The sequence below is a fragment of the Arthrobacter sp. 05T45 genome (assembly GCF_056395875.1).
Genome location: NZ_JBFTKI010000016.1, coordinates 57672 through 101908, shown reverse-complemented (window position 1 = coordinate 101908; position 44237 = coordinate 57672). Strand labels below are relative to the sequence as shown.

Annotated in this window: 41 protein-coding genes, 1 pseudogene and 2 riboswitches (1 of these 44 only partly in view); of the genes and pseudogenes, 18 read left to right on the top strand and 24 right to left on the bottom strand. The window is 67.7% G+C overall.

Translation table 11 applies throughout. The features are described from left to right. The 5 genes and pseudogenes from AC1DGD_RS15155 to AC1DGD_RS15135 all read left to right on the top strand — a co-directional run. Window positions 1–1278: pseudogene (locus AC1DGD_RS15155) on the top strand (hypothetical protein); the annotation flags it as partial. A 376-nt stretch (window positions 1279–1654) separates the two neighbouring features. Next, the gene (locus AC1DGD_RS15150; RefSeq protein ID WP_243180592.1) at window positions 1655–2470 is read left to right on the top strand and encodes a methyltransferase domain-containing protein; all 816 of its coding nucleotides are present in this window, start codon (window positions 1655–1657) and stop codon (window positions 2468–2470) included. A gap of 128 nt (window positions 2471–2598) precedes the next feature. Then, on the top strand, window positions 2599–3051 hold the full coding sequence (locus AC1DGD_RS15145; protein WP_476857340.1) for a hypothetical protein: 453 nt from the start codon (window positions 2599–2601) through the stop codon (window positions 3049–3051). 173 nt (window positions 3052–3224) lie between these two features. Further along, a complete protein-coding gene (locus tag AC1DGD_RS15140; protein WP_476857339.1) occupies window positions 3225–3776 on the top strand; it encodes a dihydrofolate reductase family protein in 552 nt (183 codons plus the stop codon). Window positions 3777–3825: 49 nt separating this feature from the next. Then, a complete protein-coding gene (locus tag AC1DGD_RS15135) occupies window positions 3826–4449 on the top strand; it encodes a LysE family transporter (protein ID WP_230008202.1) in 624 nt (207 codons plus the stop codon). 60 nt (window positions 4450–4509) lie between these two features. Here the strand turns inward: AC1DGD_RS15135 and AC1DGD_RS15130 are convergent, their stop codons facing one another. The 6 genes from AC1DGD_RS15130 to AC1DGD_RS15105 form a co-directional block, all read right to left on the bottom strand. After that, a complete protein-coding gene (locus AC1DGD_RS15130) occupies window positions 4510–6129 on the bottom strand; it encodes an acyl-CoA synthetase (RefSeq protein WP_476857338.1) in 1620 nt (539 codons plus the stop codon). Window positions 6130–6171: 42 nt separating this feature from the next. After that, window positions 6172–7551 (bottom strand): MFS transporter, encoded by a 1380-nt coding sequence (locus AC1DGD_RS15125; RefSeq protein WP_476857337.1) that lies wholly within the window; start codon window positions 7549–7551, stop codon window positions 6172–6174. 45 nt (window positions 7552–7596) lie between these two features. Next, a complete protein-coding gene (locus AC1DGD_RS15120; protein WP_476857336.1) occupies window positions 7597–8052 on the bottom strand; it encodes a MaoC family dehydratase in 456 nt (151 codons plus the stop codon). Between the two features lie 69 nt (window positions 8053–8121). Next, on the bottom strand, window positions 8122–9366 hold the full coding sequence (locus tag AC1DGD_RS15115) for an acyl-CoA dehydrogenase family protein (protein WP_476857335.1): 1245 nt from the start codon (window positions 9364–9366) through the stop codon (window positions 8122–8124). A 7-nt stretch (window positions 9367–9373) separates the two neighbouring features. Beyond that, window positions 9374–10267: an amidohydrolase family protein gene (locus AC1DGD_RS15110; RefSeq protein ID WP_476857334.1), complete on the bottom strand. Its 894-nt coding sequence runs from the start codon at window positions 10265–10267 to the stop codon at window positions 9374–9376. A gap of 1 nt (window position 10268) precedes the next feature. Beyond that, window positions 10269–11204, bottom strand: coding sequence for an SDR family NAD(P)-dependent oxidoreductase (locus AC1DGD_RS15105; protein ID WP_476857333.1), 936 nt, complete (start codon window positions 11202–11204; stop codon window positions 10269–10271). 124 nt (window positions 11205–11328) lie between these two features. Between AC1DGD_RS15105 and AC1DGD_RS15100 the strand changes: the two genes are divergently transcribed. The 4 genes from AC1DGD_RS15100 to pabB all read left to right on the top strand — a co-directional run bounded on the left by AC1DGD_RS15100 (window position 11329) and on the right by pabB (window position 15108). Next, complete coding sequence (locus tag AC1DGD_RS15100) at window positions 11329–11808, top strand: MarR family winged helix-turn-helix transcriptional regulator (RefSeq protein ID WP_476857332.1); 480 nt, start codon at window positions 11329–11331, stop codon at window positions 11806–11808. A 49-nt stretch (window positions 11809–11857) separates the two neighbouring features. Then, the gene (locus AC1DGD_RS15095; RefSeq protein ID WP_476857331.1) at window positions 11858–12397 is read left to right on the top strand and encodes an NUDIX hydrolase; all 540 of its coding nucleotides are present in this window, start codon (window positions 11858–11860) and stop codon (window positions 12395–12397) included. Between the two features lie 75 nt (window positions 12398–12472). After that, window positions 12473–13045, top strand: a complete 573-nt coding sequence (locus tag AC1DGD_RS15090) for a low molecular weight protein-tyrosine-phosphatase (RefSeq protein ID WP_476857330.1) — start codon at window positions 12473–12475, stop codon at window positions 13043–13045. Next, the gene (pabB, locus tag AC1DGD_RS15085; protein ID WP_476857329.1) at window positions 13042–15108 is read left to right on the top strand and encodes an aminodeoxychorismate synthase component I; all 2067 of its coding nucleotides are present in this window, start codon (window positions 13042–13044) and stop codon (window positions 15106–15108) included. The genes AC1DGD_RS15090 and pabB overlap by 4 nt, the downstream gene beginning before the upstream one ends. Before the next feature lie 23 nt (window positions 15109–15131). Here pabB and cls read toward each other — a convergent pair whose 3' ends face one another. Further along, a complete protein-coding gene (gene cls / locus AC1DGD_RS15080) occupies window positions 15132–16607 on the bottom strand; it encodes a cardiolipin synthase (protein ID WP_476857328.1) in 1476 nt (491 codons plus the stop codon). Window positions 16608–16700: 93 nt separating this feature from the next. Here cls and AC1DGD_RS15075 point away from each other — a divergent pair, with 93 nt between their 5' ends. Further along, on the top strand, window positions 16701–17669 hold the full coding sequence (locus tag AC1DGD_RS15075; protein ID WP_230008541.1) for an aminodeoxychorismate lyase: 969 nt from the start codon (window positions 16701–16703) through the stop codon (window positions 17667–17669). Between the two features lie 72 nt (window positions 17670–17741). Here the strand turns inward: AC1DGD_RS15075 and AC1DGD_RS15070 are convergent, their stop codons facing one another. Continuing rightward, entirely contained in the window at window positions 17742–18695 is a 954-nt protein-coding gene (locus tag AC1DGD_RS15070) for an ATP-grasp domain-containing protein (RefSeq protein ID WP_476857327.1), read from the bottom strand. A 318-nt stretch (window positions 18696–19013) separates the two neighbouring features. After that, window positions 19014–19127, top strand: a riboswitch (SAM riboswitch). A gap of 12 nt (window positions 19128–19139) precedes the next feature. Here AC1DGD_RS15070 and AC1DGD_RS15065 point away from each other — a divergent pair. From AC1DGD_RS15065 to AC1DGD_RS15055, 3 genes are read left to right on the top strand one after another with little or no spacing between them, the layout of a single operon-like run. Beyond that, window positions 19140–19460, top strand: coding sequence for a DUF1737 domain-containing protein (locus AC1DGD_RS15065; RefSeq protein WP_476857326.1), 321 nt, complete (start codon window positions 19140–19142; stop codon window positions 19458–19460). After that, window positions 19457–19876, top strand: coding sequence for a rhodanese-like domain-containing protein (locus AC1DGD_RS15060; protein WP_476850764.1), 420 nt, complete (start codon window positions 19457–19459; stop codon window positions 19874–19876). Before AC1DGD_RS15065 ends, AC1DGD_RS15060 begins: the two co-directional genes overlap by 4 nt. Next, window positions 19877–21085 carry an O-succinylhomoserine sulfhydrylase gene (locus AC1DGD_RS15055; protein WP_230008211.1) on the top strand — a complete coding sequence of 403 codons (1209 nt, stop codon included), beginning with the start codon at window positions 19877–19879 and terminating at the stop codon, window positions 21083–21085. It begins immediately after the preceding gene. A gap of 37 nt (window positions 21086–21122) precedes the next feature. Here the strand turns inward: AC1DGD_RS15055 and AC1DGD_RS15050 are convergent, their stop codons facing one another. The 5 genes from AC1DGD_RS15050 to AC1DGD_RS15030 form a co-directional block, all read right to left on the bottom strand. Beyond that, the gene (locus AC1DGD_RS15050) at window positions 21123–22307 is read right to left on the bottom strand and encodes a glutamate--cysteine ligase 2 (protein WP_476857325.1); all 1185 of its coding nucleotides are present in this window, start codon (window positions 22305–22307) and stop codon (window positions 21123–21125) included. A gap of 51 nt (window positions 22308–22358) precedes the next feature. Next, window positions 22359–23882 (bottom strand): UDP-N-acetylglucosamine 1-carboxyvinyltransferase, encoded by a 1524-nt coding sequence (locus AC1DGD_RS15045; RefSeq protein ID WP_028275394.1) that lies wholly within the window; start codon window positions 23880–23882, stop codon window positions 22359–22361. A gap of 173 nt (window positions 23883–24055) precedes the next feature. After that, entirely contained in the window at window positions 24056–24859 is an 804-nt protein-coding gene (locus tag AC1DGD_RS15040) for an energy-coupling factor transporter transmembrane component T family protein (RefSeq protein WP_476857324.1), read from the bottom strand. Further along, entirely contained in the window at window positions 24856–26496 is a 1641-nt protein-coding gene (locus AC1DGD_RS15035) for an ABC transporter ATP-binding protein (RefSeq protein WP_476857323.1), read from the bottom strand. The genes AC1DGD_RS15040 and AC1DGD_RS15035 overlap by 4 nt, the downstream gene beginning before the upstream one ends. A 28-nt stretch (window positions 26497–26524) precedes the next feature. Further along, complete coding sequence (locus AC1DGD_RS15030) at window positions 26525–27172, bottom strand: ECF transporter S component (RefSeq protein ID WP_476857322.1); 648 nt, start codon at window positions 27170–27172, stop codon at window positions 26525–26527. A 66-nt stretch (window positions 27173–27238) separates the two neighbouring features. Then, a riboswitch (TPP riboswitch) is annotated at window positions 27239–27382 on the bottom strand. Window positions 27383–27569: 187 nt separating this feature from the next. Between AC1DGD_RS15030 and AC1DGD_RS15025 the strand changes: the two genes are divergently transcribed. Continuing rightward, a complete protein-coding gene (locus tag AC1DGD_RS15025) occupies window positions 27570–28115 on the top strand; it encodes a heme-degrading domain-containing protein (protein ID WP_476857321.1) in 546 nt (181 codons plus the stop codon). Between the two features lie 39 nt (window positions 28116–28154). Next, window positions 28155–28418 (top strand): DUF4235 domain-containing protein, encoded by a 264-nt coding sequence (locus AC1DGD_RS15020; protein ID WP_223915203.1) that lies wholly within the window; start codon window positions 28155–28157, stop codon window positions 28416–28418. 74 nt (window positions 28419–28492) lie between these two features. On the opposite strand, the gene mnhG is transcribed toward AC1DGD_RS15020, so the two are convergent. The 6 genes from mnhG to AC1DGD_RS14990 are packed head-to-tail and all read right to left on the bottom strand — an operon-like array spanning window position 28493 to window position 34876. Continuing rightward, window positions 28493–28840: a monovalent cation/H(+) antiporter subunit G gene (gene mnhG, locus AC1DGD_RS15015; RefSeq protein WP_476857342.1), complete on the bottom strand. Its 348-nt coding sequence runs from the start codon at window positions 28838–28840 to the stop codon at window positions 28493–28495. Between the two features lie 31 nt (window positions 28841–28871). Continuing rightward, window positions 28872–29150, bottom strand: coding sequence for an MrpF/PhaF family protein (locus tag AC1DGD_RS15010; protein WP_018774043.1), 279 nt, complete (start codon window positions 29148–29150; stop codon window positions 28872–28874). Next, window positions 29147–29692 (bottom strand): Na+/H+ antiporter subunit E, encoded by a 546-nt coding sequence (locus AC1DGD_RS15005; RefSeq protein WP_028275387.1) that lies wholly within the window; start codon window positions 29690–29692, stop codon window positions 29147–29149. The genes AC1DGD_RS15010 and AC1DGD_RS15005 overlap by 4 nt, the downstream gene beginning before the upstream one ends. After that, window positions 29689–31317: a Na+/H+ antiporter subunit D gene (locus AC1DGD_RS15000; protein WP_476850770.1), complete on the bottom strand. Its 1629-nt coding sequence runs from the start codon at window positions 31315–31317 to the stop codon at window positions 29689–29691. Before AC1DGD_RS15000 ends, AC1DGD_RS15005 begins: the two co-directional genes overlap by 4 nt. Further along, the gene (locus AC1DGD_RS14995) at window positions 31314–31835 is read right to left on the bottom strand and encodes a Na(+)/H(+) antiporter subunit C (RefSeq protein WP_230009245.1); all 522 of its coding nucleotides are present in this window, start codon (window positions 31833–31835) and stop codon (window positions 31314–31316) included. The genes AC1DGD_RS15000 and AC1DGD_RS14995 overlap by 4 nt, the downstream gene beginning before the upstream one ends. Continuing rightward, the gene (locus tag AC1DGD_RS14990) at window positions 31832–34876 is read right to left on the bottom strand and encodes a Na+/H+ antiporter subunit A (protein WP_476857320.1); all 3045 of its coding nucleotides are present in this window, start codon (window positions 34874–34876) and stop codon (window positions 31832–31834) included. The genes AC1DGD_RS14995 and AC1DGD_RS14990 overlap by 4 nt, the downstream gene beginning before the upstream one ends. 225 nt (window positions 34877–35101) lie before the next feature. Here AC1DGD_RS14990 and AC1DGD_RS14985 point away from each other — a divergent pair, with 225 nt between their 5' ends. The 3 genes from AC1DGD_RS14985 to AC1DGD_RS14975 are packed head-to-tail and all read left to right on the top strand — an operon-like array spanning window position 35102 to window position 38225. Beyond that, on the top strand, window positions 35102–36502 hold the full coding sequence (locus tag AC1DGD_RS14985) for an MFS transporter (RefSeq protein ID WP_476857319.1): 1401 nt from the start codon (window positions 35102–35104) through the stop codon (window positions 36500–36502). 38 nt (window positions 36503–36540) lie between these two features. Further along, window positions 36541–37023: a cation:proton antiporter regulatory subunit gene (locus AC1DGD_RS14980; protein ID WP_028275382.1), complete on the top strand. Its 483-nt coding sequence runs from the start codon at window positions 36541–36543 to the stop codon at window positions 37021–37023. A gap of 5 nt (window positions 37024–37028) precedes the next feature. Beyond that, a complete protein-coding gene (locus AC1DGD_RS14975; protein WP_476857318.1) occupies window positions 37029–38225 on the top strand; it encodes a cation:proton antiporter in 1197 nt (398 codons plus the stop codon). 88 nt (window positions 38226–38313) lie between these two features. Here AC1DGD_RS14975 and dcd read toward each other — a convergent pair whose 3' ends face one another. From dcd to AC1DGD_RS14950, 5 genes are all read right to left on the bottom strand, one after another. After that, entirely contained in the window at window positions 38314–38889 is a 576-nt protein-coding gene (gene dcd, locus AC1DGD_RS14970; RefSeq protein WP_026538211.1) for a dCTP deaminase, read from the bottom strand. A gap of 78 nt (window positions 38890–38967) precedes the next feature. Further along, window positions 38968–39414, bottom strand: coding sequence for an SRPBCC family protein (locus AC1DGD_RS14965; protein ID WP_476857317.1), 447 nt, complete (start codon window positions 39412–39414; stop codon window positions 38968–38970). A gap of 234 nt (window positions 39415–39648) precedes the next feature. After that, window positions 39649–41094, bottom strand: coding sequence for a tyrosine-protein kinase domain-containing protein (locus AC1DGD_RS14960; RefSeq protein WP_476857316.1), 1446 nt, complete (start codon window positions 41092–41094; stop codon window positions 39649–39651). A 54-nt stretch (window positions 41095–41148) separates the two neighbouring features. After that, window positions 41149–41877 (bottom strand): hypothetical protein, encoded by a 729-nt coding sequence (locus AC1DGD_RS14955; protein WP_476857315.1) that lies wholly within the window; start codon window positions 41875–41877, stop codon window positions 41149–41151. A gap of 30 nt (window positions 41878–41907) precedes the next feature. Further along, window positions 41908–44237, bottom strand: the 3' portion of a protein-coding gene (locus AC1DGD_RS14950; protein ID WP_476857314.1) for a CBM96 family carbohydrate-binding protein. 595 nt of this gene lie beyond the right edge of the window; 2330 of the gene's 2925 nt are visible here — the last part of the coding sequence; its start codon lies beyond the right edge, outside the window; its stop codon occupies window positions 41908–41910.

Genomic DNA, 44237 nt, shown 5'->3' with positions numbered 1-44237 from the left:
CCCGCAGGCCGCGCCTACATCCAGATCTACGGCTACGACGGCGCAGCGAGCTGGGGCAAAACCTACACCCTCAACACCACCCTGAGCGCGGGGACCGTCGAACTCGAACCCAACAGCAGCACCGCAGCCGCAACAGTGGTGCCCCTGGGAACCACCATTTCCGGCTCAACACTGAGCGCAAGCTCCGAGGACACCGATTACTACGCCATCGACCTGCCCAAGSCAGGCCGGGTCGGCCTGAACTTCAAGTTCCCCGCCGGGCTCGGAACCGGATTCACCTACAGGGTCAGCATCTACAACGCCAACGGCACCAACCTCTACAGCTTCGACCTCGACGGCTCCGCCGCTGACGGCAGCTGGCTCGCTGGCCAACAAATCAACCTTCCTGTTGGCCGCGCCTACATCCAGATCTACGGCTACGACGGCGCAGCGAGCTGGGGCAAAACCTACACCCTCAATGCGGGGTGGATTTGGTCCACAACTCCTCTACCCAGCATCTCCGGGACTCCCCAGGTCGGCCGGACTTTGACAGCGGTCACTGGAACCTGGTCACCGACGCCGGATGTACTGGGTTTCCAGTGGTTCCGCTCCGGGACGGCCATCACCGGGGCAACAGGGAAAACCTACGTGTTGCTTGCCGCCGACTACGGTAAGACCATCGCTCTGAAAGTAACGGCCGGCAAGGCCGGGTATCCCTCCATAACCAAGACCTCCGCCGCCACAGCAGTAGTCGCCAAAGGCTCCCTGATAGCGCCGGTGCCGACCATCACGGGCACGGCTAAGGTCGGCTCGACCCTGACCGCGGTCCCGGGGACTTGGGGACCGTCACCGGTGACCCTGACGTATCAGTGGAAAGCCAACGGCGTCGCCATCACCGGCGCGACCGCCACAACATACAAGCCTGTTGCAGCCGACGCCGGCAAAACCCTCACCGTCACCGTCACCGGAACCAAGACCGGCTACACCACCACCGCGAAGACCTCCGCCGCCACAGCAGTAGTCGCGAAAGGCTCCCTGACAGCGCCGGTACCGACTATCACGGGCACGGCTAAGGTCGGCTCGACCATGACTGCGACGCCGGGGACTTGGGGACCGTCACCGGTGACCCTGACGTATCAGTGGAAAGCCAACGGCGTCGCCATCACCGGCGCGACCGCCGCGACCTACAAGCCTGTTGCAGCCGATGCCGGCAAGACACTCACCGTCACCGTCACCGGAACCAAGACCGGCTACACCACCACCGCGAAGACCTCCACCGCCACAGCAGTAGTCGTTTGACGGCCGAAGATCGATCCGGCCGGCCTATATGAAGGTCAGTTCTCCCACTGGTAGGTGCGATTTAGGGCGTAGGAGCCGGCACGATTTGCGGCTCCTACGCCTCGCCTCGGTTAGACATCTCACCGTGTCAAGGGCCACCAAGCCTGTGGGTACCCGGGAGGCCTGGCCGGCCACGTCAGCCGCCATGGCCGGAACACCAGGACACCCGAACCGAGGATCGCCCCGACGTAGATAACAGCCATCCATCCGCAGAACCTCGGACGCCGGAAGCGGCAATATTGACGTCCAGCCGCAAAAAACTGCCTGCCGGCGCGCGCTTGCTGACCCGCAGTTGGGGGTCCACCCTTTTCCGGGCGAGGGAGGGTAGCGTTCCATTATGAGTGCGCAGCAGCCTGACGATGTGTACACGCACGGCCACCACGAGTCGGTGGTCCGTGCCCATGCCTCCCGCACGGCGGAAAACTCGGCAGCGTTCGTGCTCCCGCATCTGATGCCCGGGACCTCCGTCCTCGACGTCGGCTGTGGGCCTGGCAGCATCACCTGCGACTTCGCGGAGCTGGTGGCGCCGGGCAGGGTCACAGGCTTGGACCGCTCCCCCGACATCATCGCCCAGGCCGCGGCCCTCGCCGTCGAGCGCGGCGTGGACAATGTCGGCTTTGCCGCCGGCAACATCTACGACCTCGATTTCCCGGACGAATCCTTCGACGTCGTCCACGCCCATCAGGTCCTCCAGCACCTCACGGACCCCGTCGCGGCGCTGCGGGAGATGCGGCGGGCGGCCAAGGCAGGCGGGATAGTGGCGGTGCGCGACGCCGACTTCCACGGCATGAGCTGGTACCCGGCCATCCCCGAACTCGACGACTGGATGGAGCTCTACCAGCGGATCGCCCGCCGCAATGGCGCCGAGCCCGACGCCGGCCGCCGGCTCGTGTCCTGGGCGCAGGCCGCCGGCTTCACGGATGTGGCGCCGTCCAGCAGCAACTGGCTCTACGCCACTGGGCATGAGCGGCGCTGGCAGGCCCGGGTGTGGGGCGAGCGGGTGCTGCATTCGTCCTTTGCCGACCAGGCGCTCGAGTACGGCCTGGCCAGCGAGGCGGACCTGGCCCGGATTTCCGCGGGCTGGCACCGGTGGGGCTCCACCGACGACGGCTGGTTCCTGATTCCCAACGGCGAGGTCATCGCCCGGGCGTGAGCGGCGGCCGTGGTCACAGCACCGGCACAGGCCGCCGAAAGTGCAGCCACAACTCCGCGCCTGAGGCTGGGTACAGGCCGAATCCTCGGCCGGCCCGGAAGCCCGGGCCCCAGCAAAGGAGTTTCACCATGGCAAAGATCAACAAGACCACCGCGGGCATCATGCTCGCTGCGGTGATCGGCGGCGGCGCCATCGGCGCATCGGCCATCCCCGCGATGGCTGCCGATTCCACCGGCAGCTCGTCCTCGACCCAGGCCACCGACGGCTACGGCATCGGGGGCCAGCGCGGCCCGCACCAGGCCAACGGAAAGACGGAGGAGGTCCTCACCGGCGACACCGCCACGAAGGTCGAAGCGGCGGTAAAGGCCGCCCAGCCGGATGCGGCGATCGAGCGGATGGAGACTGACGCCGACGGCGCCACCTACGAAGCCCACATCACGAAGGCGGACGGCACGCGCGCCACTGTCCTGCTGGATGCGAACTTCACGGTGACCGCAACCCAGGAAGGCCAGGGCGGCCCCGGCGGCGGCCATGGCGGCCCCGGGGACACCGCCACGGATGGCTACACGTCCAACGGCTAACCCTTAGCGGGTCTTGGGCGCGCTCCTTGCACGCCCAAGACCCGCGATGCTGGCGGCACGGCCGGCCTCCGGGGCGTTCGCCGTCGAGTTGCCGGCAGCCATTCCCTGCTTCCGGGTCTGCGGATAGGGTGCATTAGATATCTGGACTGGAGACCCACGGCAAGGAGAAACCCATGCGCAAATTGACGGCCGGCCTTTTCTGCTCTGTGGACGGCGTGGTTGAAGACCCGTTCAAGTGGCAATTCGACAGCTTCGACGAAGAGCTCGGTGCCGGGATGGGCGAGATGATGGGCCGGATCGACACTGCGCTCCTCGGCCGCGTGGGCTACCAGCAATGGGCAGAATACTGGCCCAACGCCGAAAGCGACGCGGACTTTGCCGGATTCATCAATCCGCTGCCGAAATTTGTCGCGTCCAGGACCCTGACAGGCGAGCTGGATTGGCAAAATTCACGCCTGATCGAGGGCCCGCTGGAAGACTTCGTCGCGGCCCTGAAGAACAGCGACGGCGGTGAAATCGGGATCTTCAGCAGCATTTCGCTGGTCCACCAGTTACTGTTCGCCGGGCTGCTCGACACCTTGATGCTGATCGTCCATCCCGTGATCGCCGGCAGCGGGCGGCGGCTGTTCAACGACGGCGATGCCCTCACCCGGCTGGAGCTGCAGTCGTCCCAGCAGACCAGCAAAGGCAACATGATTCTCAGCTACGGCCTCAGCCGCGACTGACTCCCGTCATCAATCGGACCCGCCACGGCCGGGACCGTAAACTTACCTGGTGCAACCCTCCCTTTGGCTGGCCCTGGCCGGCGCCGGCGTCCTGATCAGCTTCACTCCCGGCGCGGGCGCCATCAACACCATGAGCAACTCCCTGAACTCGGGATTCCGCCGGTCCCTTTGGGGCATCCTGGGCCAGCAGGCCGCCCTCGTTGTGCACATCCTGATCGTGGCCCTCGGCGTCGGGGTGCTCGTGGCGAGCTCACCGGTTGCCTTCAACGTGATCCGCTACGCCGGCGCCGCCTACCTGGTCTACCTGGGCATCCGGCAGTTCCTGCACAAGCCGGACCTGGATCAGGAGAAGGCCGCGGCCCTGCGCAACGAGCCGGGCCTGTCCATGTTCCGCCGTGGCCTCTGGGTCAATCTGCTCAACCCCAAAGCCGTGGTCTTCTTCTTGGCCTTCATGCCGCAGTTCATCCGGCCGGAGCAGCCGCTGCTGCCGCAGTACGTGGTCCTGGCCGCTACCGTGATCGTGATCGACGTGGCGGTCATGTGGTTCTTCTTCGCGGCTGCGGCCCGGTCCTTCCAGCGCTTCACCCGCGACGCCCGCGGGCAAAAGGTGCTGAACCGGACGTTCGGCGGGCTCTTCGTCGGCGTCGGCGTCCTGCTGGCCGCAATCCACTAAGCACCGCGGCCGCCGGCGGCGACCAGAGACCGGCTCACCGTCCGGGACCGGGCTCCCCCGTCAGACGTGGCCGGGCGCCAGCTTCCGAAGGTCCGCTTTCCGGATCTTGCCGCTCGCTGTCCGGGGCATCTCGTCCACGAAGACGACGGATTTGGGGATCTTATACCTCGCCAGCCGGCCCTCCAGGTGGGAGCGCAGCTGCTCTTCCGTGAGCCGGGCGCCCTCCCGCAACAGCACCACGGCCCGCGGCACCTCGCCCCATTTCTCGTCCGGCACCCCGATCACCGCGACGCTTCCGACGGCGTCGAGCTCGGCGATCGCCTGCTCCACCTCGGCGGGATAGATGTTCTCCCCGCCGGAGATGATCATGTCCTTGAGCCGGTCGGAGATGAACACGAAACCGTCCGGGTCCTTGTAGCCCATGTCTCCGGACTTGAACCAGCCGTCCCCTGTGTAGGAGTCCGACGAGGCCTCGGGCCGGTTCCAGTACTGGTGGATGACGTTGGGACCCTTGATCTGGATCTCCCCCACCATTCCGGGCGCAGCGGGCCCGGACGCCGGGTCGAGGGGATCGGCCACCCGGACATCGGTGAAGAAATGCGGCAGTCCGGAGGACCCGGCCTTGTCCCGGGACCTCGCCGCCGGCAGCGTGGTGGCGCCCGGGGCCGTCTCGGTCATGCCGTAGCCGTTGGAGAAGCGCAGCCCCCTCCGCTCGTAGGCTTCCAGGACCCGCATCGGCACCGCGGACCCGCCGCATGTCAGTTTGTTCAGCGAGCTGAGGTCCGTGGCGTCCCAGTCCGGGTGCTCGCACAGCATCTGGTAGGTCGTGGGCACCCCGCTGATAGTCGTTGCGCGGTGCTGCTGGATCAGCTCGAGCGTCCGGCGGGGATCGAACTTGGCCTCCAATATCACGGTGCCACCTTTGAGGAGCGTGGGCAGGACGCCCATGTCCAGGGAGGCGACGTGGAACATCGGGGAGATCATGAGAGCCACGTCGGTGGAGGCAAAGTCGAAATCGACCAGCACGTTGATGCAGTTCCACGTGATGTTGCCGTGGGTCAGGAGCGCGCCTTTGGGGTTTCCGGTGGTTCCGGAGGTGTAGAGGATCATGGCGGCGTCGTCCAGGCCCACGGGCTCGTCCGGCGCCAGCGCCGCACCGGACGCGATGACGGCCTCATACGCCTCCACGGCGGTTCCCCGGCCAGCGCCGCCGTCGGCCCCGCCGTCGGGCAGCGTTGAATCGGGCAGCGTTGAATCGGGCACTGTTTTGGCTGGCGCTGTCGACTCGTCGACGACGATCCGCGAACCCACGGCCGTCTCCGCCGAGCCGCGTTCCGCGAGCACCGCGAGCGCCTCCGAGTGGACCAGCACGACAGCGCCGCTGTCCCGGAGCTGGAACTGGATCTCGGGCGGCGCGAGCCGGGTGTTCAGCGGGACGAAGACGGCACCTGCCAGGCCGGCGGCGAAGAGGGTCTCCAGGAAGGAGGGATCGTTTTCGCCCAGGTAGGCCACTCTGTCGCCTTTGATTACGCCGCGGTCCCGGAGGGCGTTGGCGAGCCGGGTGGAGCGTCCCGCGAGCTCGCTGTAGCTGAGACTGCGTTCCCCGGCGATGATTGCGGTCTTGGTGCCCGACTTCGGGCGGCGCCGTTGCAGCCACGAGCCGATGCCAAAATTCTCCACGGAAAATCCTTTCTAGTTAGACGGTAGCGCCAGCGGGCCTGGTTAGGACCGGACAGTCTGCAGATCGTTGTTCTTGGGCTCTCGCGTCAGCAGGATGAAGACGATCGACACGACGGACATGATGGTCAGGTACCAGACCACGGCGGCCGTGTCCTGTCCGGAATCCTTGAAGATCTGCGCCACGATGCCCGGCGTGAATCCCGCGCCGAGGAGCGTGGCGAGCTGGTAGCCCAGCGAGGCGCCGGTGTAGCGCGAGGTGGTGCCGAACTGCTCGGACACGAACGCCGCGAGCGGGCCGAACAGGGTGGAATGGATCATGAGGCCCACGGCGAAGGCCACGAAGATCAGCCCGATGTTGTTGGAGGACAGGAGCTGGAACATCGGCGTGAGGTACAGGATGAAGAGCACCAGGCCGCCGATCATGACGGGCCGCCGTCCCAGCTTGTCGGAGAGCCGGCCGCCCATGATCACGAAGGCGATGGACACGAAGGAGGCGGCCGCGAAGGCGTAGAGAACGCCCTGCCGGTCCGCACCCTTGGACACGGCGTAGGTCACGGAGAACGTGGCCAGCACCACCTGGAGCGCAAACCCGGCCGCGCCGGCCAGCATGGTGAAGATCAGGGTCTTGGGCCGGCGCAGGACCTGCAGGAGGGGAATCTCGCGGCGCACCGGCGCGCTGCCCGGCACCGTCCGCTGGGTGTTGTCCCGTTCGGCCTGTTCCCGCTCGGCTTTCTCTTGTTCCAGTGCCGCCTTGAAGATGGGGCTTTCGGAGACCTTGAGCCGGACGAACATGCCGATGCCCAGCAGGACGAAGGACAGCAGGAACGGCACGCGCCAGCCCCAGGCCAGGAACTGCTCGTTGGGCAGGGCCGCGAACGCGCCCATCACCAGGGTGCCCAGCACCGCGCCGGTGGGGGCGCCGGCGTTGACGAACGAAGCCGCGAAGCCGCGCTTGCCCGATTCCGAATGCTCCAGCGCCATGAGGGCGGCGCCGCCCCACTCCCCTCCGACGGCAATGCCCTGGCAGACCCGGAGGATCACGAGCATCACGGCACCCCAGGCTCCGGCCACCGCGGCGCCGGGCACCAGTCCGATCAGGGTGGAGGCGATGCCCATGACCAGCATCGAGACAATCAGCATGTTCTTGCGTCCCAGCCGGTCGCCGAAGTGGCCGAAGATGATGCCGCCGAGGGGCCGTGCCACGTAGCCGGCGGCGAACGTCCCGTACGCGGCCACCACCCCCACCCATTCGTCCGCGCCGGAGAAGAACACCTTGGGAAAGACCACCGCGGCGGCCGTGGCATAGAGCAGGAAGTCGTAGTACTCGATGGTGCTGCCGAGATAGCTGGAGGCAATGACGGTCCGTGCTTCACGGCGACGCGTACCCGCGTCCATGGCCTGCAACTGCGAAATTTGGGACATCGTTGTTCCTTATGGCAGAGGGGGATGGTGAAGGGGTGTGGCGGTTTACTTGTAGAAGTGGGCGAGGAACTCGGCCACGACGGCCGGGCGTTCCTGGCCTTCGATCTCGATCGTGTTGGCGACCTTGATCTGGGCGCCGCCCTTGACCTCGGTGACTTCGGCGATGGTGGCCCGCATGCGGATGCGTGAACCCACCTTGACGGGGGAGGTGAAGCGGACCTTGTCGAGGCCGTAGTTGACCTTGGTGGTGACGCCGTCGACGTCGAACAGCTCGCCCCAGAACGGGATGATGAGCGAGAGGGTGAGGAAGCCGTGGGCGATCGGGGCGCCGAAGGGGCCGTCCTTGGCGCGTTCCGGGTCCACGTGGATCCACTGGTCGTCGCCCGTGGCGTCGGCGAACTTGTTGATCTGTTCCTGGGTGATTTCGCGGTAGTCGGTGGCGCCGAGGTCGGTGCCGGCGAGGGTGAGGAGTTTGTCGAAGTCGACGACGAGGTTGGGCATCTTTGGCTCCTGGAGCGGTTGGGTTTGGGTGTACTACGACGGCGGAACGCCGTCAGCGGGTAAAGAGCGTCAGCGGGTGAAGGCGCTGTGGCCGGTGAGGGCCCGGCCGACGATCAGGGCATTGATCTCGTGGGTCCCCTCATAGGAGTAGACGGCCTCTGCATCGGCATGGAACCGTGCGACGTCGGCCGCGAGCGTGATGCCGTTGCCGCCCACCACTTCGCGGGCCAGCGCCACGGTCTCGCGCATCAGCAGGGAGGTCTGCATCTTGGCCAGGGCCGAGTCCTGGTCCCGGTAGATGCCCTTCTCCTGCTGTTCGGTCAGCCGGACCACCAGGGACAGCGCCGAGGTGACGTTGCCGAGCATCCGGGCGAGCTTTTCCTGGACGAGCTGGAAGGACGCGAGCGGGCGGCCGAACTGCCGGCGCCCGGAGACGTAGCGCAGCGCGGCTTCGAAAGCTCCTGCAGCGATGCCGGCGGCGATCCACGCGACGTCCGAGCGCATGGCCCGCAGCATCGCCGCCACGTCCCGGAACGAGTTCACGTTGTGGAGCCGCCTGGCCTCGGGGACGCGGACGCCGTCGAGGGTGATGTGGGCGTTCTGCATCATCCGCAGCGCGGTCTTGCCGTGGATCTTCTCCAGGGTCACGCCGGCCGCCTCGCGGTCCACGAGGAAAGCCTTGACCTGGCCGTCGGCGACGTCGCGGGCGAAGACGGCAAGGACGTCGGCCGTTGCCGCGCCGCCGATCCAGCGCTTGGCGCCGTCCAGGACCCAGGTATCGCCGTCCGGGCCGGCCTCACGCCCCTTTTCCCTGCGGGCCGTCGTCGCGAGTCCGCCGGCGATGTCGGAGCCGGATTCCGGCTCCGTCAGCGAGAAGACGCCCTTGAGCGAGAAGTCGATGACCCTGGGCATCCATTCGGCCCGCTGTTCCGCGGAGGCCCCGACCCGGATGGCGGTCCGGAACAGCCCGGCCTGGGCCGTGTACCAGGTGGCCAGCGAGGCGTCCGTGCGGGCGAGTTCGAAGATCCGGAAGCCCTGGTAGATGCCCCGGGCCGGTGTCTGACCCGCACCCGGGGCGCCGGTCAGTTCCGCCGGTTCCATGAGGTCCAGGTCGATCAGCGGCCGCGCGAGCTGGTCCGGGAACTCGCCGCGCTCCCAGTAGTCGGCCAGGAGCGGCCGGGCCTGGGTGTCCAGGAACTCCCGCAGCCGCCCCAGCACTTTCCGCTCCGCGTCGGCGAGGAGGGATTCGGCGTCGTAGTAGTCGCATACGCCGTAGAGGCGCTCCTGGGCTGTTGTCTGGGGCGCGGTTTCCACGGACACCTCAGCCACCGAGCCCGAGCAGGCGGACGGCGTTGTGCTTGAGGATCTTGGGCCGGACCTCGTCCTTCAGCGGCAGGTCCGCGAAGGCGCCCAGCCATTTCTGCGGGGTGATGAGCGGGAAGTCGGTGCCGAACAGGACCTTGTCCTGCAGGACCGAGTTGGCCATCCGGACCAGGGACTCCGGGAAGTACTTCGGGGACCAGCCGGAGAGGTCGATGAACACGTTGGCCTTGTGCGTGGCGATCGAGTTGGCCTCGTCCTGCCACGGCACCGAGGGGTGGGCCATGATGATTTGCAGCTCCGGGAAGTCCGCGGCCACGGCGTCGAGCAGGAGCGGGTTGGAGTAGGCCAGTTTGATGCCGTACCCGCCCGGGAGCCCCGCCCCCATGCCGTTCTGTCCCGTGTGGAAGATGGCCGGCAGGCGCAGTTCCTGCAGGGTTTCCCAGAGCGGGTAGAACTGCTCGTTGGAGGGGTCGAAGCCCTGCAGGCTCGGGTGGAACTTGAACCCGCGCGCGCCGAGGTCGATTGCCTGGTGCTTGGCGCCCTGGATCGCCTCGGCGCCGGTGCGGGGGTCCACGCTCCCGAAGGGGATCAGGACGTCGTTGTTCCGCGCCGCCCCGGCAATGAGGTCCGGGATGCTGTTGGGCTCGTGCTTGAGCTGGGTCCGGGCGTCGACGGTGAAGACGACGGCGGCCATGTTCAGTTCGCGGTAGACCTCTGCGATCCGGTCCAGCGAAGGGCTGCGGTCCTCGGCCTTGAAGTACTTGGCGGAGGCCTCGGTCAGGGCCGCCGGAAGGGACTCGTGGCCGTGGCCGTCCACTTCGAGGTGGACGTGCATGTCGATCGCATCGAGTGAGGCGGCGTCGATGCCGGGTTCGTAGCGCTGGGCAGCCATCTCAGCGGACCTCGGCCGGTTCGGGCTGCAGTTCCGCCGGCAGCGGCAGGAAGTCCTCGCCGACGCTTTGCAGCTTGTCCCCGAAGAGCGCGCCGAAGTTGTCCACGAGATCCTGGTAGCCCCAGCCGCCCTCGCGGTATTCGGTGGCGGCGGCGTCGGGGTGGGTCCAGAGTTGCAGCCGGTCACCGCCCGCCCCGATTGCCTGGCCGGTGACGCCGGCGGCCGCGTCGGAGGCCAGGAAGGCCACCAGCCCGGCGACGTCGCCGGCCGTGCCAAACCCGAGGTCGTGGCGGAAGAAGGCCGGCATCGTCTCGCCGCGCTCGTCGGCCTCGACGGCCTTCTGGAAGTACGGGACGGTCTTGGTCATGGCGGTGGCGGCCACGGGAATGACGGCGTTGGCGGTGACGCCGGCTTTCTTCATTTCCAGCGCCCAGGTGCGCACCATGCCCACGATTCCGGCCTTCGCGGCGGCGTAGTTGGTCTGGCCGAAGTTGCCGCGCTGGCCCGTCGGGGAGCCGATGGTGATGATGCGGCCGGGAATGCCGTGCTCCTTGAAGTAGCCGAAGGCCTCCCGGGCGCAGGTGAAGGTGCCGCGCAGGTGGACGTTGATCACGGCGTCGAAGTCCTCGTCCGTCATCTTCAGCAGGCTCTTGTCCCGCAGGATGCCGGCGTTGGTGACCAGGATGTCCAGCCGGCCGAACTCCGTGACGGCCGCCTGCACGAGCTTCTTGGCGACGTCGGAGCTGCCCACCGGGGCGACGACGGCGGCTGCGCGGCCGCCGTCGGACTGAATCGTCCGGACAGCGTCGGCGGCGACCTCGGCGTCCACATCGTTGACGACGACGGCGGCGCCCTGGCGGGCCAGTTCCCGGGCGTAGGCCAGGCCGAGGCCCCGTCCGCTTCCGGTGACGATTGCTACTTTTCCTGACAGGCTCATTGCCGCTCCTTTGCTAGCTGCCTTGTGCATCCGGCCCCGCGGCATGGGATGCTGTTCTGTATCCATGAAAATATGGATAGTTGAAAAAGTCAACGATTTATTTTTTGGACTATTGGAGTTGGGCATGGCGACCGAAGTTGACGACGAGCCGGGCACCGAGCCTGCGGAGAAGCTCACGGCGGCAACCATAAGCCTGGACGCGGGTTTCCTGCTGGCCAAGCTGCATGCCGGCGGGTCGGCCCTGAACAACCGCGCCCTGGCCGCGTTCGATCTCAAGGAGCGCTCCTATTCGGTGCTGGCCCTGGCCAACAGCGGGCTGGAACCAACCCAGCGGGAGATGGCCGAGTTCCTCAGCCTGGACCCGAGCCAGATTGTCGCCCTGATCGACGAGCTGGAGAAGCGCGGGCTGGTGATCCGGGCGCCCGGGAAGCTGGACCGGCGCGCCAAGATTGTTTCCTCGACCCCGGAGGGGGAAGCCCTCTTCCGGCGGGCCGAGGCCGCGGCGCGGGACGCGGAATCCGCCGCCCTGGCCGGCCTCAGTGCCCCGGAGATCGAAACCCTCAAGGGGTTGCTCCGCAAGGCGCTGTGGGGGCCGGCGGCCTGATCGCGGCCGCTCAAGCACTGGGGGAATACCCTTGGGGCAGGAGGGAGCCATGACCGTTCGCAGCGCCGGCCTTCTGCTGTACCGGCTAAGGGGTGCATCACCGCCCGGCGGGGCGCCGCCATCCGGCAGCACACCGCAGCTTGAGCTCTGGATAGCCCACATGGGCGGACCGTTCTGGGCCCGCAAGGACTCCCGCGGCTGGTCCATCCCCAAGGGGGAATACCTCGCCGACGAGGACCCCCTGGCGGCCGCGCACCGCGAGTTCGCGGAGGAAATCGGCACACCGGCACCCGCCGCCGACTACCACCGGCTTGGCGACTTCCGCCAGCCCTCCGGCAAGATCATCACGGTCTTCACGGCGGAAACGGACTTCCAGCCCGAACGCATCGTGAGCAACACCTTCGAGCTGGAGTGGCCGAGGGGATCCGGCACGATCGGCAGCTTCCCCGAGATCGACCGCGCGGAATGGACCGCCGAGCCCGCAGCCCGGTCCAGGCTGGTCAAGGGCCAGCTGCCGGTCCTCGACGCGCTGGTCCGGCACCTCGGGCTGGAGCCGGCCGCACCCGGGCCCGGGCATGACAAAAACTAAAAGTCAGTTGACATTTTTTGTAATACTTCGCGGGGGCCAGCTAGCCAAGAGGCCCGGGATCGTTCATGCTTAGCTATGACCTCAATGTCGAGCCAGTACCGGATCATCGCGGTCTGCACCGGAAACATCTGCCGGTCCCCGATGGCGGAACTTATGCTGGCGGAGGCATTCCGGGCCGAGCGCCTCACGGGGGCCGTGGTCGATTCCGCCGGCACCACCGCGTATGAGGCCGGCCGGCCCATCGATCCCCGGGCAGCGCGCAAACTCACGGCGCAGAACATCGCTTCGGACCGCCACGTGGCGCGCGAATGGCGGCCCGAATGGTTCGCGAGCCGGGATCTGGTCCTGGCCCTCGACGTCGACCACTACGGCTGGCTCCGGCAGGCAGCACCGGACCGGGTCTCGCTGGCCAAGATCCGCATGCTCCGCAGCTTCGACCCCGCCGTGGCGGACAAGGACCCGCTGGAGCAGGGCATCGAGGACCCGTGGTACGGCGGCCACACCGACTTCGACACCACCTGGAACCTTATCCGGGCCTCCCTTCCGGGGATTGTGCAGCACGTACGCACCGAGCTTGAGCGGCAGGACGGGCAACATCACGGCAGTGATCAAGCCAATGCACAGCAGCCGGTACGCTCTATTTCATGAGCCCCGCACCCGTCATCATCGCAATCGACGGGCGCTCCGGCTCCGGCAAGACCACCCTGGCCATCGAGCTGGCGGCGCGGTTGAGGGAACACCACAAGGTCTCGCTCTTCCACCTCGAGGACATCTATCCCGGCTGGAACGGGCTGGCGGCGGGGATCGAACGCTACGTCACCACCGTGCTTTCGCCCTTGCGGCGCGGGGAGAACGCGGAATGGGTCAGCTGGGACTGGGCACGGCACTACGACGGCGAGGCCCGCACCACACGCCCGGCCGAAATCGTCCTGGTGGAGGGCGTCGGTGCCGCCGCGGCGGCCGCAGTGCCCCTGCTGGACGCCGTGATCTGGGCGGACTCCTCCGACGCGGACCGCCGGGCCCGGGCGCTGGCCCGGGACGGCGACACCTACGAACCGTTTTGGGACCAGTGGGCTGCGCAGGAAGCGGAGTGGCTGGCGGCCGATGACGTCCCGGCCCGCGCGGATCTGCACGTGCTCAACCTGGCGGACGGCACCGCCCCGGACGACGTCCTGCAGGCCCTTCAGTACCTTCCCGCCGTCGCCCCTGCCCTGCTGCCCGAACTCGCCGCCCGGCGCGGGCTGCAGTTGCTGGCAGAACGGATCGAGGCCCGGCCCGAGGCCGGGCAGCTGTTTGCGGCGCTCTTTGGCGGTTCACCCAACGCCGTATGGCTCGATTCCTCCCTGGACCCGGCAGGACTGGCCCCGGGGGCCGCGGAGCGGAGCCGCTTCAGCATTTTGGCCGACGACGGCGGCCGCTTCGGCCAGGCCGTCCGGCACAGTTCCGGACGGACCCGCGTCAGCACGGGCCAGGCCACCGTGACCACCGATGGCCCGTTCTTCCGCTGGCTCGACGGCGTGTGGGGCCGCCGCGCGCTCCGCGCACCCGAAGCCTACCCGTGCGAGTTCACCCTGGGCTGGCTCGGGTACCTCGGCTACGAGCTCAAGCGCGAAACCGGCGGGAACGACGTCACCGCCGCCACCCCGGACGCCTGCCTGATCTTCGCCGGCCGTGCCGTGGTCCTTGACCATGCCGAGGGCACAGCCTGGCTGCTGACCCTGGACGCACCCGACGCCGGGGACTGGCTTCAGACGGCACGCACGGCCGTCACCGCGGCCGCGTCGGCGCAAGCGGCCGCTCATGCCTCCCCGGCCCAGCGTGTCAGCGCCCCGCAAACCACCGCCCCGCGCTTCGCCGCCCGGGACACGGAAGCCGGCTACAAGGCGAAGGTCACCGAGGCCCAGCGTGAGATCGCGGAAGGAAACACCTACGAGGTCTGCCTGACCACGGTGCTCACGGCTGCCTCGCCCGCGGGGCCTCACGGCGTGGATCCGTGGCCGGCCTACCTGGACCTGCGGCACCGGAACCCGGCCCCGTTCGCCAGCTTCCTGCGGTTCGGCGGGCTCGCCGTTGCGAGCACGTCGCCGGAGCGGTTCCTGCAGATTGCCGCGGACGGCAGGATGCGGGCCGAGCCGATCAAGGGCACGCGCCGCCGGGACACAGATCCAGGCACGGATGCCGCCCTGCGCCAGGAGCTGGAGTCTTCGGCCAAGGACCGGGCGGAAAACATCATGATCGTGGACCTGTTGCGCAACGACTTGAGCCATTTCGCCGTCCCGGGTTCGGTGGCCGTCAGCCGGCTATGCGCGATCGAGAGCTACGCCACCGTGCACCAGATGGTGAGCACCATCGATGCCCGGCTGCGGCCCGGGATGCCGCGGGCCGAGGCGGTTGCGGCCTGCTTCCCCGCGGGTTCGATGACCGGCGCCCCGAAGGTCAGCACCATGGCCATCCTGGACCGGCTGGAGGCCGCGCCGCGCGGCGTGTACTCCGGGGCGATCGGCTACTTCTCCCTGAACGGGGCCGCCGACCTCGCCGTGGCAATCCGGACCCTCGTGGTCAGCGCCCTCGGCGAGGGTGCCGCGGAACTGAGTCTCGGCGTCGGCGGCGCTGTCACCGCCGACTCGACCCCGCAGGAGGAGTACGACGAAATCCGGACCAAAGCGTTCGGCGTCCTCTCGACGCTCGGCGCCGGGTTTCCCACGGGCTGAGTCGGCTGTCCCGCCGGCCCCGGCTACTGCAGGGTGGCCGTCAGCCGCGCGACGTTGTCCACGTATTTGACGCCCATCGGACGTTTCATCCAGTCCTCGAGCGTAAGTTCGCGCGAAATGCCCCGGTAGGTGTCCTCCACGGCGCTGATCCGCCGCACGATGTCCTCCCCCAGGAGCATCACCGAGACCTCCAGGTTCAGCGAGAAGGAGCGCATGTCCATGTTGCTGGAACCCAGCACGGCAACGTCGTCGTCGATCGTGAAGTGCTTGGCGTGCAGCACGAAGGGGGCCTTGTAGAGGTAGATCCGCACCCCGGCTTCAAGCAGCGCCTCATAGTAGGACTGCTGGGCGTGGTGGACCAGGAACTGGTCGCCTTTTTCCGAGACGAAGAGTTCGACGTCGACGCCGCGCTGCGCCGCCGTCGTCACCGCATACAGCAGCGAGTCATCAGGGACGAAGTACGGGCTGCAGATCGAGATCTTCCGCTGAGCCGAGTAAATCAGCGTGTTGAAGAGCCGCAGATTGTTTTCGGTGATGAAGCCGGGGCCGCTGGGCACCACCTGGGCGGTGATGTTGCCGGCGTGCAGTTCGGGCCGGTGCGCGAGCTGTTCCTCAATGGATTCGTCGGTCTCGCTGAGCCAGTCCGTGGCGAAGACGACGTTGAGCGTGGTGACGATCGGTCCACGCAGGCAGGCCATCAGCTCGACCCATTCGCGGCCGATCTTGCGGTGCTTGGGGTTGTTGTAGGAGGGCTCGATCAGGTTCTGCGATCCGGTGAAGGCGATCTCGCCGTCGATCACCATGATCTTGCGGTGGTTGCGCAGGTCCGGTCGGCGCCACTGCCCCTGCAGCGGGCTGAGCGGCAGCATCGGCCGCCAGCGGATCTTGCTGGCCTTGAGCCGGGCGATCAGCTTGCGGTAGCCCTTGATGCGAAGCGTGCCAAGGTGATCGAACAGGACACGGACCTCGACGCCGCGCTCGGCGGCCTCTTCCAGCGCAGTCAGCAGATCGTCCGTGACGTGGTCCGAGCTCATGATGTAGAACTCGGCATTGACGAAGGACTTTGCGCCGCGGACCGCCGCGGCCATCGCCTTGATGGAGTCGGGGTAGCCGGGCAGCAGCTCCACTTGGTTACCGTCCACCATCGGCAGCGAGCCCAGCGTCTTGTTCAGTTCCGCGGCGGAAGCCACCCATTCGGGTCCGGCGTAGCGGCTTTCCAGCATCGCCAGTTCCGAGGTCCCGGCACGCACTCGGGTATTGACCGCGTCCTGCTGCGCGCGGCGCTTGCGGGAGAGCCGGAAGTTGCCGAACAGCAGGAACAGGAGCAGGCCGATGGTCGGCACGATGAAGATGCCCAGCAGCCACGCCATCGCGGTGGTGGGCCGCCGGTTTCCGGGGATGATGCCCAGTGCCAGCACTCGGATGGCGAAGTCGATCACCGTCAAAATCAGAATCGCCCAGGACGGTAAAGTCTCCGCCAGCGGAAATGGCCAAAACACAGGCGAACCCCTCAACGTACAAGCCACGCGGAACAGTTCCGAACGGGCAGTGCCCAAATCCTATCCCGGGACCACCGAGACTAAGCTTTAGCCATGACCACTCCTGCCCCCGTTCCCGCGCCCGCGACCGTTCTGGTCTTCCTCGACCCGGCGTTCGACGGCGGCCGCGTTGCCGACGCGTCGCAGCCCCAGCTGATGGCCACGGACCTGGGCGCCACCCGCGGCGACGGCGTTTTCGAATCCCTCCTGGCCGTCGGCGGCCGGCCCCGCAAGATCCAGGCGCACCTGACCCGGCTGGCCGGCTCTGCCCGGCTTCTGGAACTGGACATCCCCGCCGAGGATGCATGGCGGCGGGCGGTGGAAACCGCCATCTGCGAGTTCCGCGGGCAGGAACCCGCCGCGGCTGCACCGGGCGGCGCGGCGCAGGACGAGGTGGTGGTGAAGCTGATTGTCACCCGCGGGCCGGAGGGCGCGGCTGCCCCCACGTGCTGGGTCCAGGCCTCCGCCCCGGCCGCCGCGGGACGGCGGCAGCGCGAGACCGGGATCGACGTCATCCTGCTCGACCGCGGCTACGACAGTGAAGTCGGCGAGCGCGCCCCGTGGCTCCTGCTCGGCGCCAAGACCCTTTCCTACGCCGTGAACATGGCGGCGCTGCGCTACGCCCACCGGCAGGGCGCCGACGACGTCATCTTCACGTCCGCGGACGGCCGGGTGCTGGAAGGACCGACGTCGACCGTTCTGCTGGCCCACCTGGAAACCTCGGACGACGGCGCCGGCGGCGTCCGCACCATCCGGCGGCTCATCACGCCCCAGCTGGACAGCGGCATCCTGCCCGGCACATCACAGGGCGCCCTGTTCACCGCCGCCAAGGCCGCCGGCTGGGAGCTGGGTTACGGCCCGCTGGAGCCGAAGGACCTGCTGGACGCCGACGCGGTCTGGCTGATCTCCAGCATCCGGCTCCTGGCCCCGGTGAACCACATCGACGGGCAGGAAATCGGCACCCCGGAACTGCGGCGCCAGCTCACGGCCGAACTCAACGCCCTCTTCGCGACCATCGAATAGCAACGCGGGGTCAGTTACGGCCCATCCCATGTCCCCGGATGGGCCGTAACTGACCCCGCGTTGGTGTTGCGCTCACCCCAGGGCGTCCGCGGGCACTGCCGGGCACAGGCGGAACGAGGCCGGGTTGAACGCCGGGAGCATGAACGTTGCGAGCACGGCGTCGAGCATTTCCGGGGCCCAGGTGCTGTTCTCCCCCAGGGTCGCGCAGACACCCAGCACCACGGGCGTTCCGTCGGTGCGGCGGCGGATCTGGACCTGGACCGGCCCGGTCAGCCCGAGCGCGCGGACGGCGGCCAGGCCCAGCTTGCGCACATCCCCGGCCTGGTTCGCCGGCACCCTGCGGCTGACCTCGTCGCTGCCGGCGCGTCCATACGGAGTCCTGGTCTTCTCGAGGACCACCGCCACCGGCGCCATCGCATTGCGTGCCGGGGTGCCGAACGCCAGGCACACATAGTCGGCGCCCGGGATAAATTCCTGGACCAGTTGCCCCGCCGGCATGTTCTTCCAGCTAACGGAGTCGGTTCCGGCCAGCAGGTGGATACCGGGGGAGCCTTTGAAGACCCGCGGCTTGACCACCACGGGGCCGCTGAGGCCGGCGAGGGATGCCGGCGCGGCGGCGAGGTCGCCCGGAACCGCGAACCGGGGCACCGGGATGCCGGCCGCTTGCAGCGCCCAGGTGGCGAACAGGCGGTCGTTGGCGAGGGCAACCGCGGCGGGGTCGGCCACGATGATCCGCACGTCCTGGGCGAATCCGGCGCGGGCCGCGGCCAGGACCGGGAGTTCCACGGTGAGGGTCGGAATGATGACGTTGATGGCTTCGCGGTCCACCACCCGGCGCAGGTCCAGGACCATGTCCGGGTTCGTCGCCGGCAGGAGCCTGACCGCGGCGGCGGGAGCCTCCCCGGCCTGGCGGGTGTCGGCACGGGCGTCGGAGCCGAGGTACGGGAGGCCCCGGGCTTCGAGCTGGGCCGCGACGGCCCGTCCGGCGGCGCTTGTAATCCCGGTAACGAGTATGCGCGGGCCCACGATTGCTCCATTCCGCCGTCACCGGCCGGACCGCGGCTGCGGCTCCGACCGTTCCAGCCACCGATTCCCAGACAGCTTGTTGATGGACAGACGGGTCGATTCCGGGACTGCTTGATTCACACATTGCTCGAATCACCTGCAGCTCCGGCCGACTCGTCGGACCTAATCCCCCCAGTAAACGGCGAAACGTTCCGGCAGACACGAGTGGGCTGTACCCGAAACTGGAGCCCGCCACTACTCGCCCGGGCCGCGGTCCGGTTACGGAACATGACGATGGCGGCGGTGCGGTCCGGCGTCGCAGGTGTTACGTTTTTGGGGAGTAATGAGAACCGGTGCCAAGCCCTGACTGGCCGGTCGGCAACCCTCCCTTTCGCGGCGGGGTGCCTCAGGTGAATACTCGGCATTCGAGAATTCGAGCTGCAAGCGTGAAAGAGGAGATCCGTCGTGCCCGACACGTCAATACCCACAACAGCCGCACCCGGTACCGCACCCGGCACCGCACCCGGTGAGGAGAGGCTGGCCTACCGCCTGTTCACCGGAGCGGATGACCGCGCCTTTTGCGAGCGGGTGTCAGCCGCCCTGGCCGAGGGCTACGTGCTGCATGGAAGCCCCGCCGCCAGCTTCAACGGAAGCACCGTGATCGTGGCGCAGGCGCTGGTCCTGCCGGCCGCGATTGCCAGTGCGGACGCCGCCGTGGCCAATGCGGTTGATGAGCTCGACGCCGACGAATTTGGCGCCGACGGGGCCTTCGCGGGCCACGCATGAGCTACGCCGGAGACCTCAGCCCGCAGGAGGCGTGGGCCAAGCTGGAGGCCGGAGCCATCCTGGTGGATGTCCGGACCGAGGGCGAATGGGCCCACATCGGCATCCCGGACACCGCGGCGGCGGGCGAGAGCCGCAACGATCCGCTCTTCATCCAGTGGAACCTCGCCGGCGGCACGCCGAACCCGCACTTCGTGGAACAGCTAAGGCAGCAGGCGCCGGAGGACACCGCCGTCGAACTGGTGTTCCTTTGCCGTTCCGGGGCCCGGTCGATCGCGGCCGCGACGGCCGCGACGGCCGCCGGCTACACCTCGTACAACGTCCTTGAGGGCTTCGAAGGCGAGACCGACCGCTTTGGCGAACGCACCGTCAATGGCTGGAAGAACCGCGGCCTGCCCACCAACCTCGGAAAGATCTAAGTGACTTTCAATCCCGACGCCGCCGGCTGGGCGGCCGACACCCAGGCCGTCCGTGGCGGCCTTGACCGCACCGGCTTCCAGGAAACCACCGAGCCGATCTTCCTTAACTCAGGATTCGTCTACGAGTCCGCGGCCGCCGCCGAGCGCGCCTTCACCGGTGAGGACGAGCGCTTCGTCTACTCCCGCTACGGCAACCCCTCCGTCGCCACGTTCCAGGAGCGGCTCCGGCTGCTCGAGGGAACGGAGGCGTGTTTCGCGACGGCGTCCGGCATGTCCGCCGTCTTCACCGCCCTGGGCGCGCTGTTGGCGGCCGGCGACCGGGTGGTCGCGGCCCGCTCGCTGTTCGGCTCGTGCTTCGTGATCCTCAACGAAATCCTGCCGCGCTGGGGTGTCGAGACGGTCTTCGTGGACGGCCCGGACCTGGAGCAGTGGAAATCCGCGCTGTCCGAGCCGACCACGGCGGTGTTCTTCGAGTCGCCGTCGAACCCGATGCAGGAAATCGTGGACATCGCCGCCGTGAGCAAACTGGCGCACGCGGCCGGCGCCACGGTGGTGGTTGACAACGTCTTCGCCACCCCGCTGCTCCAGCGCTGCGGCGACCTCGGCGCGGACGTGGTGGTCTACTCCGGCACCAAGCACATCGACGGCCAGGGCCGCGTCTTGGGCGGGGCCATCCTGGGCACCAAGGAATTCATCGACGGGCCCGTCAAGCAGCTCATGCGGCACACCGGTCCGGCCCTTTCTGCGTTCAACGCCTGGGTGCTCACCAAGGGCCTGGAGACCATGGCCTTGCGCGTCAACCATTCCTCGGCCTCCGCGCTGCGGCTGGCCGAATGGCTCGAGGGACAGCCTGCGGTCGGCTGGGTAAAGTACCCGCTGCTGCCGTCCCACCCGCAGTACCCGCTCGCAGTGCAGCAGATGAAGGCCGGCGGGACCGTGCTCACCCTGGAACTGCAGCCCTCCCCCGGGCGCACGGCGAAGCAGGCCGCGTTCGCACTCCTGGACGCGCTGCGGATCATCGACATCTCCAACAACCTGGGCGATGCCAAAACGCTCATCACGCACCCGGCCACCACCACGCACCGCGCGATGGGCCCGGAAGGCCGCGCGGCGATCGGGCTCAGCGACGGCGTGGTCCGGCTCTCGGTGGGCCTGGAGGATGTGGAGGACCTGATCCGCGACCTCGGCCAGGCGCTCAAGCAGGTCTAGGGCTTCCGCCGCACCCGCAAGTGTTGCGGGCTCCCGGTCAGGCCGGGCGCAACCGGCCCAGGGCCGAACGATTGTCTGCCGGCCCCTCGGCGACGGGCCCCTCGGTGGTCAGTTCGATGGCCCGCTCGACGACGGCGGGCAGGCCGCCGGCCCGGAACGGGCCGCGCTGCAGCTGCGAACCGGTGCCCTCTGCCAGAATCCGCTCGACGCCCTCGCGCGCCAGTTCCAGCTCGCCCTGTTCCTCAAGCACCGGGGCCACGAAGTCCACGAGTGCCCTGACCACGTCCGCGGCCGGGGCCGGGGTGAAGGTTCCGAAGTCCAGTAGCTCCCCGCGCAGTCCGCAATTGCTGGCCTGCCACGCGGCCATCCGCAGCAGCAGCGTGGGCACCGGGGCGGGATCGACGCCGTCGTCCCATTCCCGCGCGGCCGACTCCACGAGGGCGCGCACCAGTACGGCAATCAGGGCAGCATCCTCGGCCCGCAGGCAGACATCCGCGACCCTGATCTCCACGGTGGGATGCTGTCGGGCCAGCCGCGCGTCGAAATAGACCATCCCCTCATCCATCAGGACGCCGCTTTCGACCAGCCGGGTGACCACGCGGCGGTAGACGGGCAGGCTGCCGAAGATCATCGTGGGACCCGAGCCCGGCCAGCGGTTCCAGGCCTGGGTGCGGTAGCTTTCGAATCCGGTCTCGGCCCCGTTCCAGTAGGGGGAATTCGCGCTGAGTGCTATCAGCACGGCCAGCTTGTCGCGGATCCGGTCCATTACCGCCACGCCCTCCTCCGGAGACTCCACAAAGGTGTGGACGTGGAGGCCGCAGGTCAGCTGGTTCCGGACGGTGAGCCCGAAGCGCTGCTGCATGGTCATATAGCGCGGATTCGGCGTCAGGTGGGTGGCTGAGCCTTGGGGCGACGTGGCCAGGGCCGCGACCCGGCCGCCGTGCGCCCGGGCGGCCTGGTCCGCAAGGGACCGGCCACGCCTGAGCTGCCGGAGCAGTTCCGTGTATTCCAGGCACGGATGCGTCTGGGTCTCGATCTGTTCGAGCTTGAGCTCGTAGCTGAAGTCGGCGCCTTCGTGGACCGGTTTCTGTGCCGGGAGAACCCTGGCGGCTTCCTGTTGCGGCGGCACCAGACTCGGCAGCATGAGGTCAGCGAGGGCAAGCAGCATCCCCGATTCGGGGTCCACTATCAGCAGTTCTTCCTCCACGCCGAAGGTGCGCATGAATCTATTGTGCGTCAGGATCCGCCGAAACGCCCCACACCAACGCGGGGCTCAGTCCTGGAAATACTCGATCTTCGCCCCGATGGTGTTCAGCCGCTCAGCCAGGTCCTCATAGCCGCGTTCAATGACATAGATGTTCCGCAGCTCCGAGACGCCACGGGCCGCCAGCATGGCCAGCAGCAGGCAGGCGGCGGGGCGGAGGGCAGGCGGGCAGCCCACCTCGGCCGCTCGCCACTTGCTGGGCCCGTTGACGTAAATGCGGTGCGGATCGAGCAGCTGGACCTGGGCGCCGAGCTTGTTGAGCTCGGTCAGGTAGATGGCCCGGTTCTCGTAGACCCAGTCATGGATCATTGTCTGGCCGTGGGCGTTGGCGGCGATCACCGCGAAGAAGGGCAGGTTGTCGATGTTCAGCCCGGGGAAGGGCATGGGGTGGATCTTGTCCTCCGGCGCCCGCAGCTCCGAAGGCTTGGTGGTGACGTCCACCAGGCGGGTGCGGCCGTTGCGGGCAAAGTACTCCCCGGAAACCTCGAGCCGCTGGCCCATCTGCTCGAGCGTGGCGAGTTCGATTTCCATGAACTCGATCGGGACGCGGCGGATGGTGACTTCCGAGTTCGTCACGATGCCGGCGGTGATGAGGCTCATCGCCTCGATGGGGTCCTCGGACGGGAAGTATTCGATGTCGGCGTCGATCGACGGGCGGCCGGTGATCTTCAGCGTGGTGGTGCCAACCCCGGCGATGTCCACGCCGAGCATCTGCAGGTAGAAGCACAGGTCCTGCACCATGTAGTTCGGGCTGGCATTGCGGATGATGGTGGTGCCACGGCGGTGGGCTGCGGCCATGATGGCATTCTCGGTGACGGTGTCGCCGCGTTCGCTGAGCACGAAGGAGCGGTCGTGACCGTCCGACGGCGGCGCCTGCACCGCGTAGAACCCGGACTTCGCCTCCACGCTAAGGCCGAACTGGCGCAGTGCCTGCATATGCGGCTGCACGGTGCGGGTGCCGAGGTCGCAGCCGCCGGCGTAGGGCAGCCGGTAGGTGTCGGCCTCGTCCAGCAGCGGGCCCAGGAGCATGATGACGCTGCGGGTCCTTCGGGCCGCCTCCACATCCATGGAGGCCAGGTCCAGGACGGCGGGGCGGCGGATCTGGAGGTCGTTCGCGTTGAGCCAGGTGCACTCGACGCCGATGCTGGTCAGCACCTCCACGATCCGGTTGACTTCCTCGATCCGGGCAAGCCTGCGCAGCGTGGTGGTGCCGCGGTTGATGAGGCTGGCGCACAACAGCGCGACGCCGGCATTCTTGCTGCTGTTGACGTCCACCGCGCCGGCGAGGGTGCGGCCGCCCTCGACGCGCAGGTGGGTCATCTGGGGCCGGCCCACCTTGACGATGCTGTGCCCGACGATCGCCTCCAGGCGCTGGATCATCTTCAGGCTCAGGTTCTGCTTGCCCTGTTCCATCCGGGCGATGGCGCTCTGGCTGGTGCCCAGCTCGGCGGCGAGTTGCCCCTGGGTCCAGCCCTTGGCGCCGCGCGCCTCGCGGAGCAGGATGCCTACGTGTTCAGCAGTCGGTTGAGTCATGCTCCCGAAAATATCACGCATGATTTATAAACCACGGCAATTCCGGCCGGAATGGCGCCAATGTCACATGAATACCCACACCATGCGATAACCGGCGGCCCCGCCGGGCCTCCCGGGCCGCCCGGGCTACCCGGGCTGCCCGGCCCCCGGGCCGCCCGGCCGGCGGCGCCTGTCTACTGGCGGGTGAGGAAGACGAGGTTCCAGGTGCCCGCGCCGAGGGCCGCGGCGACGGCGGCGGCGGCGATGCCGAGCCCGCCCAGCAGCACCCAGGCATCGAGTCCGCTGAACGTCGAGGGCCGGGCCCACGTCCGGGCGGCACCGCCGAAGCCGCGGGCCTCCATGGTCACCGCGAGCCGCGAGGCGCTCCGGATCGCCTGCACCAGCAGGCCGAAACTCTGGCCCAGCGTGGCGCGGAACCGCTGATAGGGGTTGCCGCTCGAGCCCACGCCGCGGGCCCGCCGGGCCATACCGATGGTCTGCCATTGCTCGGCCATGATTCCGACGAGCCGCATCGCGGCCAGGGTGCCCAGGACGAACCGGTGCGGCAGTTTCGCGTTCTGGGCCAGGGCATCGGCCAGGTCCGTGGGGTCGGTGCAGCTCATCAGCAGCACCGCGGGCAATGCGATCGCGAGCCCGCGGAGCATGAAGCCGATCCCCAGCTGCAGGGAACCGGCGCTGACGGACCAGATCCCCGCATCGAGCAGGACGGGTCCGGAATCGGCCGCCAGGATGGCCGTGCTCCAGCCGCCCAGCGCCGCCGCGAGGATCAGCGGCCAGCCGCGCTGCCACAGCAAGGCCACAGTCAGGCCCGCCAGCGGCAGCAGCAGCAGTTCGAACGCCAGCGCCACCGACGCCGACACCCAGTCAATGGAGAGCGCCAGGACCAGGGTGATCAGGGTGACCGCCGTGAACTTGGCGAGCGGGTTGGCTCGGGTCAGCAGCGCATGGTTGCCGCGCAGGCTCAGCGCGTCCCTCAAGGCGAGGCCCCCTCCGGCAGCTCGAGATCCGGGCCGTGAGCGTCCGCGGCGGCGGTTTCCCGTGGCCGGAGGCGGAGTTCGGCGCCGCCGAGGACGGCGCTGAATTCGGCGTCATGCGTCACGGACACGACGGCGGTGCCGGCGTCGAGGAGCTCGGAGAGGAACGAGGCGAGTTCGGCCCACGTATTGGCATCCTGGCCGAAGGTGGGCTCGTCCAGGACCAGCACCTGGGGGTGCGCCGCCAGCACAGTGGCAACCGAAAGGCGCCGCTTCTCGCCGCCGGAGAGCGTGTAGGGGTTGGCGTCCACAAGCTCCGTCAGCCGCAGCCGCTCCAGCAGTTCGTCCACGCGGTCTTCGCCGTAGCCGAGGTGGCGCGGGCCGAACATGAGCTCGTCGAGGACCTTGCCGGTAACGAACTGGTGCTCGGGTTCCTGGAAGACGGTTCCGATCCTGGCGATCAGCTGCTGGGCCTTCCACCGGTAGGGATCGGGTCCGGCGCCGTCGCGTACGCGGCCACTGGAGTGACCACTGGAGTGACCGGTGGCGGGACTGCTCAGCTCCGCCGTGGCCGAGACTGTTCCCGCGACGGGCCGCAGGAGACCGGCCAGCGTCAGCGCCAGGGTGGACTTCCCTGTGCCGTTCTGTCCGGTGATGGTCAGCGCCTCGCCGGCGCGGACCCGGACCGAAACCCCGGACTGGACCGGACGCGGCGCGATGGTGCGGAAGCCGTCGCGCAGCCCGGCCCGCCGCGGCCGTTCGCGGGACACCGCGAGCGCGTCGGCCGCGAGCAGAGTCTGTCCCGCGCCCCGCGCCGGTGTCCGCATCCGCGTCGCCGGGACGTAGCCCGGCACCCAGACGCCCGCACCGATGAGCATGTCCCGCGCCTCGGCCAGGACCCGGTCCGGCGGTCCGTCAATCAAGACCGCGGAGTCCGTGGCGGACCCTGGCTGCAGCACCACGATCCTGTCCACCAGGTCTTTCCAGACCCCCACCCGGTGCTCCACGACCACCAGCGTGGCGCMTGTCTTGTCCAGGCAGCGGCCCACAGCGTCGCGGACCTCCAGGACGCCCGCGGGGTCGAGGTTGGCCGTCGGCTCGTCGAGCAGCAGCAGCCCTGGCCGCATCGCGAGGATCCCGGCGAGCGCCAGCCGTTGCTTTTGGCCGCCGGAGAGGGCCGCCGTCGGGTGGTCCAGCGGCAGCTGTCCCAGCCCGACGTCGTCGAGGGCCTCTCGCACGCGCGGCCAGATCTCCGCCGCCGGGACGGCGAGGTTCTCCGCCCCGAAGGCGACGTCGTCGCCGAGGCGGGAGAGCACCACCTGCGTTTCCGGGTCCTGCTGCACCAGCCCGGCGCGGCCGCGCCGCGCCCGTGGCGGGGCACCGTCGATCAGGAGGCTGCCGGTCTCGTCTGCATCTTCGGAGTCGCCGGAGTCGCCGGCCGCGCCGTCGCCCAGCACGCCGGCCAGGGCGTGGAGCAGCGTCGACTTGCCGGCGCCGGAGGGCCCCAGCAGGAGCACGCGCTCCCCCGGCCGGATGTCCAGGTCAAGGCCGCTGACCGCGGGCCTGGCCCGTCCGGCATGCCGCCAGCCCCAGCCGCGGGCCGTGACGGCGGCCGGCCGGACGCCCGGTGAAGATCTCATGATTCTCTGCAGGATTCAGCGACGGGGCTCAGGAGAAGACGGGCTCCGTGGCGGCCTTGCGGGAGGCAAAGGCGCCCAGCACTCCGGTCTTCGCCAGGCCGCGGGTGGCGAGCCAGGCCAGTCCGCCGGCAATCACTGCGCCGGAGATCGTGGTGAAGACGATGTAGGCGAGCTTGTCGCCGGCTTCGTAGGCGATGTTCCAGCCCCACGGCAGGAAGGAATCGTTCAGGCCGCAGAAGAGGCCCGCGCCGGCGCCGGCCAGCACGGAGACGGGCAGGTTGAACTTCTTGTAGAGGAAGGCCGCGAAGACCAGTTCGGCGCCGAGGCCCTGCAGGATGCCGGAGATCAGCACCGTGGTGCCGTACTGCGAACCCATGATGAGCTCGCCGGTGGCCGCGACGGTTTCGCAGAAGAGCGCGGCGCCCGGCTTGCGAATGATGAGCATGCCCAGCACCGCCGGGATCATCCAGCCGCCGGCGTAGAGTCCGCTCAACGGCGGGTAGACCGCGTTGACCGGAGTCGAGATCAGGTTCGCGCCCTGGGACCAGGCCCAGAAAATGACGCCGCCGGCAACGGCGATCAACGCGGCCACCACAATGTCCACCACGCGCCAGCTGTAGTTGCGCCGGGCGGATGAACGGCTGGCGGAACCATGCTGTGCTGAAATATCTGTCATGTCGTCCTCCTGAGGAACAGGAGGGGAGGGTGCGCCGGCCGGTCTCGGCTTCCGCCGCCCTCCGCGCACCCTGAGAACTCGACTCCCTTGCGCCGGTACTAACCGGATCAGGTTCGAGGGTCTGCGGCTGTCCGCACTCTCAGCGCCCACCAAAGGTTTCCCCGGATTGTTCCGGCGATGCCCGACGGCGGCGCTCCCCTGTCGTAATTATTTTCGCCCTTGTGGGCTGGCTCAGTTTACACCCGGTCGGCCGGGATTTCCGTGGTGTGCCGTCACAATCGTGGACCGGACGGCGGCAGTCCCGGCGGCCCGGAAAACCCTCTTGGTAGAGTCGTCGTGCCGGACCCCCGGACCCGCCAGCGGGCGGCCTCGTCACCCACCGGAAAGCTGGAATATTTTGTCGCACACACCGGTCACCCAAGATCCCTCCGGGGAATACGATCCCGACTCCAATGAGCCGCAGCCGCAGGGTTCCCTGGCGGCGCTCATTGGCCGCGTGCTGGCCGAGATAGAGGCGCTCCAGTTCGCGTCGTTCAGCAAGGATGACGCCCTGGACCTCGGGCTCCTCCTTGTCGAGCTGGGCAGGCAACGCTCGCTGCCCATCGCCGTCGACATCACCAAAGGCGAGCAGGTGCTCTTCCACGCCGCGCTGGACGGCGCCACACCGGACAATGAGCGCTGGATCAACGCCAAAAAGCGCACCGCCATGCGGTACGAGGTCCCGTCCCTGCTGGTGGGCCTCCGGGCCCGCGCTGCCGGCGGAAGGATCGAGGACAACGCCTGGTGGGATCAGTCGGAGTTCGCCGCCCACGGCGGGGCGTTTCCCGTTTACGTGCGCGGCACGGGCGCCGTCGCCGTCGTCACCGTCTCCGGCCTGCCCCAGAAGGCGGATCACGAACTCGTGGTCGAGGCCCTGCGGATGGTCCTCACCCCGGAACGCTAGGCTAGGGGAAAACCGTTCCCGTCCCAAGGAGACCGAAGAATGAACATCCTCATCAAGCTGCTCGGCACCGGCGTCAGCCTCCTGGCCGGCTTTGCCGGCACCAAGCTGGTGGACACCATGTGGGAAAAGTCCACAGGCAACAAGCCGCCCAAGGGCCAGGAGGACGACGTTCCCACCACCCTGCGCTCGGCCCTGACGTTCGCCCTGATCTCTGCCTCGGTCAGCGCCATCATCCAGGTGCTCGCCAACCGCGGCACCCAGCGCGCGATCACCCGCTTCGCCAAGACCCAGGACGTCGTCTGACCTGACCCGACTGGCCGCGGCGCCCGCCGCGGCAGTCGAAGGCCCCGGCCGGGTCCGCCGGGCCGGACGGGGGCTCAGCGGTCGTCGTCGTCCGCTCCGTGCGTGGCCGCCTGCTGGGCGGCCTTCTGGACTACCGCCTCGAGCTCGTCGGAGCTCAGCAGCTCCGGGTGCAGGTGCTTGGTCCGGTAGCCGGCCCGACCCACCATGTGAGCGGACACGGGGACGGTGAGCAGCTGGAAGAGCCAGGCCACCAGCAGGACGGGCCACACCGACCAGGTGCGCATCTGCAGGCCAAGGGCCGCCAGCAGCAGGAACAGGCCGAGGACCTGCGGTTTGGTGGCCGCGTGCATCCTGCTCATGAGGTCCGGGAATCGCAGCAGCCCGATGGCGGCCGCGAGGGACATCAGGGCTCCGGACACCATGAACACGGCAGAGACGGCGTCGATCACTGTGTCAGGATTCACGGACGCCCTCCCGCCTGTCGGCCACGAACCGGGCCACGGTGACCGAGCCGACGAATCCGATCAGGGAAATCGCAACGAGCAGCATCAGGTTGTTCAGGTGCCGGTTGGCGGCCATGTCGATGCACAGGGCCGCGCCGAAGATGGCCAGCAGCACGTCGGCGGCCAGAACCCGGTCCAGCAGCGAGGGCCCCCGCGCGATCCGGACGATCGCCCCCGCGGCGGCCAGGGACAGTACGACGGCGGTCACCGTCAGGACGGTCTGCATCATGCGGCGGTCTCCTGTGTCAGGGCGGAAAGTTCGGCTTTGGTCCCCATGATCCGGATCAGCCCGGCCTCGGTGTCCCGGACCTCTTTGCGCAGCTTGGCCGCGTCCTCGGCATTGCGGACGTTGATGCCGTGGATGTAGAGCGTGGACGTCGACCTGTCCACCTCCACCACGAGGGACCCGGGAATCAGCGAGATCACGTGCCCGGTGGCCGTGACCAGGAGGTCCGAATGGCTTCGGAGCGGCACGGCTACGACTGCGCTGACCACGTTGGGGCCGCGGACCACGGCCAGGTACAGGACCTGGAAGCTTGCCGCGACGACTTTTCCGAGGAAGATGAGGGCGAACGGCACGGCGCGGAGCACGTTGAAGCGGCCGCCGAGTTCCACCGGGGGCAGATAGAAAATGCGCGCCACGAGCACCGCGATGAGGGCGCCGAAGAGGAGATTGCCCGGGCTGAAGTTCTGCCAGAGCGCGCCCCAGACAAAGACGAGCCAGACCAGCAGCGGCAGTTCCTGGCGCAGCGAGATCCTTTTCCGGTTCATTTTCCGCCGCCCTCCCGGACCTGCACCGGGTGGAGCGACGGGGGCACCGGCGGCACGGGCGCGTCCGGGCCGAGCACGGCCTGGATGTAGGAGGTCCGGTCCAGCATCTCCTGGGCGGACTGGTCGGCCACCCTGAACAGCGGCCCGGCAAAGACCGTCAGGGCCACGCCAAAGACCACCAGGCCCAGGGTGGAGCCCACCATGGTGCGGGGCAGCAGGGTCACATTCGTCTTGCCGGCCCGGTCACCCGTGGCGGAGTCGGCCGGCGCTGCCAGGAGCACCGGATCGGGGTGTTCGGCGTCCCCGGGCTTGCGCCAGAACGCCCGGTTCCAGACCCTCGCGATCGCCAGCAGGGTCAGCAGGCTCGTCAGCACGCCGCCGATCACCAGGGCGTAGGCCAGCGGCGTCCCCAGTTCCACGCCTGCCTGAAGCAGCCCCAGCTTGCCCAGGAAACCCGAGAACGGCGGGATTCCGGCGAGGTTCATGGCGGGAATGAAGAACAGGACCCCCAAGACCGGGGAGAGCTTGGCCAGTCCTGCCACGCGGTCCATGGACGAGCTGCCGCCGCGGCGTTCAATCAGGCCGGTCACCAGGAACAGGCTGGTCTGGACAGTGATGTGGTGGGCCACGTAGAACACCGCGGCGCCCAGACCGGCCACGGTGGACATGGCCAGGCCGAACACCATGTAGCCAATATGGCTGACCAGGGTGAAGGACAGGAGTCTCTTGATGTCACTTTGGGCCAGGGCGCCGAGGATGCCCACCACCATGGTCAGCAGCGCCGCGACCATGAGCGGGGCGTTGAGCGCATCCCCCGGGAATAGCAGCGTTTCCGTGCGGACCATCGCATAGACGCCCACCTTGGTCAGCAGCCCGGCAAACACCGCGGTGACCGGGGCCGGGGCGGTGGGGTAGGAGTCAGGGAGCCAGAAGGACAGCGGGAAGACGGCGGCCTTGATGCCGAAGGCCACCAGCAGCATGACGTGCAGCAGCGTCCGGGTGCCCTGGTCGAGGTCGCCGAGCTTGATGGCGAGGTCCGCCATGTTGATGGTTCCGGTGGCGCCGTAGATCATGGCGATCGCGATCAGGAACAGCACCGAGGACACGACGGAGACCACCACGTAGGTCACGCCGGCCCGGATGCGCGGGCCTGTCCCGCCGAGTGTGATGAGCACGTAGCTGGCCGTCAGCAGGATCTCGAAGCCCACGTAGAGGTTGAAGAGGTCTCCGGTGAGGAAGGCGTTGGACACCCCGGCCACGAGGATCAGGTAGGTCGGGTGGAAGATCGAGACCGGCGCGTCGCGGTCGCCGTCGGCCATGCCCTGTCCCGTTGCGTAGATCAGCACCGCAAGGCTCACGGCCGAGGACACCACGAGCATGAGGGAGGAGAACTGGTCCACCACCAGCACGACGCCCCACGGCGGCAGCCAGCCGCCGATGTTCACCGCGGCCGTGCCGCCATCCCAGACGGAGGCCAGCAGCCAGCATTCCAGCAGCAGTGTCAGCGTCAGCACGGCGATGCTGACCGCGCGCTGGACCCTGGGGTGATGGATGAGCAGAAAGGTCAGGGCGGCGCCCAGGATGGGGAGTACGACGGCGAGCGGGGCAAGGCTGGTGATGTTCACTCTCCGCCTCCTTCCGGGCTAGGGTCAACGTTGAGGGAACCGGGCTGTTCCTCAGAGGCGGCCTTGTCGGCCCGCACGGGGCGGTCACCGGACATGACCGTGGCCAGCGGGAACTCCGAAGTCTCGACCGGGATCACGGAGTCGTCCTCGGCATCGAAGCTTGGCGTTTCCGCGACGCGGCGGTCCTCGGCGTCGTCCTGGATTTCATCCTGGCGGGCCAGGACCCAGGTGCGGTAGATGATGCCCAGCATGAACGCCGTGACGGCGAAGGAGATCACGATCGAGGTCAGGATCAGGGCCTGCGGCAGGGGGTCGTTGTAGTCCCCCGCCGGGGTGTCCTTGTCGAAGAGCGGCGCCAGCCCGGCGTAGCCGCCGGTGGCGAGGATCAGCAGGTTCGTGGCGTTGGCCAGCAGCATGAGGCCCAGCAGGACCCGGGTGAGGCTGCGTTCGAGGAGCAGGTAGATGCCACAGGCGTAGAGGGCGCCCATGACCGTCAGCAGGGTCAGGTTGACGCTCATGTTCTCCCCTTGGCAGTGGTTTCCGCGTCGGCGGACTCGGCGGGGACCCCGCCCGGGAATCCTCCGCTGTCCTGGTCTTCGGCGGGTCCCTCTTCGGTCGTCTCGGGTTGTTCTTCGAAGTGCTCGTCGATCTCCGCGCCGAGGCTGCGCAGCACATCCAGGGCCAGTCCGACGACCACGACGTAGACACCGATGTCGAAAATGGTCGAGGTGACGAACTTGATGTCGCCGAAGACGGGCAGCCACAGCTCGACGATGGCGCTCTGGAACACTTCGCCGCCCAGCAGCAGCGGCGTCATTCCGGCGGCAGCCGCCGTGGCCAGGCCGATCCCCAGCAGGGTGCCGGCGCCGACGGGTGTCGCTTCGCGCAGTTCGAAGCGGCCGCCGGCCAGGTAGCGGATGGTCAGGGCGAGGCCGGCGGTGAGGCCGCCGGCGAAGCCGCCGCCGGGCAGGTTGTGGCCGGCGAGGAGCAGATAGATGGAGAACACGATCATCGAGTGGAAGATGAGGCGGGTGACCACCTCGAAAATGATCGAGCGGCGTTCGGGTGCCAGGGTCCGGCCGGCCACCAGCCAGGCGTCGCGAGTGGCGGCAGCGAACCGCCGGTTCATCGCCAGGGCGGCGTCTTCCCTGGTGCTGCCCCTGGCCCCGGTCCGCCGGCCCACGGTCCCTTCCGCGACGCTCGCGGATGTCCGGATGCGGTCACCGCGGCCGCGGACGAAGATGAGGCTTGCGACGCCGGTGGCGGCCAGGGCCAGGACCGAGATCTCGCCAAAGGTGTCCCAGGCCCGGATGTCCACCAGGGTCACGTTGACGACGTTGAGTCCGCCGCCGCCCTCATAGGCCAGTTGCGGGAACTGCAGGGAGACCGGCGGCGCCACCCGGGCGCCGAGGGCGTGGATGGCCACGAAAATCATGGTGACGCCGAATGCCAGGCCGATCACCACGCGGATGACCCGGTACTTGCCGCCGGTGCGGTCCCGCAGCCCCGGCGGAAGGCTCCGCATGGCCAGCACGAACGCCACCAGGATCATGGTTTCGACCAGCATCTGGGTCAGGGCGAGGTCCGGGGCTCCCTGCAGGGCGAACATCATGGCAATCCCGTAGCCGGTGACGGACACCATCAGGACGGCCAGGAACCGTTTGTTGGCGCGCACCGCGGCCAGCGCCCCGATCACGATTCCGGCGCCGGCCACCAGCTGCAGCGGCGAGCCGGGATCGATGACATAGAGGCCGGGCGGCAGCGGTTTGTTGGCCAGCAGCAGCGCCGTCAGCGGCAGGACGAACGCCACGGTCAGGATGACGGACAGGTAGAAGAAGAGCGAACCTCGCTGGGTCCGGCCGGTGATCCATACCGCGGTGTCGTCCAGGGCGCCGATCGTCAGCTGGTAGGCACGGTCGCTGTCGATCCAGCCCGGCACCAGCGCCTGCAGCCGGGCCACGGCGTTGCGGCCGTAGAACATCGCCAGGCCCAGGACGAACGTCACTGCGGTCAGGCCCAGGGCCGGGGTGATGCCGTGCCACAGCGCCAGGTGCCCGGGCGGGGCCTCGGAGCCGTGCACAAAAAGCTCCGCGTAGGGCTGGATCCAGGCGTCAACGGTGGCAGGCCACAGCCCGTAAAGGATTGTGAGGAGGCTCAGGATCGCCGGTGCGGCGAGGAACGCCGGTTTGACCGGCTTGAAGGCCGTGGGCTCCACGCCGGGCTTGAGGGCGAAGGCTCCCCACATGAACCTGGCGCTGTAGGCGAAGGTCAGGATGGAGCCTAGGACCACACCGGCCAAGAGCCAGGGTCCGGTCCCGGTCTCCGACTTGTACTGGAGGAAGGCCTCGAACACCGATTCCTTGGCGACGAATCCGGCCAGCGGGGGCACGCCCGCCATCGAGGCCGCGCCGATCGCCGCGACGACCGCCAGTGCCCTGGCCGATCCGTAGACGCCGGAGAGCTCGCGGATGTCCCGGGTCCCGGACTGGTGGTCGATGATGCCCACCACCAGGAAGAGCGTGGCCTTGAACAGCCCATGCGCCAGGAGCAGGGCTATTCCGGCGAGTGCCGCGTCGGGAGTGCCGAGGCCCACCACCATGGTCATGAAGCCCAGCTGGCTCACGGTGCCGTAGGCGAGGATGAGCTTGATATCTGTCTGCCGGAGGGCCCGGTAGCCGCCCACCAGCATGGTGGCCAGGCCCAGGCCGAGCACGATCGGCAGCCAGGCCGCGGTGTCCGCGAATCCGGGGGCCAGCCGGGCCACCAGGTAGATCCCGGCCTTCACCATGGCCGCGGCGTGCAGGTAGGCGCTCACGGGGGTGGGGGCAGCCATTGCGCCGGGGAGCCAGAAGTGGAACGGCACCAGGGCGGATTTGGTGATCGCACCGATCAGGATGAGGACGACGGCGGCGTTCACGACCCCGCCTGCGGGGCCGGCGACCAGGGTGGGAGCCAGGTCCATGATGGCCTGGATCCGGTAGGTTCCGGCCGTCGAACCGAGCATGATGAGCCCCACGAGCATGGCCAGGCCGCCGGCGGTGGTCACCACGAGTGCCTGCAACGCCGAGCGCCGCGCGGACAGCCGGGTGCGGGCGTAGCCGATCAGCAGGTAGGACAGCACTGTGGTCAGTTCCCAGAAGATGAACAGCAGCAGAAGGTCATCAGCGGTAACGAGGCCGAACATCGCCCCGGCGAAGGCCAGGAGCTGGGCGCCGAAACCGCCGAGGTAGTCGTCCTTGTCCTTGAAGTAGCGGGCGCAATAGACCAGCACCAGCGCGCCCACCCCCAGCACCAGCAGGGACATGACCCAGGCCAGGGCGTCCATCCGGAACGCGAGTTCGAGCTGCAGCCCGGGAATCCAGGGGATGACTTCGGTAATCGCCCCGTCAGAACCTGAATAGACTGTGCCTGAATAGACTGCGTCGTGCTGCAGCAGCAGCCAGATAAAGGAGGCCGCGGGGACCGCGGCCAGGGCGAAGAACGAATTCCTGCCAAACTTTCGGAACAGCAGCGGGGCCACAGCAGCCACCGCAAAGTGCACGGCAAGGACTGTGATCACTGGTATCTCCGCAACGTCAGAAAGTCGATTGTCAGCAAGTTGGAGCAGGCGGGTCATTTGTTAGGTTCGGTGCCGTCAGTTTACCAAGCGTGTACAAATTCTTTTGGCCGAGACACCGGTCACTGAACAATTCGACGCAAATGTGAAGCCGCGGCTAAACCCTGCCTGGCAAAACCCCCTGCCGCTCCCCCTCGGAGGACGCCCGGGGCGGCTACGATTCTGGCTATGAACACTGCCGCCGCCCCAGAGGCCATGCGCCCCTCGGAACTGGAATCGGGAAGTCCCGTCCCGCACCGTGGCCGGATCCTCGCGTGGGCCTCGTGGGACTGGGGTTCGTCAGCCTTCAATGCCGTCATGACAACGTTCGTTTTCACCGTCTACCTGACCTCCAAGGCATTCGGCGGGGAGGACCAGGCCTCGGCAGTCCTGGGCGCCGCGCTGGCCGTCGCCGGCGTGGCCGTTGCCCTCCTGGCCCCGGTCACCGGGCAGCGCTCGGACACGGGCGGCCGGCGGAAGCTGTGGCTGGGGGTCAACACGGCCGCCGTCGTCGTCCTGACCGGGTTGTGCTTCTTTGTCTTCCCGCGGCCGGACTTCCTGATCCTGGGCGTCACGCTCATAGCGCTGGGCAACGTCTTCTTCGAGTTTGCCGGGGTCAACTACAACGCCATGCTCACCCAGATCTCCACCCCGCGGAACATCGGCAAAGTGAGCGGCTTCGGCTGGGGAATGGGGTATCTCGGCGGCATCGTCGCGCTGCTGGTTGTGCTCCAGCTTTTCGTCCAGCCCAGCGTGAACTGGTTTGGCGCCTCCACCGCGGACAGCCTGAACATCCGGCTGGTGGCGGTGTTTTCGGCCCTGTGGTTCCTCGTCTTTGCACTGCCCGTGCTGTTCGCGGTCCCGGAGCTGCCGCGCTCGGACCGGGGCGCCGGGCTGGGGTTCCTCGCCTCCTACGGCCTGCTCGTACGGCGCATCAAGGCGATCTACCGGACCAGCCCGCACACTATCTACTTCCTCCTCGCGAGCGCCATCTTCCGGGACGGGCTGGCAGCTGTCTTCACCTTCGGCGGGGTGATCGCGGCCGGCACCTTTGGCTTCGAGCTCAAGGACGTCATCTTCTTCGCGATCTTCGGAAATGTCGTGGCGGCCGCCGGCGCCATCCTCGGCGGCTTCCTGGATGACAGGATCGGGCCGAAGACCGTGATTATCGCGTCTCTGGCCGGCCTGCTGGTCGCGGGTACCGCGATCCTGGTCCTCGGCAACGGCAGTTACATGTTCTTTGGCATGGCCTGGGCCGGGACCACCACGTTCTGGGTCTTCGGCCTGCTGCTGTGCCTCTTCGTGGGGCCGGCCCAGTCGTCCTCCCGCGCCTACCTCGCCAGGCTCGCCCCGCACGGCGAATCCGGCGAGCTCTTCGGCCTCTACGCCACCACGGGCCGGGCCGTAAGCTTCCTAGCCCCCGCGCTCTTCACGCTGTGCATCGCCGTCGCCGCACCCTTCGTAGCGGAGGGCGAGGCCCAGCGCTGGGGCATCCTCGGCATCATGGTGGTGCTGCTCGTGGGCCTGCTCGTGCTCCTGCCGGTCAAGGCCCCCGATCAGACCGAAATCGCGGTGGTCCCCGAGTCCTGAGGCGGCCGAATCAACGGTTCGCGCACTAGGCTGAGGGTATGAACGTGGATGAGACGGACCTCCCCGGCCTCGGCCGGCGCAAGGACTTCATGACTGCCTCCGGACGCCGGATCGGCGTTGTCGAATACCGCGAGGGCCAGACGGAACTCATCGTCTCGACCTGGGACGATCCTGACACCTGCCAGGCCTCTGTCCCGCTGACTGCGGATGAGGCCGCCGCCCTGGGCAACCTCCTGGGCGGCCAGCGCATCGCCATGCAGCTCTCGGAAGCCCACCGGGAAATCCCGGGTATTGTCACGCGCCAGTTTTCGATCAGCGCTGAGTCACCCTTCCAGAACCAGCCGATGGGGAAGGCGTGCATCCGGACCCGGAGCGGGGTCTCGATCGTGGCTATCATGCGCGAAGGCGAGGTCGTGCCCTCCCCGGGACCCGACGTCGTTCTCCACCCCGGTGACCTCCTCGTTGCGGTGGGTACGCAAGAAGGCCTGGACACGGCGGCCGGCATCCTGCGCAACGGATAAGCCGGATGGATCCGCTCGCGCTGACTCTGATCGAGCTGGGGGCCGTCGTCTTCTGCCTCGGCCTGCTGGCCAGATTGGCCGGGCGGATCGGCATGTCCCCCATCCCGCTCTATCTGGTGGGCGGGCTGTTCTTCGGGGCCGGGGGCCTGGTCAAGCTCGAAGGCATGCACGAGTTCGCGCACCTTTCCGGCGAGATCGGCGTAATTCTCCTGCTGCTTATGCTTGGGCTGGAATATACGGCGTCCGAGCTCGTCACCGGCCTGCGGCGGTCCTGGCAGGCCGGCGTCCTGGACCTGCTGCTCAATTTCCTGCCCGGTGCCGGGCTCGCGGTGATGCTGGGATGGGGCGTCGTGGGGGCCATGGTGATGGGCGGCGTCACCTACATTTCATCGTCCGGGATCGCCGCCAAGGTCATCACGGATCTTGGCCGGATCGGCAACCGGGAAACTCCGGTGGTCCTCTCCATCCTGGTGTTCGAGGACCTCGCCATGGCCGTGTACCTGCCGGTCCTGACCGCCACGCTGGCCGGCGTCAGCATCCTGCTGGGGCTGCAGACGGTGGGGATCTCCCTTGCCGTCGTCAGCCTGGTCCTGGTGGTGGCCCTTCGGCACGGACACCACGTGTCCAAGGCCGTGCACAGCGAAAACTCCGAAGTCTTCCTGCTCAATCTGCTCGGCTTGGCACTTCTCGTCGCGGGGCTCGCGGCCGCCATGCAGGTTTCTGCTGCCGTGGGGGCGTTCATGCTCGGCATCGCGATTTCCGGGGCCACGGCCCACAGCGCCACGCGCATCCTGGAGCCGCTCCGGGACCTCTTCGCGGCCATCTTCTTTGTTGTTTTTGGCCTCAACACCGACCCCCGGTCCATCCCCCCGGTCCTGGGCTGGGCCCTGCTGCTGGCCCTGGTGACGGCAGCCACCAAGGTGGTCACCGGGTACTGGGCGGCCAAGCGGGCCGGGATTGGCATTCCCGGCCGCTACCGCGCGGGCGCGGCCCTGATCGCACGCGGCGAGTTCTCGATTGTCATCGCCGGCCTGGCCGTTGCCTCCGGCGTGGTGCCCGCCGATCTGGCAGCCCTCGCCACCGCCTACGTTCTGATCATGGCGATCGTGGGGCCGCTGGCCGCCCGCTTTGTGGAGCCGCTGGTCCGGCTCCTGCGCCGTCCGGCACGGCGGCCCGCGTTCCGGACCTCGGGCCCGGCGTAACGCTGCCGCCCTGCGACTCAGCGCACTGGGTGCCTGGCCAGGAGGCTGGCTTGGCTGGCGCGGCCGTCCGGCCTGGCAGCCGTCCCGCCTAGATGTTGGTGAGGTGGAAATTCAGGTGGCTGCGGCTGGCCGTGGGCCCGCGCTGGCCCTGGTAGCGGTTGCCGTATTCCCCCGAACCGTAAGGGTGCTCCGCGGCCGAGGACAGCCGGAAGAAGCACAGCTGGCCGATCTTCATGCCGGGCCAGAGCTTGATGGGCAGCGTGGCCATGTTGGACAGTTCCAGCGTGACGTGGCCGGAGAATCCGGGATCGATGAAACCCGCCGTCGAGTGCGTCAGCAGGCCGAGCCGGCCGAGCGAGGACTTGCCCTCGAGGCGGGCCGCGATGTCATCCGGCAGCGTCACGGTCTCGTACGTGGAGCCAAGGACGAACTCCCCCGGGTGCAGGATGAACGGCTCGCCGGACTCAACTTCCACCAGGCGGGTCAGCTCGGGCTGTTCCTCGGCCGGGTCAATGTGGGCGTATTTGTGGTTGTCGAACAGCCGGAAGAACTTGTCGATCCTGACGTCCACCGAGGACGGCTGGACCATGTCGGGGTCGAAGGGTTCGAGGACAATCCGCTGGGAGTCAATTTCGGTTCGAATGTCGCGGTCAGAGATCAGCACAGGTTCAAAAATACCGCACGGGGCCCTGCCCGGCTTCATGAACGGGTGCAGCCGCCAAGTGTTACTCCAACGGGGCGTCTATTCCGTAACGGGCATATCTTCGAGGAGGGACTTGAGCCGCTCGAGTTGGCCGACCTCGGCCTTCATCCGCCGGCGGAAGGGTTTAGTCAGGCGGACAATGAACCCCCTGGGCTCGTAGTTCAGGGCGAATCGGACGCGGGTGCTGGGACCCTCGGTGCTCAGGTAGTAGCCGCCGTGCGGCCGGGCCGGCCCGACGATGACCTGGTACTGGATCTCCGCCCCCTTCCGGGCTTCGACGATTTCGAAGTCTGCGGCCACGGGTCGTCCGCCCGGTCCGGCGACCGTCTGCCGGTACACGGCACCTTTGGCGCCGGCGGCACCGGAGTGTAGTTCCACGCTCCGGACCCCCTCCCGCCAGAGTGGCAGGTGACCCGGGTCCAGGAGGAAGTTGTACACGCTCATGGCGTCACGGTGGATGACGACGTCGTACTCTGCGAATGCCACGAAAATCCTTGCTTGGCGGACGGCAATGGGCGTAGCCCGCTTCCCCCACAGTGCAGCTAACCAATTCAGGATATTCGCCCGGGCCGCCAGTACCGCGGCGGCTCCAGGTCCTTTACCGAAGAGTTACGGGGCCACCCCAGGGCGGTCGTCGCTCATCGCCCTGCGGGGCCCGCCAAAGAAGACCCGCCAAAGGGCCCCGCCAATGGCAGGGCCCGGACAACCCGGCAGACATCATCAGGTTTCCACACTCGCGAACTTGCCGCGGCGAACGTGGGCGGGCCGGAAGGAACCGTCGTCGCGGTTCTCGACGGGAGGGATGCGATCGGGATGTTCGGCGCCGTATCCGGCAACGTACGCCGTGTTGGCGTCGGGGCCCCGACGGGGGATCCTGTTTTGGACGACGCCGAGAATGTTGGCGTCGACAAAATTGAGCTGGTCGATTGCCTTGGCCAGGCTGTGTTGGCTCACCCTCTTCGTTCCGACCACCAGCAACACGCTGTCGGTGCTCTTGGTCAGCACACTGGCGTCGGTGACGGGGAGGATGGGCGGGGAATCGACGATGATCACGTCGAACTTTTTCTGCAACTCCTCCAGAAGTCGGCTCATGGCTGCTGAACCGAGCAGTTCACTGGGATTGGGCGGCAGAGGACCCGAGGCGAGCAGCGCCAAACCGTCGTCGGACCAGTACTGGATGCTGTCGTCGAGGCTGGACGTTCCGACAAGGACAGTGGTGAGTCCGATGCCCCCCTCGATTCCAGTCGCTGAAGCAACTGAGGGAAGACGAAGATCCGCATCCACGAGGATGACCTTCTGGCCGCCCTTGGCGATAGTGACGGCAAGGTTCAGCGCGACCGTGCTCTTCCCCTCCCCCGCTGACGCGGAAGTAACAACGATCGAGCGCATCGGCCGGTTCACACCTGCGAACTGGAGGTTCGTTCGAAGCTTGCGGAACGCCTCCGCGCCCGAACCGCCCAGGACCGAGGGAGGGGCCCCTGGCAGACGGCCGGCAGTCTGTTCAGTGATTCCTGCCAAGAGCGGCAGATCAGTCATCTTGCGCAAATCCGATTCCGTCCGGATGTTGCGGTCCAGGACATGGCGCAATACGGCCGCCGCGATTCCGGCTGCGAGCCCGTACAAGAGGCCCAGGCCGAGGTCCAGCTTCGCGTTGGGGCTCGACGGCTCGGTCGGCGTGGTGGCGTGGTCCACCGGGCTGAGCCGGACCGGGGTCGGCGTTCCGTTCGTGGGCCGCTCCAGGTCAGCGACAGCCGTGATGAGGCTGGCAGCGACGGCGTTGGCGATGTCGGCGCTCCGCTGGGCGGAGCCGTCCCTGGCTTCGATTTCGATGATCACCGTATTGCGCGCGGTGGATGTCTTGATCTTGGCGGCCAAGGCTTCCGGGGTCATGCCGAGGTTGAGCTTGTCGATGACGGGTTGGAGCACGGTCGGTTTTGAGGTGACGTCCACATACGATTGGACGCGCGCCAATGCGAAGACACTGCCCTGTTGCAGTTCCGCGGACGTTTCCGAGTTCTGCGTCGAAACGAAAAGGCTCGTCGATGCCGTGTAGGACGTGGGAGTCAGCAAGGATGCCACGCCCGCGAGTATCGTTCCCAGCAACGCCAGGACAGTGATCAGGCGCCAGCTTCGGCGCAAAATAAGCAATTGTTCACGGACGTCCATTGCGGGTCCTTTCACAGGCGGTGGTTGCTGCATTCCAGGCGAAGCGGCGCGGTTTCATGCGGCCAGCCAGGTGTAGCATCCATCCGACACGACACGGGCGGTGCCGGCCGGGATGGCGAAGGCCGACGTACCGTTCGATTGCGCAATCGACCCGCCTGCTGCGTCGTAGGCCACCAGTGTGCAGTTCGGGGAGGGATTCCATGCCTCGTACTTACCCACGGAGATTGAACCACCGCCTTCCTTGGGCGCTGCCGCACCGATGGTGAAGTCGCCGTCGGTGAAGCCGCGGCGCGCGGCATCGAGCTCGGGCTGGAGCCCGGGACAGAGATCATTAATGGCAGCGACCACCTCCGCGTCCACCTTCTCGATCAAGTGGGACACCACGGCCTTCTGGTCCGTGGCTTTCACATTTTCCAGTTGGGCGCAGCTTTCCTGTCCGACTTGAAGGACAGCGTTCGGGTCGGTGCCCTGGGGGACCCGTGAAGCGAGATACCGCTGCTCGGGAGGCGCAAAGGTGGGCTTGGGTGCAGCCTGCGGGGCTTGCGCCTCGCCGGAGGCGGCGGGGGTGTTAGCAGGTGCCGCTGTCTTGGCTCCCGTGGCGGGAGCCGAGGGGGAAGCCGCCGGAGGAGCGGCCGGAGCCTCTGAAGCTGAGGCGGACGGGGAGGTTGAGTTGGCGGACGCGGACGTGGCGTTGGGATTTCCGGGGGAGGTGCAACCGGCGGCTGCGAAGACCGCAGCCGCCAGAAGCACCATTCCCAGGGATTTCGAGAGACCGTTATACATGGGATGTTTTCTTTCGAGAGCTATTTTTACTTAGGGATTCGGCTCGAAGTTCAGTACCAGGGCCGGACGTTTGGCAGCAGAGGCTTCCCGCGAGAAGAACCACATGTTGTCGGTTCCAGCGCTCTGCATCGAGAAGTTGATGTCACCTGCGAGCGCTGCCGAGATTGCGGCCGCATCGAGCGAAATTGAGTACGACGCGTTCGGTGCCGTCGGACCGGTCAGCGTTCCCAGCAAGGTGCTGCTGGTTTGCGGGCGGTTGTTGTAGGTCGTCGTCGCCTCGGACCAGTCACCGGCCATCGCCACCGTCTGTTGTGGATCGGCGGACCCGGCAAAGGAGTCCGCGGTAGTTGAGAACTTCAAGGTCGCCGACACGAGGTGCTGGCCCGCAGGAACCTGCGAGGACGCATTGAACCTCATGTAGGTGATGTAGGCCAACGTACCCCTGGTGGCCAGGGTCGTGAAGGACCCTGTTGCGGTATTCGGCGCTCCCGCGTTCACGTAGGTGTCGGCGGTCGGTGTCAGCGTGAGCGTGACCGGCTGCGGGAGCGGAACCACCGTTGCGGATGCTTCGTTGGACGGGCCGCTGACATTGCCGGCCTCGTCGGCGGCGAGAACCTGATAGTAGGACGTTCCGGCCGGACGGCCCGCATCAGTCCAGCTGAGCGTGCTCCCGTTCACCGTGGCGACGAGGCTGGCTGCTGACGGGGTGAACCCGCTGGTATCGGAACGGTGGACCTGGTATTCCGTAACCCCGACGTTGTCGGTGGTTGCGTTCCAGGAAACGGCCACATCACTGGCATGTACCGCGGCCGCAACTCCTGTCACGGCCGCGGGAGCTTGTGTGTCGGGGACCGGCTGTCCGATTCCCTTGCCGATGTTGAAGTGGTCGGTGACCTGCGCTGCCGAAAGCACCGTCGGGTACACGGCGAACTCGTCGATGGAGCCGGCGAAGTAGTTGCTCGAGGGCCGCAACGGCCAGCTGTTCAGCTGGTCTCCGCCAATCTTCCACGAACCCCAGTAGCCCTGCGCTGCAGTCTGGTTCGGCAGCGCGCCGATCTGGGTTCCATCCACGTAAAGCCGCATGCCGTCGCTGCCCTGCGTCGCCACGGCGTGGTGCCAGGCGTTGTCGTTGTAGGGCAGAACCGAGCTAACCGTCCTCGTGCCGTTGACGTAGACACCGTAGATCAGCGTGCCCGCGTTCGTCATGTAGAGGTTCCGGTCGTAACTGCTGCTGAGTCCGGGATTGGTACCGTGCCGGTTGGGCTGGCCACTGCCGAAGCCGAAGATCTTCCCGCCCCGGGTCGTGTTCGTCTTGAACCACACCTCCGCGCTGTAGACGGTGGGCGCATTGCCCCGATTCTGGCCGTAGGCGAATGCGCTCGTGCCATTGAATGTCGTCGAGCGGCTGGTGTCATTGGCAATGGCTCCGGTGTCGCCGGCAAATGCCGGTCCGCCATAGCTCAGTTCCAGGTTGTTGCCCGCAGAGCTGTCGGCGCCGACCGTCGGACCGTTGCCGTCAAGCCGCCAGTACGTACTGGCACCTGCCCCAATGACAGCGGCCGGGTAGGCTGCGGTGTTCCTCGCTGTTGTGACGGCCACCGAGGCCGAGAGCGGACCGGTGTTGGTGCCGTCAGTCGCCCGGACGCGGTAGCTGTACAGCGTTCCGGGTACGGCTGTCTTGTCCGTGAAGGACACCTGGCCTGTCGACCACCACAGCGAGCTGGCATTAACAGTTCCCAGCGGGGTCGAAGAGCCGTTCCGGTAGACGCTGTAGCTCAGCTCCGAGTCGTCGTTGTCGAGGCTGGCCCGCCACCGGATCTGGTTTTCGCCGGCCTTGAGGCTTTCCGCGCTGACGTTGCTGGGCGAGGAAGGTGCCACAGTTCCCGGGCCGGGGCCGAACCTGGTCAGGCCCTGCTGGGCGGTGCCGTTGGTGGTGGTGAATTCGCCGGCGACCCAGAGCATGTCGCCCGAACCCCGATTCGTGTGGACGATGGCCCTGGGGCCAATGCCTTCACCAATCCCGTCGTTGGTATCAGGGCTCCACCCCAATTGGGGTGCCGGGGCGTTGACGCTCTGTGCCGTCAGGTGCTGCCGGACGCCGTCAGCCATTTCATTCATGGTCGAGCAGTCGTGCTCGTGGCTGGCGGCGTAGAGGACACCGCCATAGACGTCCACCGCCTGGGTGGCTCCGAGGCAGGTGTCCCTCCACACCTGGTCGTAGGTGTCAAGGCTGAATCGTGCCCGTCCGTCGAAGACGCCGCCTCCGGTGCCCTCGTTGCCGATGTAGAAGTTCTGCCCGTCGTCAACGATGGATTTTGTAAATGACGTGCGCGAGATGAACGTTGCGCCGTATGCCCTCA

What these genes read in the sequence shown, in the direction of transcription:
- AC1DGD_RS15150 (WP_243180592.1), top strand. Translation starts at nt 1,655, where the DNA reads ATGAGTGCGCAGCAGCCTGACGATGTGTACACGCACGGCCACCACGAG.
- AC1DGD_RS15145 (WP_476857340.1), top strand. Translation starts at nt 2,599, where the DNA reads ATGGCAAAGATCAACAAGACCACCGCGGGCATCATGCTCGCTGCGGTG.
- AC1DGD_RS15140 (WP_476857339.1), top strand. Translation starts at nt 3,225, where the DNA reads ATGCGCAAATTGACGGCCGGCCTTTTCTGCTCTGTGGACGGCGTGGTT.
- AC1DGD_RS15125 (WP_476857337.1), bottom strand. Translation starts at nt 7,551, where the DNA reads ATGTCCCAAATTTCGCAGTTGCAGGCCATGGACGCGGGTACGCGTCGC.
- AC1DGD_RS15120 (WP_476857336.1), bottom strand. Translation starts at nt 8,052, where the DNA reads ATGCCCAACCTCGTCGTCGACTTCGACAAACTCCTCACCCTCGCCGGC.
- AC1DGD_RS15110 (WP_476857334.1), bottom strand. Translation starts at nt 10,267, where the DNA reads ATGGCTGCCCAGCGCTACGAACCCGGCATCGACGCCGCCTCACTCGAT.
- AC1DGD_RS15105 (WP_476857333.1), bottom strand. Translation starts at nt 11,204, where the DNA reads ATGAGCCTGTCAGGAAAAGTAGCAATCGTCACCGGAAGCGGACGGGGC.
- AC1DGD_RS15100 (WP_476857332.1), top strand. Translation starts at nt 11,329, where the DNA reads ATGGCGACCGAAGTTGACGACGAGCCGGGCACCGAGCCTGCGGAGAAG.
- AC1DGD_RS15095 (WP_476857331.1), top strand. Translation starts at nt 11,858, where the DNA reads ATGACCGTTCGCAGCGCCGGCCTTCTGCTGTACCGGCTAAGGGGTGCA.
- AC1DGD_RS15090 (WP_476857330.1), top strand. Translation starts at nt 12,473, where the DNA reads ATGACCTCAATGTCGAGCCAGTACCGGATCATCGCGGTCTGCACCGGA.
- pabB (WP_476857329.1), top strand. Translation starts at nt 13,042, where the DNA reads ATGAGCCCCGCACCCGTCATCATCGCAATCGACGGGCGCTCCGGCTCC.
- AC1DGD_RS15075 (WP_230008541.1), top strand. Translation starts at nt 16,701, where the DNA reads ATGACCACTCCTGCCCCCGTTCCCGCGCCCGCGACCGTTCTGGTCTTC.
- AC1DGD_RS15060 (WP_476850764.1), top strand. Translation starts at nt 19,457, where the DNA reads ATGAGCTACGCCGGAGACCTCAGCCCGCAGGAGGCGTGGGCCAAGCTG.
- AC1DGD_RS15050 (WP_476857325.1), bottom strand. Translation starts at nt 22,307, where the DNA reads ATGCGCACCTTCGGCGTGGAGGAAGAACTGCTGATAGTGGACCCCGAA.
- AC1DGD_RS15045 (WP_028275394.1), bottom strand. Translation starts at nt 23,882, where the DNA reads ATGACTCAACCGACTGCTGAACACGTAGGCATCCTGCTCCGCGAGGCG.
- AC1DGD_RS15030 (WP_476857322.1), bottom strand. Translation starts at nt 27,172, where the DNA reads ATGACAGATATTTCAGCACAGCATGGTTCCGCCAGCCGTTCATCCGCC.
- AC1DGD_RS15020 (WP_223915203.1), top strand. Translation starts at nt 28,155, where the DNA reads ATGAACATCCTCATCAAGCTGCTCGGCACCGGCGTCAGCCTCCTGGCC.
- mnhG (WP_476857342.1), bottom strand. Translation starts at nt 28,840, where the DNA reads ATGGTGTCCGGAGCCCTGATGTCCCTCGCGGCCGCCATCGGGCTGCTG.
- AC1DGD_RS15010 (WP_018774043.1), bottom strand. Translation starts at nt 29,150, where the DNA reads ATGATGCAGACCGTCCTGACGGTGACCGCCGTCGTACTGTCCCTGGCC.
- AC1DGD_RS15005 (WP_028275387.1), bottom strand. Translation starts at nt 29,692, where the DNA reads ATGAACCGGAAAAGGATCTCGCTGCGCCAGGAACTGCCGCTGCTGGTC.
- AC1DGD_RS14995 (WP_230009245.1), bottom strand. Translation starts at nt 31,835, where the DNA reads ATGAGCGTCAACCTGACCCTGCTGACGGTCATGGGCGCCCTCTACGCC.
- AC1DGD_RS14985 (WP_476857319.1), top strand. Translation starts at nt 35,102, where the DNA reads ATGAACACTGCCGCCGCCCCAGAGGCCATGCGCCCCTCGGAACTGGAA.
- AC1DGD_RS14980 (WP_028275382.1), top strand. Translation starts at nt 36,541, where the DNA reads ATGAACGTGGATGAGACGGACCTCCCCGGCCTCGGCCGGCGCAAGGAC.
- AC1DGD_RS14975 (WP_476857318.1), top strand. Translation starts at nt 37,029, where the DNA reads ATGGATCCGCTCGCGCTGACTCTGATCGAGCTGGGGGCCGTCGTCTTC.
- AC1DGD_RS14960 (WP_476857316.1), bottom strand. Translation starts at nt 41,094, where the DNA reads ATGGACGTCCGTGAACAATTGCTTATTTTGCGCCGAAGCTGGCGCCTG.
- AC1DGD_RS14955 (WP_476857315.1), bottom strand. Translation starts at nt 41,877, where the DNA reads ATGTATAACGGTCTCTCGAAATCCCTGGGAATGGTGCTTCTGGCGGCT.